We start from the raw sequence: 57,671 nt of genomic DNA on the forward strand, positions 1-57,671 counted from the left end.
GCGATTAAGTAAGCTAATAATAATATCGTTACCGGGGTTACTCGCGAAAAAAAACTGAGCATTATCATTAAAGTTTATTAATGGTTGGCTAGTGAGATTTGAGAGTTGATTTTCTTTAACCAAATAAGAAGAAATCAGAGAGCCACCAATAAAGACATCAGATTCACCCAAAGATACTGAAGTAATGGCCGCATTCATCGAGTCAAAGTAATTAAGGTGTGCAAAAGGAAGTTTTTCTATTAATAATTGGGTGGCATTAAAATTATTAACCACAGCAACTTTTTTGTCACCTATGCCACTTAAACCATCTATTATCGTGTCATTATAGCGATAAACCATACTATAACTGGCTTGCAAATAAGGCTCAGAAAAAATAAGCTTTTTCTCTCGGTCTTTATTGCGCTCAACCAACGGCAGTACATTAATTTTTTGCTGTGCTAAAGACGAAAAAATTTGCTCAATATTTTTTACATAAACAGGTTTATAGATAATACCGGTTCGCTCAGTTGAAAGCGTAAATAAATCAATGGTGAAGCCGCGCTCGGTAATGTGATTAAAGTTTTTAGTAATAATGTAGGGCGGAAAACCTCCTGACACCACGGGAAAGGAAAGTTGATTATGGTCAATAATAAAATCTTTTTCAGCAACAGATAAATTTGTAAAATAGGCGCCAAAAGTTAACGAGATATTTCCTTCATTTAAGGTAATGTATTTGCTATTCCATAACTCGGCTTGTTGTCGACTCACTGAGCGAATGCCATCGTTAATTTTATGCATCAAGCTTCTATTGTTTTTACTCACGGCAAAGCGAAAGTAAACTTCTGGTGCTTCATCTTCAGTAATATGAAAATCACCACTGAGCTTATATTCGTTTAACTTTTCATTAAGTAACCAGGGTTTTGTTGCATATAAGGCATCATACTTTTGATAATCGCCAAGCAGCTTATCAATATCTTGATAATAATAACGTTCAATATGGCGACTAAGAAAATTTAAAGTTGACTGATCGTCAGAGTAGATACCTATTTGCAGACCATTACTTTTATTACTTTGAATGCGACGAAACACTTTTTGTTTGAATTTAGCATAGGGGATACTAAAAACTAAGTCTGTTTGATCTTGCTGGTAACGAGTAACGGCGACCACATCAATACTCTTATTAGCAAGCGATTGATAAGCCTTTTCTGTTGGCATGTAGCTAAACGATACTTCACGTTGATTATCTATTGCCCAAATTTGCCAATACTCTTTAAGAAAGTTAACCAGCAGTTGAAACTTCTCTCCAGAAGCTGCATTGATTGACGGCCTATCAGGTAAAGCTATTCGAAGGGGCGCTTTATTGTGGGATAGTTGCTCTGCATAGACACTAAAAGTGACTAACAAAATACTGCACAATAATGTGCGCTTAAGCCAAGTAGACATGGGCCATAACATACTCTTTATATCGCTTATAATGTCATCATCCATGGTTTAAAACTTAGATTTTTATCTAAGTTTATCTATGAAGGCAGAAGTGAAGTATTAATAAATACACTCTATGCTATAACTAGCAAACCAGCAAATTTTAATAAATAAGTGATTGATTTAATATAATGAAAATCAGATGTTTTTTAGGTAATACGACCTACTGCTACCCGGGTGCTTATTAAATAAACCTTAGTGGCCAACAAGTAAAACAACTAAAAAGATCAGCATCACAACGCAATAAATTTGCTTGCTACAGTAACAGCATGATAAATTACCCCTAAAGTTGTATATACAATTAAAAGGTTGAAGATGTCTAACACTTACACGTTAATAAAAGGTCGAATTCCATTGCTTATCAGCATGCCGCATAACGGTGAGGCTTTACCTGAATATATTGCCAATAAAATGACTGAACAAGGCAGGAAAGTGGCTGATACTGATTGGCATAAAGACAAGCTTTACGCGTTTGCTCAAGCGCTTGGTGCGTATATTATTATGCCCAAATATAGCCGCTATGTCATTGACCTAAATCGAGATCCAGCAGGTGTTGATTTATACCCTGGTGCCAACAGTACTGAATTGTGTCCGACGACTTCATTTGACCTTGCTCCACTTTACCTTGAAGGACAAGCACCAGAAAAAGATGAAATATTACATCGAGTAACCACGTATTGGCAGCCTTATCATCAAGCATTAAAAAGCACTCTAGCTGACATACAGAATGAATTTGGTAAAGCCATTTTACTAGAGGCTCATTCTATTTTGTCGACCGTGCCGAGATTTTTTGAAGGCCAATTACCCGATTTTAATTTTGGTACCGCTGATGGTAAAAGCTGCGCGCCTGAATTAATCACTGCACTACAAAAACTTGATTACTCACCTTATAGCATGATCACTAACGGGCGGTTTAAAGGCGGCTTTATTACCCGAGAGTATGGTCAACCGCAAAAAAATATTCATGCGGTACAGTTAGAGCTTTCACAACGTACTTACATGAGTGAGCCCAGTCCAGAATATAATGAAGCGTTGGCAAGTGAGGTTATTCCTAAGCTTAAACAGTTAGTAGAAACCTTGATTAAGTTTTCACAACAAAAAGCCTAGTGTAAGTGTGCTCGTATGAATGAGTCGCGGTAACTATTTTCTTAGCCGTAGTCATTAATCAGTGGTGAATAGGCAAAGGCAGTAAATGTAGATTGGGTTTTACAACAAAAATTAGCAAAGGTATTTTCGATGAAGTTATTTGCAGAACGTATTTTATTAAGCAGCGGTTGGCACACGCAGCAAACATTAACCATAGAAAATGGAGTGATCACCGCAATAACATCAGGCCATATTGACGGCGCTGAGCAAGTAGGGGTTGTTATTCCTGGTATGGTTAATTGCCACTCCCATGCTTTTCAACGTGCCTTTGCGGGTTTCAGTGAACAAGGTAGTGAAGGGCAAGACAGTTTTTGGACATGGCGCAGCATCATGTACAAATTTATCGATCAACTGACGGTAAACGATGCCGAAATAATTGCCCGACAGCTTTATATTGAAATGCTTAAAATGGGTTATACCCGTGTTGCAGAATTTCATTATTTACATCATGAAATTAATGGTGAAAACCATGATGAACTTGCTGCCATGGCAAAAGCCATTTTTAAGGCCAGTCAGCAATCGGGAATTGGTTTAACATTATTACCGGTACTTTATCGTTTCAGCGGCTTTGGTCCTTTACCGGCAAATGACGGCCAAAAGCGCTTTATTAATTCAGTAGAACAATTCAATCAACTGGTCAGTGACTGCTTTACCCTAAGTGCTCATTATCAAAATACTAATGTTGGCATTGCGCCTCACTCATTAAGAGCGGTTGACAAAACGTCGTTAGAGCAAGCGGTAAAACATGTTCGTAGTTTAGATAATAAAGCGCCAGTGCATATTCATATCGCTGAGCAGCAAAAAGAAGTCAATGATTGTTTAGCGCATTATGGTCAACGTCCGGTGGAATGGTTATTAAATAATGTCGCATTAGACCCGCAATGGTGTTTAATTCATGCAACACATATCAATGAACAAGAACGCCAAGGAATTATTGCCAGTAAAGCGATTGCAGGAATTTGCCCAACCACTGAAGCAAATCTAGGTGACGGTATTTTCCCCTCCAGTGAATTTTTAGCAGAAAATGGCACCTTAGCGATTGGCTCTGACAGTCATATTTCAGTGAATCCTATCGAAGAGTTACGCTGGTTAGAATACGCACAACGCTTAATTAAGCAACAACGTGCTATTTTAGCAACAGAAAATCAACCTTCAGTGGGTCGTAATTTGTGGCAACAAGCAGCCTTAGGCGGCGCTCAAAGTACAAATAGCAATACCGGTGAGTTAGCGATAGGTAAACAAGCGGATTTACTGGTACTTAATGCCAAAAAAGTGGCTTTGTTTGCTCACCACGACCAACACTTATTAGACAGTATGATTTTTGCAAGTCAGCATAATATGATTAACGACGTTATGGTCAATGGCCACTGGGTGATTAACTGCGGTGTTCATCACCTAGAGCAAGAGTCTGAACAAGCATTCTCTAAGCTATTGGCCAGTCTTTCTGCTTAGCATTAAACTGTTATCGCGCATCTAAGTTTTAGAACTGCTCGATAACAGCTTTATATCTTTTATAGGTTATTAATTTTTTAATTTACCTATAATAAAGAACTATACTGAGCAATTGTTTTACAAACTTTCGCTTGGTTGTCTCGGTGCAAATGTGGGGATTGTTGTTTGGCATTACAAAAATCAGTAAAAAAAGCTTTTACCGACTTTCTATCGCTGGTTATTTCTTTTAAAAATTGTTGTTCTTCAAGACTAAAATTGACAAGCTGACTCTTTAAGTCAGTATAAATTTTATCGGCCTTCAACCTTACTTTGGTATCTGTAGCTTCTGAAAAGGCATTAGAAATGACGTTTTTCTGTTCTGAAAACCACTCGTCTACTTCTGGTTGAGGATAAAAGTGTAAAAATAATGCCGCTGCGACGATTAAGATCAATAAATTTTTCATAATTCTTTATATAATTGAATGATTATATAAGAATAATCAATTTTGGGCTTATTCACTAATATTAATTGTTTTATAACGTATTCTTAGATAAATATCGTTATAATCTTGAGGCTCTCGTATATCAAGGATTTATCGTGAAATCAGAAGACAAGATCAAAAAAGCGCAGATTCAAATTCCCGTTAAAAATATTAAAATACATCAACCTAATCAGGTAGAAACCTACCAGCCTCGTGATCAAATTTATGTGCGCAAAGTAAGTGGTATTTTCCAATTACTTAGGCAGCGGATGAACTTTTTTTTCTTAGCACTTTTTGCGGTACTGCCTTGGTTGCGATATAACGATCATCAAGCCATTTTATTTGATATTGCCGAACAACGCTTCACGCTCTTTGGACTAACCTTGTGGCCACAAGATTTAACCTTACTCGCTTGGCTTTGTATTCTTAGTGCTTTTTTACTGTTTTTTGTTACCACCTTTTTAGGGCGTGTTTGGTGTGGATATTTATGCCCACAAACTGTCTGGACCTTTATTTTTATCTGGTTTGAAGAAAAAATTGAAGGTACCGCTAATCAACGTAAAAAACTGGACAGCCGTGAACTTGATTTTGACAAATTCTGGCGTAAAGCCTTAAAACATACTTGTTGGTTATTTTTCTCAATACTAACGGCACTAACGTTTGTCGGTTATTTTGCACCTGTTGATGAAGTGTTTATTGACTTTTTTACTTTTCAGGCCTCGTTTGCTTTAGCAGCGACTGTTTGGTTCTTTGCTTTTTGTACTTATGGTAATGCTGGCTGGATGCGTGAAATTATGTGTCTACATATGTGTCCTTATGCACGCTTCCAATCAGCGATGTTTGATAAAGATACCTTAACGGTTTCATATGACTTTAATCGTGGTGAAAGCCGTGGTGCACGCTCTCGTAAAGTAGCACATGAATCATTAGAATTAGGTGACTGTATTGACTGTAACCTTTGTGTGCAGGTCTGTCCAACCGGTATAGATATTCGTAACGGCTTACAATATGAATGTATAAACTGTGGTGCATGTGTTGACGCATGTGACGGGGTTATGGACAAAATGAATTACCCGAAAGGGCTAATACGTTACACCACCGAACATGAGTTACAAGGTAAAAAAGTTCATTTTATTCGTTCAAAATTAGTGGGTTATGCCATCGTTCTGGTAGTAATGTGTAGCTTGTTAGTTTTAGAAATTGTTAATCGAGCTCCGGTCACTATGGACATTATTCGCGACAGAAATGAACTGGCCAAAGAAAAATTTAACGGTGATATAGAAAATGTGTACACCTTAAAAATCTTAAATAAATCGCAAACTGATAACGTTTATCGCTTGTCTGTTAAGGGTATTGAAAACACTAAGTGGCATGGCGAACAAGAAGTCATGGTAAAAGCCGCCGCTGTGTATACGTTACCAATGAGTCTGTCGGTAGACCCCTATGAATTAAAAGGTTACATGACCGATATTTCATTTGTTATTGAGTTGGTTTCAGAGGAAGATGATGTTTCTCTTGAACATGAAAGCAGGTTTTTTAATAAACGCTAATGTCTGTATTTGATTTTACTACCCTATCACCCGACTTGATCTTAGATGGCCTAGAAAGTACTGGCCTCTTTGTTGACAGTGGCTTGCTGGCTTTAAATAGTTATGAAAACCGTGTTTATCAATTTCACGACGAAGATAAGAAAAAATACGTCACCAAGTTTTATCGACCACAACGCTGGACCGAAGCTGAACTTAGAGAAGAGCATAGCTTTTCTTTTGAGTTAGCAAAACATGAATTACCTTTAGTTGCGCCGTTAAAAATTGGTGGTGAATCGCTTTTTTCTCATCAAGGTTTTCATTTTGCTATCTACCCTTGTCGGGGCGGACGTATTTTCGAAGTAGACAATTTAGATCAGCTTGAATGGATGGGACGATTTTTAGGGCGTATTCATGCCGTTGCGGCGACAAAACCTTTTAAACATCGCCCGACCTATAACAAGCAAGAAATGCTTTTTCAGGCCACCGATATTATAAAAGACTCTGGTTTTGTGCCACACTACCTAAGCAAAGCTTTCTTTACTATTTTAGAACAAGTGGTTGATATTGCAGCGGAGCAATATCAACCCAGCCATGAAATACGTTTACACGGTGATTGTCATGCCGGTAATATTTTATGGACAGACAAAGGTCCACATTTTGTCGATTTAGATGATTGTCGCATGGGACCTGCTATTCAAGACCTATGGATGATGCTTTCAGGTGATCGCCAACAACGGTTATTACAACTTGATACTATGCTTTCGGGATACGAAGAATTTTATTCATTTGAACCCAAGCAACTTATTTTGATAGAATCATTACGTACCATGCGTGTTGTTAATTATATGGCTTGGTTATGTAAGCGTTGGCAAGACCCAGCGTTCCCGCATAACTTCCCATGGTTTAATACCGATAAGTATTGGGAACAGCAAATTTTAATGTTGAAAGAGCAAGTGTCTGCCCTTCAACAGCCACCATTAAGTTTATTACCTGCATAATTATTAATAGCGCAGGGCTATTGTTTGAGGAAAAACGTTAAATGAAAAAATTATTGAGTTTATTTGTGATGTTATTATTGCCATTAATGGCATCAGCAGCAAATTATCAAGAAGGTACGCATTACACGATCGTGAGCGAACAGGCGACCAAAAAGCCTGAAGTACGTGAATTCTTTTCATTTTACTGTCCGCATTGTTTCAAATTTTCACCTTTCATGACTAGCGTTAAAAAGCAGTTACCAGCAGGGGTTAAATTTGAATTCAATCACGTTGATTTTTTGCGTGGCGCTTCTCAAGTTATGCAGGAAACGTTAAGTAAAGCGGTAGTTGTTGCCGAGCAAATGGACATGGAAAGTAAGCTAATGGGCGCACTTTTTAATTATATTCATGTGCAGCGCGCAGTTTTTACTTCTGAAAAAGATATTCGTAATGTTTTTGTTTTGAATGGCGCTGACGGCGAAAAGTTTGACAAATTAATGAAAAGCTTTGGTGTAAATAGCCAAGTAAAACAAATGAAGAAAAAGCAAACCTACTACGCAAAAAGTGGTGGTTTAACTGGTGTGCCAGCCGTTATTGTTAATGGCCGCTACAAAATTGAAAATGCAGGTTTAGACAAAAACAACTTTGAAGCTGACTATAATAACTTAGTGAAGTACTTGTTAACACTCAACTAAATGACCGTTAGCAAGACAATAAAAAAGGAGCTAAATAGCTCCTTTTTTATTGTGTTTTTTTTCTTTTTTATACAATAAATAGCCAAAAATTAACGCAACAACCAGTAAAGATAAACTCAGTAATATTTGCTGTTCCTCACCAACTTTAATACCTGCACCCAGTAATGAAAATATCAACATCTGTGGAATAAAGCCAACACAAGTGCCTGTAACATAGGGGATAAACTTTACCTTAGCCATGCCTGCCAATATGTTGGTTAAAAAGTTTGAGCCCGCAGGTAACAAACGAATAACTAGAGCTTTGCTGAAGGTGTCCGTTGAGAAAAAAGCAGACAGCACCATTACTTTGTCGGGGTAAGCGTCAAGCACCCTTTGTCTAAAAAAGGTTTTTGCGATAAATAACGTTAGCATGCAACCGAGTGTTGCCGCTAAAGTGGCCAGCAGCGTCCCATAAACAATGCCAAAGATGTAACCACAAGAAAAAGCAGCGACTTGCCTGGGTAAACCGATACTGGTCAGTAATGCCAATAGGCTTAAAACCATTAACACCCCCAGATACCCTTGAGGAATAAACTGGTCAAGTAGTGGCTGTAGGTTGTTGTTTTTCAATACATCTAAAGAAAATAACACGCTAAAAAGAATGGCAATACTAATTAATGTGGTCATTAAAAAAAGTGTTTTAGTTTGTTTGCTCAGCATCTCTATCCATATTAAACAATCATATCTGATAAAATTTTCGCTTTAGCTAAACTAAACTCATCATCGGTTAAAAAACCCTGTTGCTTTAAATCAACAAGCTTGTCTAGCGCACTTATTAATTCGGAGTCATGAACAACGATGTCGTGCAATACCGCTGCGGTTTGCTTACTAGGTAGCGGTTCTTCTATTACGGATGCATCAATGCTTTCAGGCTCGGCCTTATTTTTCTTAAAAACTTTTTTTATCGCGCTCTTAGCTATGGCTACTTTCAGTGGTCGTGGCGTTGTTGCTTCTGGATTCAGCTGGCTGGCAATAAACCAACTCCAATCAATTAATGACTCTAAAATATCAAAATATTTAGCTTTGGTTAGACGCTGGTTACCTTTTCTAAAATATAAGCATACAACATATGTTTTAGCGTTTTTATCGGTTAAATAAAGCAGGACTTGTCGAGTTTCATCATTAATAAGCTTATGGCGATGCGCTTGATTAAATGACAAGCGCAGTTTGTTCTCGCATTGCTCATTGTAACCATGGTCAATATCCTCATTAATAATACTGACGTTGCTATCGTTTACCCAAATTTCACTTTTAACAATATCGGCAATAGCCAATTGACTGTCTATTTCTGACTGATGGCGCTTGTAAAATGATACGGTTGTTTGGCTAGTATCGAGTTCAAAGCGTGCAAACATACCTCTTAATTTTGCTTTTTGATTGACCGTTTTTAGTCGTAATCGATAAAACACCACCGCAACCACTAATATAAACAGGGTAAGCAGTAGTTTGCCATAAGCGCTATTGTTGAGTGGCGACGATTGTTCATCACTTTTATTCTCCACCTGAATACGCTTACTATTGTCACTTTTTAACGGGATAGCCTTTACCGATAATAATTGTTTATTGGTTAAATCTAACAGTAAGGGTTCGCCGTTGTGATCAAAGAGTAATGACACTTTATTTTTTGGAGAAAGCTCATCACGACTAAAAGACAAAATAGGTAATGCAGCAGCGCCACTTTGAGCTTCACTATTTGCCATCGTGGTATTCAATTGGGCAAGTTGCCAATTTTTTGTATCATTAATAAGATATAAGACACTACCCACAGACGCTTCTAAGTTTCGCCCATAATAAGGAAAAATATTTTCATCAGTCCCTTGAGTAGATTTAAGTGGAAAAACAAGGTTGTTTTGGTAAGAGTCTCGCCAGTCAGCTCCTTTATCAGCAACAACAACTTGGTGACCGCCATCGTAGTCATGTTCTACGAGTAATGCGCCATAATGTTTTTTTGACCACGAAAAAGAACTAATGCTTTGAGCGCCTAAAATAAAGATCTCATTGTTAACGTCGTTTGTTTTCATAAAAGGGTTACTACTTGGCACCCTATAATTTCTTAAGCCAAATTTCTCAGGATTAATGCGTAACACAACACCAGAATACAAAGCGCCTTCGCTAGCGTTGGCTAAGCTAGCGTTACTGTCAGATAAAGCAACAAGCATTAAGCCATAATCATCGTGCCATACTTTATTATATGGATTAAAGGCAATTTTCTGTATTTGATGTGTGGCAGTTGGCACAGCAATTCTCAGCACTTCTCTGCGTTGCTGCACATCAATTTTAATTGCCGCTGTATTGTCGTATTGCCACTGCGTTATCACAGCGTCAAATGGCAATGCAACCGGATCGGCTAACAGCGTTAATCGCGCAACATTATTATTTGTTTTAGCGGGCTCAATATGTGCAGTAAAAAAGTTTTGGAAGCCAGTTTTATCTGCTAACGAAAAACTGGGGTGTAACGTTAGCGCGGTTAATTTAACTTGTTTATCGGTAGTATGATTATTTAAAGGTAAGCTTGCTAAAAAAGTGAGCTTGGCATTATTAAGTAAAGACAATTCGCCAGCAGCGTCTGCAATTAAGTATTGTTGCTTATTCTCATTATTAACAGGTAATGCAATAACGGTTGTTTTATTGGTTGAACTTAGGCTAGGCAGCTGCGCTAAAACTTCGAGTCGAACTTCTTCAGCAATCGCTGTTAAGGGCGTTAATAGGCAGTAAAAAGCCAGCAACATTGGAAGTGATCGCGTAGTTATTTTTTTTATATAATGAAAAACGTCCATATTTTGCCAACAATCCTAATTTTATAAAATTATAGGTAATCCATTTTAATGTTTCAATAAAATGACTTGGTGTGAATCAATAAATTGTGATTTTTTACTATCATTGAGATAGCTTAATCTTCCGTCGACAACTAATTGGTCGCCTAGCTCGGCCTTATCTTTAATATAATGTGCTTGTTTTCCCCAGATATGTACCGAACGTTCGATAGAAATATTTTGGGTTTGCTGTGTTATAGGCGAATACACTAAATTATTAACGGTTAAGTTAAGCGCGACTAATTCTTTATTATTCTCGGTTAGTACTAAATTAATATCGCTGCTTATTTCACCACTCATATGCACTTGGTTTATTGATTGGGCGTAACCCTTTGCAAATGTTTGTGCATAAGTGGCGTGTAATATTTCACGGTTAGCTTTTTTACTATTAAGTAAATAGCCTTGCACTAAAATAACATCACCCTTTTGCGAGTGAATAAGTGAACGATCAACAATATCACCAATAACTTTAACCGTATGATAACTCGTCCATTCTTTAAACTGTTGGCTCGTTTTGTCAAACCATCTGCTATGGGTCGCTAATACTAACTCAGCTACAGCAAGGACCGGGTTTGCTTGATAACGAATATCAGGCTTAGCAACTAAATTTCCTAATAAGGTTACTGAACATAAATGATTTTGGCTTAGATGATTTGTCATGGCAATTTAATAAAAAAAACTATAGTGCTAATTTACTGAAAATCATCAGATTAAGCAAATACATGACATTAAATAACCATAATTTTTCTGTACTTTGATGATAAAATTGTTAGTATGCCGAACAAACCAAGGGGTGCAATAAAAAGCTGTTGTTAATAGGCTTTTGTATTGCTGAGAATTTTTACCCTTAATACCTGAAACGGATAATGCCGGCGTAGGAATGGTTAATATGTTGAATACTTATCGTAAACACTTTGTGTAAGTGCTTACTTACGGTGTATTTTCCTTATTGCTCTTTTTTGCTTGCATGCCATAAAAAGAGCCCAGTATGAATTTTATAAAATCTCCTATTTCAATTGCGGTAACTACGACTTTATTGACTTTTGCTAGCGTCACGCAGGCAAATGAATCAACTGATATTGAGCGTATAACCGTCACTTCCAGTTTTAATAAGCAATCTTTAGCGCAAGCCCCTACTAGTATTGCAATCATCGACCAACAAAAAATAGCTGAGCAGGGCATTCAACATTTTGAAGAAGTTATTAATGGTGTCGCCAACTTAAATTTCTCTGGTGGAACATCTCGTCCGAAATATTTACAAATTAGAGGCGTCGGTGAACGCTCTGAATACCGCGGTGCGCCAAACTCATCAGTGGGTTTCATTGTCGACGATATCGATTTGTCAGGCTTGGGCATGGCAGCTTCTATGTACGATATTCAACAAGTTGAAGTCTTAAGAGGTCCACAAGGTACACGTTTTGGTGCCAATGCACTCGCGGGTTTAATTTACATAAAATCAAAAGACGCAACAGAATTACCCGAGCATGGTTTTAAAGTAACGTTAGGCAATGACGACTTAATTAATGTTGCCGGTTATAGCTCTGGTGCTGTCACTGAAGACTTAAATTACCGCATATCATTAGAGCAACATCAACAAAACGGTTATCGCGACAATCTTTATCTAAATAGAGATGATACTAATGGCATTGACGAGTTTTCTGGAAAGTTCAAATTGCAATATACGGCAACAGAAGATTTAAGTGTTGATTTTACTTATATATTTGCGGATAACGATAATAGTTTCGATCCTTGGACATTAGATAACAACGGCTTTAATACGATCACGGACAACCCAGGTGTTGATAATCAAAAATCGCATGGCGGGGCACTAAAATTTAGTTTTGAAGGTTTGTCATTCGCAAAATTCGAAGCGATAAGTAGCTATACCACGACAGAACATCAGCACGCTTATGATGGTGATTGGGCAAACGCAGATTATTGGGCAAGTAAAAGTTGTGATGGTGCGCCATGTGAATACAGTTACCTGTGGGATAAACGCGCCGATAGAGATGTTTGGTCACAAGAGTTTCGCTTATCATCAAATGACGCATCAAGAATTTTTGACAATACAACTGCTTGGCTAGTGGGTACTTACATTAGCAAAATGAATGAAGATAACGACCTTGACTCTTTTTATAATGGTTGGGAAGACGAAGTACTCGACTCTACATACTCAGCTAATAATTATGCAATTTTCACCCAGTTAGACAGTGCTCTTAACTATGGCCATGAGTTATCAGTAGGTTTGCGCGTTGAAAAACGTTCAACCGATTATAGCGATAGTGCTGGCGATGAGTTTGACCCGTCTGAAACCATGTGGGGCGGACACATCGCCTTGAGTAAGATCATTAACAATGAGCATTCTGCCTATGTTCGTGTCGCGCGTGGCTACAAAGCGGGTGGTTTTAATATGGATTTACCCGAGCAATTAATCCAATTTAAAGAATTTGATACCGAAGTCTTAGTCAATTATGAATTAGGTCTGCAATCGAATATGCTAAATAATACCTTAGTCAGTCGACTAGCCTTATTCTATATGGACAGACAAGATCAACAAGTTAATGCTTCTCAACAGAACCCTGATAAGCCACAGCAATTTACCATTTACACGGCAAATGCCACCAGTTCAAGCAGTTACGGTTTGGAACTTGAGTTAACATACCAAGTTAATAATAATTTAACGATCGACTCGACAGTGGGCTACCTAAACGCAACATATGATGTTTATGGTTATTCTGACAAGTACGGTACAAACATTGACATTTCAGGACGCGATTTAGCACACGCACCAAGCTATACCTTCAGCCTTGGCTCTACGTATCGCAGCGATAATGGCGTTGTTTTCAATGTGAACTGGTCAGGAAAAGATGAATTTTTCTTCTCTGATAGCCATGACGAAAAAGCGTCAAGTTCAAACTTATTAAATGCGAAAGTTGCTTATGAGCTTGCTGATTGGTCTATTTCACTTTGGGCTAGAAATATTACCGATGAAAAAATCGCAACACGCGGCTTCTTCTTCGGTAACGAACCTGATTTAGATTGGGTAGCCAAAAAATATCAACGCTTTGGCGCACCAAGACAAATTGGTGTAACGTTTGATTATAACTTCTAAGGTTAAGCACTCTTTAGCTATCACGCGCTCATGCTGAACTGATATGCCGCCATGTTGAAGTAACATGGCGGCATGTTGGACTAACATGTCGTCATGCTGAAGTAGCATGCCGTAATACTGAAGTAAAACGCCGTTATGCTGAACTAACACGTCGTCATGCTGAATTTATTTCAGTATCTGTATTAGTGGCTTAAAGTAATGAGATCCTGAAACAAGTTCAGGATGACGGGGTGGGTCAGGATAACGGGATTTTTAGCTTGGCAGAGCCGTTGTTAAAAGCCGCCATGCCGTCATGCTGAAGTAAAACGCCGTTATGCTGAAGTAACATGTCGTCATGCTGAAGTAGCATGCCGTAATACTGAACTAACACGTCGTCATGCTGAATTTATTTCAGTATCTGTATTCGTGGCTTAAAGTAATGAGATCCTGAAACAAGTTCAGGATGACGGGGGGTGTTCAGGATGACGGGATTTTTAGCTTGGCAGAGCAGTTATTAAAAGCGCCTTGACGTTATGTTGAAGTAACATGTCGTCATGATGAACTAAAACGCCGTCATGCTGAATTTATTTCAGTATCTGTATTCGTGGCTTAAAGTAATGAGATCCTGAAACAAGTTCAGGATGACGGGGGGTGTTTAGGATGACGTTTTTTTAGCTTGGCAGAGCAGTTGTTAAAAACCGCCTTGCCGTTATGTTGAAGTAACATGTCGTCATGTTGAAGTAACATGTCGTCATGTTGAAGTAACACGTCGTCATGCTGAATTTATTTCAGTATCTGTATTCGTGGCTTAGAGTAATGAGATCCTGAAACAAGTTCAGGATGACGGGGGGTGTTCAGGATTACGGTTTTTTTTGTTCACTGGAAAAAGTGGCATACCATTAGGAAATAATATGAAAATATCTATAGAAATTAGTTTGTATCCTCTAGCTGAAGAAAAGTTTAAAACTGAAATTTGGGCATTCATTAAGCGCCTTCGAAATGTAGCGGGCTTAAATGTAGTGACTAATGGCATGAGTACACAAGTATTTGGAGACTATGACCTAGCTACCCGTCATGTTATGGCAGAAATAAAACATGTCCATCAAACCTTAAATGCTGCTGTTTTTGTGTGTAAGTTTATTGGTGGTGATCGCTCAGAAGTCGAAGCTGAAAGCTAATGGTTGAATCTTTATCAGCAACAGTTAATTATTTTGCGCATTTGCCTCTCTGGGAATTATTAGCGGTAATTTCAGCATTATTTTATGTGGTGTTAGCGGCAAAAGAAAATATTTGGTGTTGGCCTGCAGCGCTAGTGAGTACCATTATTTATAGCGTTATTTTTTATGATGTTTATTTATGGATGGACGCCTTATTGCAGGTTTATTATTTAGCGATGGCCATCTTTGGCTGGTATTGCTGGCGTCATGTTTCTTCGTCGCAAAATAACGCAACAAATAATAGTCATACAGGCACAGTATTGGCTATTCAAAGCTGGCCGCTATTCTTTCATATCAAAATAGTGGTCTTACTAACTGCTTGCTCTTTAGTTATTGGCTGGCTAATGGACAATTACACGCCAACACACTTTCCTTATTTAGATTCTGCAACTACGGTATTTGCGGTGTTTGCGACCTATTTAGTCACTAAAAAGGTTTTAGAGAATTGGTTGTACTGGATAGTCATCGATTTTGTTTCCATTTATCTCTATTTAGAAAAAGGTTTACAACCTACCGCTGTGTTATTTGGCTTATATGTAGTAATGGCTATGGTCGGTTATGCAATTTGGTATAGTAAATATCAAAAAAGTCATCAACAAGCAGCAGGCAATATAGCCTCGGCTACTGAGTAGTTGAGTGGTGGCTTTAATCAATCAAAAAAGTAACAGCAGCGGTGAAGAGATTAAAGCCTTATCTTGTTTTATTCATCGCGATTGTAAAATTGAGCGATTAACAGGGGGTGAAAGTCATCAATGTTTTAAAGTGACGGTTAACAAAAACACTACTAAGCAAAATTTTTTTGTAAAGTCTTTCAATGGCCATCAACAAACAGCAAAAGCCGAGATTGCCAGTCACTTATTAGCAGCAGAAATCGGTGTAGCACCGGCTATCATTTATCATTCAGCATCATGGCTTGTTACCGACTTTATTACCGGTGATTCATTAAGCGATTTTTATAAGCAACAAACTGTCAGTGTAGCTAATAACAAAGTTACGGTGGCGATGTACTTAATGGTAAAAACTCATCAGCTAACGCTGCCAGAAAATCATCCGGTGTTAGCCATTGAAGAACTGCTTAACCACCAAGCCTCCAATAGTAAACTCTCGCAGTCTCAGCATATCGCGCTACAGAAAATAATCAGCGAAATAACACCTCCGCAAGCCAAGCATAATAACTTAGTACTTTGTCATGGTGATGTTAATTATGAAAACATTCGTGTAAGCGCTTTGTTTAATAATGAAAATCCGCAAAAGCATACTTGGTTAGTCGATTTCGAATGCAGTTGTTTAGCTGAAGCCGAATATGATCTCGCCATGTTTATCGCGATTAACGAATTCAGTGTTAACGATATAGATGCTCTGATACAAGACTATCAGCAATTTACCAATGCCACGATTGATGAAGAAAAAGTGCGTGCATATCTCGCTTGTTGTTATCTCATTAATGGCTTGTGGTACTTCGAGGCCGGCTATCAACATAAGCAAGCGCAAAAATTAATGGCTAAGGCACACCAGCAGTTTGTACTTTTTGACCAATTAGGCTTGTTAACAGAAAAAATAACATTATTATTTTAATCTGTACTATCTTTATTATCCTCAGTAATAGCTACTATTTATAAAGTAGCTCTATTGAATTTAGTTACTGGCTATTTAGTAGTTTATAACAACTTAATATCGTGAAGTTACTTTTGTATCACGGTGATTTATTTAAGTTATTGAACATCTGGCACCGTAATAAAAATGCAATAAAGGCTTAAGATTTTAATAATGCAAATCAGCCGTTAAATATTTATTTTATTGTTATTCTTTTTGTTGATCAGGCGTGATGTCGATGCTAATATTTACTACAAAGATCATTCTGTTGTTTATCTATATAACAAGGAATGTTAGGTTTTTTACTTTCAAATCAGGGATTAACAATGAATAAAATTATGCTTACAACAGTTGCTGCGGCAATTTCTTTGACTTTATCGGCATGTTACCAAGATGATGGTACTGTTCTTGCGCCAAACCAAGCGCCACCGGTTCCACCAACGCCTTCTACATTAGATGTATCAGGTTCTGGTATCAAAGGTGTATTAGCTAACGCTTTAGTTGAAGTTTTTGATAGCTCAGATGTAGACACTGCTCTAGCTAACACTCAAACAGATGAAAATGGTGATTACACACTTTCATTAACTGATGCTTCTGGTGAAGCAATCACAGGTACTTTTTTCGTACGCGTAAGTGCTGACGAAGATACTACAATGATTTGTGATGCTCCAGCTTGTGGTGACGTAGTTAGAGGTGGCGTTGTTCCTGCTTCACAATTAGTGGGCTTAGAACTTTCAACCATGAGCAATTCTGACGGTAGCGGTACAATCTCTGCTGAAGTTAACGCATTAACAACACTTGCAACTGAAACTATTTTAGCGGTAATTGAAGACGATGCAGATATCGACCTTTCTGACCCAGAAGTTTTTGAAGCGTTTCAAGTAGATGCTTCTCGAGTGATTGGTGCTACTTTAGGTTTAGATTTATCTGAAACTAACATTTTTGACGTTGTAATTGTTGATGCTTCTGTATCTGCAAATGTATCAACAGATGATATGATAGCAGCAACGTTAACGCTTATTAACGGTTCGCTTTCAGGTTTAGAGCCAGGCACTGATGAAACTCTTGCTGATGCAATTAAAACTTATATCGCTGCTGTTAAACTAGTTACTAAAGCGATTATTAATAACCCTAGTGCAGCATTAGATGCTGACTCAGTAGCGGCAATGGCAAGAATTAATGCTGTTCAAGCTAAAATTTCGCAAGCAATTAAAGATTTAGCATCAGTTATTGCAGGCGATACAGGTAATGCTGTCGGTATTGTAAATATTCCTGACGTAATCAATCCTGATGATATCGCAGCTTCTGTTGATCTAGATGACGACATTACTGGCGGTACAGGTGGTACTGGCGGTACAGGTGGTACTGGCGGTAACTAATCCCAGTAACTATTATCTGAATAAAAACCGATAGATTTATCTATCGGTTTTTTTTTGCCAGAAATGCTCAATAATAATGCTAAATATAGAAGAATAGATCAGTATAATCAGCTAAATATTTAATTGCAGAACAACCCCGCCACCGCCATAATCATTGCATGATAGCCATCTTTAATAATACCAGCATAGCGTTTGTTATAGTCGTGCTTTTACTCTTATTTAAGTCGTTTTAATTTAATTGTCTAAGTTAGCTTTAGTTTATTTATAGTTAGATTATTGCAAGCTAGTTATAACCTAAGTTATTTAGTTATTTCGCTATTTGATTTTGGTTTGATATAATTTTTTGTAAGATTTTGACATCAAAAATGTAAAATAGGGCATATATGAATAAGAATAAATTAACACATTTAAAAGCACTGGAAGCTGAATCAATTCAAATAATGCGTGAAGTTGCTGCTGAATTTGATAATCCTGTTATGTTGTATTCAATAGGGAAAGATTCTTCTGTTCTTTTGCATTTAGCACGTAAAGCTTTTTATCCGGGTAAAATTCCCTTCCCATTAATGCACGTTGATACGGATTGGAAATTCAAAGAAATGATTGAATTTCGTAATAATCTAGCAGAAAAGTATGACTTCGATTTAATCGTCCATAAAAACCCAGAAGGGCTTGCTATGGGTGTAGGTCCGTTTACTCACGGTAGTGCAAAACATACCGACATCATGAAAACACAAGGTTTGAAGCAAGCATTAGACATGCATGGTTTTGACGCCGCTTTTGGTGGTGCTCGTCGTGATGAAGAAAAGTCTCGTGCTAAAGAACGTGTTTATTCATTTCGCGATAAAAATCATCGTTGGGATCCTAAAAACCAACGTCCAGAGCTTTGGAATATCTATAACTCTAAAGTTGATCAAGGTGAAAGTATTCGTGTGTTCCCATTGTCTAATTGGACCGAGCTTGATATTTGGCAGTATATTTATCAAGAAGATATTGAAATGGTTCCACTTTATTTTGCAGCCAAAAGACCTGTTGTTAAGCGTGATGGCTCGTTAATCATGGTAGATGATGAACGCATGCCTCTAAATGAGGGCGAAGTGCCTGAAATGAAATCAGTACGTTTTAGAACGCTAGGTTGTTACCCACTTACCGGCGCTATTGAATCGACTGCAACAACATTGCCTGAAATTATTCAAGAAATGCTTTTAACAACCACTTCTGAGCGACAAGGTCGAGTCATTGATAATGATTCAGCCGGTTCAATGGAAAAGAAAAAAATGGAAGGGTACTTTTAATGAACACTGAACAAACATTATTGGCAACAGATATTGAAGGCTACTTAAAGCAGCATGAAAACAAAGATATGCTGCGTTTTATCACCTGTGGCAGTGTAGATGACGGAAAGTCGACATTAATAGGCCGCTTACTTTTTGATAGCAAAATGATTTTTGAAGATCAGATGGCTGCTATTGAAAAAGATTCTAAAAAGTTTAATACCACAGATGGTGATTTTGATTTAGCGTTACTCGTTGACGGTTTACAGTCTGAACGCGAACAGGGTATTACTATAGATGTTGCTTATCGTTACTTTGCTACCGAGCAACGTAAATTTATTATTGCCGATACTCCAGGCCATGAGCAGTACACACGTAATATGGCAACGGGTGCTTCTACATGTGACTTAGCCATTATATTAATTGATGCGCGTCATGGCGTGCAAGTGCAAACACGACGTCATTCATATATCTGTTCATTATTAGGTATTAAGCATGTGGTTATTGCTATTAATAAAATGGATGCAGTAGATTATGACCAAAAGACATACCAAAAAATTAAAAGTGATTACCGTGAATTTGCTAAATCATTAAATATTGAAGATGTTCGTTTTGTGCCTATTTCAGCTTTACGCGGCGATAACGTAGTCAATGAAAGCGAGCATATGCCTTGGTACCCGGGTTCACCTTTGCTTAAGTTATTGAATACCGTGCAAATTAGCGGTGAAAAAAATAGTGCTTTTCGTTTTCCTGTTCAATACGTTAACCGTCCTAATTTAGACTTTAGAGGATTTGCCGGCACGATCGCTTCAGGTGAAATTCGTGTTGGTGATACTATTGTTGCACTACCTTCAGGTAAGCAAAGTAAAATTAAGTCGATAGTAACTTTTGACGGCGAACTTGAAACGGCTTATGCCGATATGGCTGTAACGCTGACGCTTGAAGATGAGATAGATGTTAGTCGTGGTGACATGATCGTGCGACCGCATGAGCAACCCGCTTCTTCTAATACGTTTAGTGCAGATGTGGTGTGGATGGATGAAGCGGCACTACAAATAGACCGTGAATACATTATTAAAGTAGGCACTCATGCTACGTTTGGCTCTGTTGATAAAATAGAGTATAGCGTTAATGTTAATACCATGGAAAAGCAAGACGTACAGCATTTAGCGTTGAATGAAATAGGGCGTTGTAACTTTACGTTAAACGAACCTGTGCAGTTTGATGCTTATCAAGAGAACCGTCAAACAGGTGCTTTTATTATTATTGACCGTTTGACCAATGCAACAGTTGGCGCGGGCATGATAGCTTCACAACTGACACAATTGGAAAAAGGACAGCCTAAAAAGTACAGTGATTACGAACTTGAACTTAATGCGTTTGTTTGTAAGCACTTTCCTCATTGGGGAGCTAAAAACTTAGCTAAAAAGTAACGAGACTAAAAGATGTAAACTAAGGGCAATGAGGTCGTGTAAAAAACAGCTAGCAATATCTCAGTTTTTTACTCAGCCGCTTTGCTCTTAGTTATTATTTGTCTCTAATTTTTTCTTAAGATTAGCTGTTAAAAGTTAACAGGGTTTATATATTTGAATATAGATGCAGCGTTTGTACTATTAATTTTTATTAGTACAATTATAGGTTTATTAAAGTTTCAAAAGCAGCCTGGAAAGGTTTTTGGCTTTACTTTTATTGCCCTTATTATTAGCGGACAAGTTTCAAATGAAGCTGTGTTAGCCAGTATGTCTAATAAAGGCTTAATAACGCTTATTTTGTTAATACTGTGTTCTTTAGCGTTAGAAAAAACTCGCTTATTGCGTATACTCGCCAGCAAAGTTTTATTCTCAAGTTATGGCAAAACCTGGATCAGGCTTTTTAGTTTAACGGTTGTTTCTTCAGCCTTGTTAAATAATACCGCCGTTGTCTCTACCATGCTAGCGCCGATTCGAAACAACCCTTATCATTCTGCCAGTCGATTATTATTACCCTTGTCGTATGCGGCTATTTTTGGCGGTACGCTAACCTTAATTGGCACGTCTACTAACTTAATTGTTAACAGTTTAGTCTTAAATGCTGATCTACCTGCTTTAGGCTTTTTTGATTTTTTCCCGGTAGGTGTTTTTATCGTCATTACTTGTGGCTGTGCGCTGTGGTTTTTATCTAAATATCTCCCAGAAACAGATATTAATTCAACGCTAGAAAGTTCATATTTATTAGATGCTAAAGTAGAACTTAACTCGGCATTGATTGGCAAAACCGTAGAAGAAAACGCTTTAAGACATTTAGACTCTTTATTTTTAATTGAAATAATTCGCGCTGGGCAAACGATTACCCCTGTTTCTCCCGACCAAGTTATTAGTGCCAACGATAAGCTTATTTTTAATGGTGACGTTACTAAAGTAAACCAACTTAAGCAGTTTGATGGTTTAACTGTTTTTGCACACAAACAAGGCTTGTCTGATGACAACTTAACGGAAGTCTTTGTTCGTTCTGAAAGTGTACTCATTAATAAAACATTAAAAGGTGTTGGCTTTAGAGCTAAGTTTGATGCCGCTGTGGTAGCAATGAAAAGAGACGGGCAAGCCGTTACAGGTAAGCTTGGCGATGTTAGCATTCGTCCGGGTGATTACTTAGTGTTAGCAACTGGCCAAGATTTTAAAGCCAGAAATAATGTTGATAAAAACTTTATTGTTGTCAATGGCGTTGAGCCAGAATCAAAACTTACCGGTAAAAAAGAACCTTTTGTTATTATAAGTTTTTTCTTAACCGTAGCATTAAGTGCACTAGGGATTATTTCTTTATTCAAAGGAATGTTAGTGCTATTTTCTTTTTTCTTATTGTCGAATTGCTTGTCTAAAGATGAAGTGATTAGACGTTTTCCAATACAAATTTGGCTGATTATTTCTACGGCGCTAATGCTTGCCAGTGCGTTAATAAATAGTGGATTACTAACGTCTCTTGAAACCATTACTTCTTTGTCGGGCAGTATAACGCCGACCGTCGCCTTAATTATTATATTTTTATTAACGGTATTATTAACCGAGTTGGTCACTAATAATGCCGCAGCCGCGCTAATATTCCCAATAGCTTATAGTATAGCGTTGAACTATGGTGTAAATATTACTCCCTTTATTATGGCAGTAGCCTTTGGTGCCAGTGCTAGTTTTATTAGCCCATATGGGTATCAAACCAATTTAATGGTCTTTAGTGCCGGGCAATACCAGTTGATAGATTTTATAAAAATAGGTGTGCCCATTAGCGTTATATATTGCACTACTGCGATTTGTAGTATTTTATATTTCTTCCCTTTTTAGCTATTAATAGCGTCCAATGATAAATGTGAATTATGAAAAAAAGTAACCCAGCAAGTCCTTATATAGAAAAAAATAACACAGAAAAATCGTCAGATGTGGTTTGGCATCAACAAAGTGTCACTGCTGAACAAAAGTCTCAGTTAAAAGGTCATAAAGCGGTATTGCTATGGTATACCGGTCTAAGTGGTTCGGGTAAATCTACCGTTGCCAACGCAGTTGAGCAAAAGTTACTGGAACGTGGCTGTCACAGTTATTTACTTGATGGTGACAATGTTCGCCACGGTTTAAATAACGATTTAGGGTTCACTGACGAAGACCGTATTGAAAATATACGTAGGATAGGTGAAGTGGCTAAGTTATTTGTAGACGCAGGTTTGCTTGTTTCAACGGCCTTTATTTCTCCTTTTCAAAAAGACAGAGACCAAGCCAGAGCGTTACTCAAAGACGCGTTATTTTTAGAGGTATTTATTGATACGCCTTTAGATGTTTGCGAAAGCCGTGATCCTAAAGGTTTATATAAAAAAGCCAGAGCGGGTGAAATCGCTAATTTTACCGGGATAAGTTCGGCTTATGAAGCCCCTGAAACTGCTGAAATACATATCGAAACAGCGCATTTGTCTATTGAGCAATGTGCAGATTTAGTGATAGACGCTTTAATAAAAAAACAAATTATAAAATCATAGTTTTTGCCAATGGCTTTATCGAAAAGAAATAATTGTAAAGACTAAAAATAAAGGATTTATCTGTGAATTATGACGTATTTAATGGCGATGCCGACGGTATTATCGCCTTGCTGCAATTGCAATTAGCCAATCCAACAGTAAGTGTCAAAATTACCGGCGTTAAACGTGATATTGCTTTACTGCAACAGGTCGTTGAGATAACAAATGCTCAAAGCAATAGTAGAGACGATAGTGTTATTCGCGTTTTAGATATTTCAATGGAAAAAAATAAAGACGCATTGAATACCTTATTAGCTGAAGGCGGCAATGTAACCTATATCGATCATCACCGTGCGGGTGACATTCCGGAACATGTAAATTTACAAACGCATATTGATTTAGATGCAAATACTTGTACGGCTTTAATCGTTGATAAGATTTTAGCTGGGAAGTTTCATCATTGGGCAATTTGTGCCGCTTTTGGGGATAATCTTATTGCTAAAGCGACTAAGTTGGCCAAATTAGCGGGTTTAAACGATAACGAATGCGAGCAGTTAGAAACGTTAGGTACCTTAATTAACTACAATGGTTATGGTTCACATATTGACGATTTGCATTTTCATCCGGCAAGGTTATACGAATTACTGTTAGCTTACTCAAGCCCTTTTGATACGATTAAAGATGCAGACTCTCCTTATTATATTTTGCAAAAACTATATAACCAAGACCATTTAAAAGCCGTTAACACCAAAGCATTTTATGACACAGCGTTATTAACTGCATTTGAATTACCGGATGAAACATGGGCCAGAAGAATAAGTGGTGTTTTTGGTAATGAATTAGCCAATATAAACCCAAAGAAAGCACATGCTATTTTTACAATAAATACAGATAACACCTATACGGTTTCTTTAAGAGCGCCATTAGCGAATAAACAGGGTGCCGGTGATATTTGTAGTCAGTTTGCTACAGGTGGAGGACGTGCCGCTGCCGCTGGCATCAATTCGCTTCCTAAAGATAAGATTGAAGCGTTTTTAGCCGCAGTAGCAGCTTACTATAACGAATGAGTGACGTGGTAAAATAGATAAGCGGTCACTGTAAAAATGAAACTGTTTATTTAACGTGAATTTTGTTTTTAGGAAAAAAAGTGGTCCACCCGACAGGACTTGAACCTGTGACCTCACGCTTCGGAGGCGTGAACTCTATCCAGCTGAGCTACGGGTGGTTTGCTGAGTTAAGCGCGGCAAATACTATAATTAATCGTGAAAATTGTCTAGCTTTGTCGTCTTTATTTTCTGTACAGCAGGGAATTTTATCGTTCTTAGTCAAGCTAAGGATAAATAATGGAAAAAGATGTACTTTATTCCGCAACAACCCTAAAGTATTGGCTATAATAAAATCAGTTAATTTAACGCGTTATAGAATTGAATATGAAATCATGGAATAGTTTTATTAAGTTTTTGATGATTGGGATAACACTTTCCGTATCATTTTTTACATTGTCACAGAGTTACGATTTTGAACAGATCATTGTTGAGCCCTACGCAGACACGATAAAACGGACAGGGAAACTTGATTTTAAACGAACGTTAAATTTGTCATTTAAAAGTAGTGGCTATTTAGCTAAGTTAGCCGTTGATGAAGGGCAGTACTTTGAAAAAGATCAGCTCATTGCTTCTTTAGACACCCGCGAATTACTGCAAAATAAAAACGCTACTTATGCAGAATTATTACAAGCAAAGCGCGAAGTTAACCGCCAACAAAAACTACTCGAAAATAAATTAAGCTCAGAACAAGATCTTGATCTTGCCTTAACTCGTGTTGAAACAAGCAGAGCTAACTATCAAGTCGCCTTTTATCATTTTGAAAAAGCACAAATTTTTGCGCCATTTTCAGGTGTAGTATTAAATCGTTATACTGAACTAGGTGAACTACAATCACCAGGAAGTAATGTACTAAAAATAGCCGCTTTAGAACAAAATTGGGTGGTAAAAGTTGCCTTAACAGGTAACGAAGTTAGCCAAGTGCGTTTAGGTCAAAAAGTGAATGTTTCAATACAAGCACTTGGCGGTGTTATTGGCGAGGTAAGCAAAATACCTGCTATTGCTAATACCGATGGCAATATGTTTATTATAGAAGTGTTACTGCCAAATATTAATTTGAACAATGGTATTGTTGCGGGGCAAATTGCTGAAATCACTATCGACTTTACCAGTGATAACTTTGTTTATCGCTTACCGATATCAGCATTGGTAACTGTTAATAATAATGGTCAGGCCGTTGTTATTGTTAGGAATGAGCAAGACCTTACGTATCAATCTTATGATATTTATCGTTTAGATAATCAGTTTGTTTATCTGTTTGCTTCGGTTGATGACCAACCCTTACAGATAGTGACGAGTGGTTGGCAACATATTTCAATAGGTAAGTAATTTTATGCTACTACCTAAACTCGCCATAAAAAATGCTCAGTTTACCCTAACGATAGTGGTGCTATTAGTACTGGTTGGTATTGTTTCATACTTTCAAATGCCACGTTCAGAAGACCCGCAATTTGATATGCCCATCACTTTAATTGAAGTGATTTATCCTGGTGCCTCACCCGCAGATATTGAAACTTTAGTGATAAATCCACTTGAGGAAGAATTTTCTGATATAGAAAACATCAAAAAAATTGAATCTCAGGTCAAAAATGGTGGAGCTCGTATTGAAATAACCTTTTTATATGGCACAGACTCCGAAGCTGCTTTTAACAAAGTAAAGCAAGCGGTTTCATCGGTTAAACCGAGTTTACCTCAAGGTGTTCATGACTTACTTGTTTTAAAAGCAACACCCTCTGGTGTCGCTATTATGCAACTGGCACTGTGGAGTGAGCCGATTGATTATAAAGTTATGGAGTTTTACGCCAAACAGTTAGAAAAACGTTTAGAAGCGATTAACGACGTTCGAAAAGCGAATATTTGGGGATACCCTCAGCAAATTGTTGCGATTGACGTTAATTTAGCCTTGTTAAAGCATTACGGTTTATCTGTTACCGATATCAATGCAATTTTGCAAGGTCGTGCGGTAAATATTACCCCAGGTTATGTTGATGCAAGTTCAAGGCGCTTTAATGTAAAAGCCAGTGGGAATTTTGTGCAATTGGCCGAGTTAGGTGAAACGGTTATTCGCTCTGATGACAGTTTTATACTGCGTTTGAAAGATGTTGCGACAATTGAATTTTCTGGATTAGAGCCTAATTATTTAGCATATTATGACAATAAGCCGGTTATTTTTCTAACCGTAGAGCAACGACCCGATACAAATATTTTTGCGCTAACTGAAAATATCGATAATGAAATAGCAAGTTTCACCGAAAGTTTACCTGACAACATGAATGTTGATGTGTTGTTTAAACAAGCGGATAGTGTTGAATCAAGAGTAAATGGTTTTTTTGATAACCTTTGGCAAGGACTAGTCTTAGTTGGCATTATGTCACTAATATTCTTAGGGTTACGTGAATCTTTAGTAGTCATCGCGGTGATTCCGTTGTCATTTTTAGTGGCAATAGGTTGGTTAGATTTTATTGGCTTCGGTTTACAACAAATGTCGATTGTTGGATTGATCATCGCATTAGGTTTGCTAGTTGATAATGCCATTGTTGTTACCGAGAGTATTCATCGCGAAAAGAAAAAAGTCACACCTCTTAGTGACGCGGCGGCATCTGGTACAAGCAAGGTTGGCTGGGCAATAACCAGTGGCACTGTTACCACGATGTTAGCGTTTTTACCTATGCTAATGTTAGCAAGCAGTACCGGTGACTTTGTTCGCTCAATGCCTGTTACTGTGGTATTAGTGTTACTCGCTTCTTTGTTAATTGCACTAACGTTAACGCCACTGTTAGCGAGCCGATTTTTTGCAGCCAATACAGAGAAAAACACCTCTAAAATAAAGACTTTGCAGCATTATGTGAATATATTTGCCGAGCAGACTTATGCAAAATGGTTAAGTCGGTTTATCAATTTACGCTGGATTGTTATTGTTATTGCAGTTTTATGCTTAGTGGGCATGTTGTCATTATTTGGCAAGGTGGGCGTGAGTCTTTTCCCTAAAGCGGAAAAGCCAATGATCATGCTTGATGTTGAAACACCGCCTAATTCATCGTTAGCTTATACTGATAAAGTCATGCAAAAAATGACTAAAATCATCGAAAAAAATGATTTAGTAGAAAAAGTTGCTTTAAATGTTGGTAGTGCCAACCCTCGTATTTATTACAATCAAATTCCTAAACGTGGTGTGGCAACTTATGGCCAGGTTATTGTTGTATTGGCTGAATATGACGCGGTAAGAGTCTCTAGTTTTGTTAGTGAACTGCGTGAAGAGTTCGGTCAGTGGCAGGAAGCTAAAATTACGGTTAGTGAGTTTACCCAAGGTCCGGTTACTGACTTACCCATAAGCGTTAGGTTAATGAGTGAGTCACTGTCTGACTTAGAGCTGGTTGCTAATGATCTTGCCAATATGATGGCAAATACAAAAGGCATCATAAATATTGATAACCCAATTGGTGTTGCTAATACAGAGCTTCTGCTGGATATCAATTATGAAAAAGCAGGTTTAAGCAATATAGATATCAATACCCTTGATACTACTTTACAGACAATACTTTCTGGTACATCCGTCGGGCAATTTAATGATGATAACGGTGAAAATTATCCCATTATTGTGCGTCGTAAAAATCCAGATATTGATGGTTTAGCTGATATTAATGTTACTAATCGATTAGGTGAAGCTATTCCGCTTAATCAATTTATTAGTACTAAACTGCAAAAAGGTCGCACTGAGTTTTACCATTATCAAAAATTACGTATGGCAAAAGTATCTGCAGATGTAGATAAAAATTATACGGTAAGTGAACTTACGGCTCACGTTATTGCGTACTTAGATGAGTATAAAATGCCAAGTGGCGTTAGTTATAATTTGGGAGGAGAAGAAGAATCTCGTCAAGAAAATTTCTCTGGGCTCACTCAAATCATGCTCGTTACTGCTATTGGTATTTTCGCGGTGCTGGTCTTACAGTTTAAGTCATTTTTACAACCCATCGTAATTTTTACTTCAATTCCCTTTGCTATGGCAGGCTCGGTAATAGGTTTATATTTAACCGGACAATCATTTTCAATGATGGCATTTATTGGTTTAATTAGTCTGTTTGGAATAGTGGTCAATAATGCCATTATATTAATTGATACCACCAATCGAAACCTTGCAGAGTCAGCTAACTTAAAAGAAGCCATTATAACGGCTAGCGCAAGCCGTTTTACCCCAATATTATTAACAACGCTAACAACTATTGGTGGACTGTTGCCCTTAACTATTTTTGGTGGTGCGTTATGGCAGCCTTTGGGCACTGTTATTATTTCAGGCTTATGTGTTTCAGCTATCGCGAGCTTTTTATTAGTACCGGTATTAACTGACGTTTTTACTGAAGATAAAAAACAAAACAACGACTAAACAAAAACTCAATAAGAAGTTTATATTATGGATTCATTAGGTCTATTTGGTTATTCATTAGCTGGCATTGCATATTTAATTTTTGCGCTACTGATTTTTGCTGCACGAAATAAGACAACGCTCGCTCGCTGGGTATTAGTTTCTGTATTTGTCACTGTTATTGCTAATGGGGTTGCGGCCTTACAAATAAAGTTAGGCTTTAGCTTGCAGTGGGCGATGCTTGCAGATGGCTTTAAAGTAGCTTGCTGGTCGTTGTTAATCTTGCTTTGTAACACAGAACAACGCTCTTTTCGGGCGATTATTGCCAATTCACATATTCGTCAATATATCAAAGTTTGGGCCATACTCATGGTTGCTTGCTGGTTGGCGAGTGTCTTATTGAATTATTCTTATGAGTATTTATTCCTACTTTTTATTGTGCTTAATTTATGGAGTTTAGTGCTACTAGAGCAGTTATACCGAAGTGCTGATTCACAAGTGCGCTGGGCTATTTGGCCGATGGTTATTGCATTAGCCAGCGTTGCAATTTTTGACTTTGTTTTATATGCACAAGCCACAATGGTTGACGGTATTGATTTTGATTTTTGGTTTTGTCGTGGCTTTATCTCTCTTATTGTTGTGCCTTTATTACTGATCAGTACTCGACGGATTCGTAATGGTGCGGTAAGAATTTTTGTTTCTCGACATGTTGTTTTTTATAGCTCAATGTTGATGATTGCCGGTATATATTTGTTGGTTATGGCCTTTGCTGGCTATGTTATTAACTACATAGGTGGAGAGTGGGGCAGCGTTGTGAGTATCGGCTTTCTAATGTTAAGTGCTTTGGTATTAGTCGCTTTATTTATTACCGAGTCGTTGCGCCGGAAATTAAAAGTGTTTATAGCAAAAAACTTTTTTGCTAATAAATACGAATACCGCGATGAATGGTTAAACCTGATCGGAAAAATAGAAACCACCAATGCTGAAAGCTATTATCAAATGGCAACTCAAATAATGATGTCAAAAGTAGATGCTTATGCTGGCGCTATTTTGAAAAAAGTAACAGGTCAACGTTTCAGTGTTCAATATTCTGAAAAATTGCTTCTAGATGATACCTTTAATCAGCAACTGGTCGAGTGCAGTCTTTTTTGTCAGCGCCAAGGTTGGATCATTGATGTTGAAGAATATCGCAAAACGCCAACTGTTTATCCTGGCTTATCTCTGGATTTATCGTTATTTGATACCAAGAGCATTAGAATTATAGTCCCTATTTTTATTGGTAAAGCATTCTATGGGATGTTTATTTTAGCGGGAAAAAATCAAGTTAAGCAATTAAATTGGGAAGACAGAGACTTACTTTTCGCCATATCAAAACAGTTAGGAAATTTCGTTTCTTTACATGAAGCTAATGATAAATTAGCAGAATCAAAACAGTTTGATGCCTTTAACCGAATGTCCGCTTTTTTAGTGCATGATTTGAAAAATGTTCAAGCTCAGTTAGCACTTATTACCTCTAATGCAGAAAAACACCGGGATAATCCAGAGTTTATTGCTGATGTTTTTGAAACGGTAGAGTCAGCGACAGAACGCTTATCTAAAGTGCTTTCGCAATTACGTAATAAGCAAGCAGCTCAACCTAAAAGTGAGTTGGTTGATATCTCAGCAGTCATTAACAGTGTAATAGAGCAGAGAAATATTGAGTTGCCTAAGGTGACCTTTGATAAAATCAACCATTGTGAAATGGCTATTGATAATGAAACGTTTCATTCAGTGCTCAATCACTTAATACAGAATGCACAGGAAGCGACAAGCAAAGATGGCTGGGTTAAAGTAGAACTTACTCAGATAGAAAACCACATAGGTATTAAAATTTCTGATAATGGCTGCGGTATGTCGGCAGACTTTATTAATAATCGACTATTCAAACCTTTTGATACCACTAAAGGTAACGCGGGTATGGGCATTGGCGTCTTTGAAGCCAAGCAATTTGTTGAAGGTATCGCCGGAATAATTAAAGTCGAGAGTATCGAAGATAAAGGCACTGTTTTTATAATAGACTTACCAATAAATCCAAGTTTATAAATGATATATTACCGTGTAATACAGATCCTGAAATAAATTCAGGATGACGTACGTGGATTTAGGATGGCGTACGTGTAATCAGGCAGGCGTGCGTGGACTTAGTACGATGTAGCTGGATTCATGACGACGATAGGTAAGGTTTTTTTCCGTCATGCTGAACTCGTTTCAGTATCCGGGCTGGGATCCTGAAATAAATTCAGGATGACGTTCATGAGTTCAAGATGACGTTCGTAGATTCAGTATAACGTTTGTGGTTTCATGACGACGATAGGTAAGGTTGTTTTCCTCCGTCATGCTGAACTCGTTTCAGTATCTGGGTTGAGATCCTGAAATAAATTCAGGATGACGTTCATGAGTTCAAGATGACGTTTGTGGATTCAGGCTGACGTTCGTGGATTCAGAATGACATATGTTGTTTCAGGACGACGATAGGTAAGGTTTTTTCCGTCATGCTGAACTCGTTTCAGTATCTGGGTTAAGATCCTGAAATAAATTCAGGGTGACGTTCATGAGTTCAGGCTGACGCTCGTGGATTCAGAATGACATATGTGGTTTCTTGACGACGATAGGTAAGGTTGTTTTTCCCCGTCATGCTGAACTTGTTTCAGTATCCGGGTTGGGATCCTGAAATAAATTCAGGATGACGTTCATGAGTTCAAGATGACGTTTGTGGATTCAGGCTGACGTTCGTGGATTCAGAATGACATATGTTGTTTCAGAACGACGATAGGTAAGGTTTTTTCCGTCATGCTGAACTCGTTTCAGTATCTGGGTTAAGATCCTGAAATAAATTCAGGATGACGTTCATGAGTTCAGGCTGACGCTCGTGGATTCAGAATGACATATGTGGTTTCATGACGACGATAGGTAAGGTTGTTTTTCCCCGTCATGCTGAACTCGTTTCAGTATCTGGGTTGAGATCCTGAAATAAATTCAGGATGACGTTCATGAGTTCAAGATGACGTTTGTGGATTCAGAATGACATATGTTGTTTCATGACGACGATAGGTAAGGTTTTTTCCGTCATGCTGAACTCGTTTCAGTATCTGGGTTAAGATCCTGAAATAAATTCAGGATGACGTTCGTGGTTTCAGGATAACGTACGTGAGTTCAGGGTGACGATTGTGGATTCAGGCTGACGATAGGTCAGGTTTTTTCCCGTCATGCTGAACTTGTTTCAGTATCTGGGTTAAGATCCTGAAATAAATTCAGGATGACGTTCGTTAATTCAGAGTGACATTTGTGGCTTCAGAGTGACATTCGTGGTTTCATGATGACGTATGTGAATTCAGAACTACGCGCTCAAATAAAGCGTATAAATAATAAAAGGGTTTTAGTCGTATGGAAAAGTTACTGATCATTGATGATGATAAAGGAATACAAAAGCAACTTAAGTGGAGCTTATCTGATTATGAGGCTGTATTAGCAGGTGATCGTGAAAGTGCTATTGCTGCAGTACGTCGCTTTGAACCCAAAGTTGTTACGCTTGATTTAGGTTTACCGCCAGATGAAGCTAATGCCACTGAAGGTTTAGCGGCATTACAGGAAATTTTGACCATAGCGCCTCATACTAAGGTGATAGTGATCACCGGGAATGATGATCGTACTAATGCGTTAAAAGCTATTTCTGCGGGTGCCTACGACTTTTATCAAAAGCCAATAGATGCTGATGTGATCAATGTCATTATTGCGCGGGCGTTTAGTGTTTCGGCAATTGAAGACGAAAACCGTAAGATGCGTCAAGTTGCGGGTAGTGATATTGGCATTATTGGCAACAGTGAAGCTATTGACCGCCTCCGCATGATGGTAAAGCGCATTGCGCCAACACAAATTACAGCCTTATTACTGGGTGAAAGCGGCACAGGTAAAGAAGTAACCGCTAATGCCGTGCATATTGCCAGTGAGCGCAGTAATAAGCCCTTTGTTGCCATTAACTGTGCTTCTATCCCTGAAAACTTATTAGAAAGTGAATTGTTTGGTTTTGAAAAAGGAGCTTTTACTGGGGCTCATCGTGCGACTAAAGGCAAAATAGAGTGTGCAGAAGGCGGTACTTTATTTCTTGATGAAATTGGTGATATGCCCTTTAGCTTGCAAGCAAAACTATTACGCTTCTTACAAGAAAAAACGATTGAACGCCTTGGTGGTCGACAAGAAATTAATGTTGATGTTCGAGTCGTTTGTGCAACCAATCAAAACTTAGAACAAATGGTTAAAGATAAAACTTTCCGTGAAGACTTATTTTACCGCGTGAGTGAAATAACCTTAAATATCCCCCCGCTACGTGACCGAGATGAAGACGTATTAATTCTGGCTCAATATTTTTTACAGATGTACGCACTTGAATATAAACGTAATGTAAAAAGTTTTTCAGAAGACGGTTTAAGTGCTATTAAGGCTCATAAATGGCCGGGCAATATTCGTGAGTTACAAAATAAAGTAAAAAGTTCGGTAATTATGACGACTGGCACACAAGTGACTGCCTTTGACTTAGGCTTTTTTGATCATACGAATACTGAACTTGAGTTGTCTTTGAATTTGCGCTCGGTGCGAGAAAAAGCAGAGTCACTGGCTATTCAAAAAGCTTATGCGTTAGCCGAAGGCAATATGTCAAAAGCTGCAGAATTACTGGGTGTTACTAGACCAACATTGTATTCATTAATTGAAAAATATGGCCTAACAATTAACGAAACCTAGATGATGTGAAAATATGGAGAAGGTTTTGTTATAAAATCTTCTCCACTAATTAATGATGTTAACTATTATCGTTTTCACTATTTCGTTCAGAATTAGTATCGGCAATTGTATCAGCCGTTAGCTCTGAGTTAGCTTCAATACTTTCATCGATATTACTTTCAGCATATAAACGACTCTTCTGCTTAAGGAGTTTATCAACATAACGCGCCATTTTAATTTTCTGCTTAATCGACGACTCTAATATCTCTTCTACTTCTCTTAATATTTCTTTCATGTTTTCAACATTCTCAGTTGAATTAACGATGAGCTGTGCGCTAGCCTGGCTAGGTTCATTACTGGCTAATTGTACTTTATGAAGTGAACCGGTTAACTCTACTTGCATCTCTAACGCGACTTCGTTAATTGCGTCAACATCAATACAAGTGAGTTCTTCTAAAAACCCAAACAATAATAAACGGTCAACAAAAATATTGATTTTTCTGGGAACGCCTAACGTTTTTTCATGAATAACGTTAAAGCCTTCATCTGAGAAGAGTGCCTCTTTAATACAACCTGCTTGCTGCAATCTATGATTAATGTATTCTTTAACTTCGTCACTAGTGAGTGGCTTTAAATGCGCAGATGCAATAATACGTTGACGAAATTGTTCCATATTAGGCGCTTGAATAATATCTTTAAGCTCTTCCTGTCCGAGAAGAAAACTTTGTATCAACGGCTTATTATCCAGTTGAAAATTAGATAACATGCGCAGTTCTTCAACCGTTTCTATCGGTAAATTTTGTGCTTCGTCAACAATCAACAAAGCGCGCTTACCTTGGCGATTCAAATCAATAAGAAACTGTTCAATTGACTGTAGTAGCTCAGCTTTGCTTTTACCTTTAACGGTAATCTTAAATTCAAAGGCGACAAGTTCAAGTAATTCTTGTGGGTCGAGCTTAGTCGTGACAAGTTGAGCAGCAACAATTGAATCGTCAGCAATATTGTTTAAAAGGTTACGCGCTATTGTTGTTTTACCCGTGCCTATAGGCCCAGTAACTACAATAAAACCTTCGCCTTGGTCTAAGCCATATTGTAAATAAGACATTGCTCTTTGGTGGTTGCTTGACGCGAAAAAGAAACGTGGGTCGGGACTTAACTGAAAAGGACGCTCTTTAAAACCATAATAATTTTCGTACATACTGCTAAAAACCTTTACTAAATTTGAGGTAGACCCGGTCTTCCTCATAATTGAATGATTGCTCAGTTGAACTACGATTAAGGTGGCTTAAGCCTAACTTAATATTTAATCGACTATTTAGAGACTTATCATATTCAAGACTATAACGTCGGTAGCGATCTTGGCGCTCATTTTCTTGTGCAAGTAAAAAATGATTATCGCTATATTCAAGCTTTAATTGCAGGTTCGATTTACCACTAACTTTGCGTTTAATTGCAAATGAAGCACGTGCATTTCGATCTTCGATACGAGTATCCAAATTTTCACGGGTTAAACTAGACAGTGAAACACTAAATGTTGTGCGGGTAAGCTTCAATTCTGACAACCATTTTAGTTCTTTGTTTAGTGATAAACCTAGATCTTCCACTAAAACAAAATCATTTAAATTTACCAGCTGATAATCATCAATATTAATATTATCATTATTACTAAGAAAACAAGCTAAAGTGTCAATTATCTCGCTCTGGGGACAATAATAACTTCCTAGTGCAACACTCTGATAATTGTTGCGGGTAAACGCTCTAACTTCTTCTACGTAGGTAATTGAGTTGGTTAAACGTTTGTTCTTATGGGTAAGGTCGAGACCATAACTTTCTCCATAAAAACGTTGGCCATAATCAACTTTTAATGATGTTCTTTGACTAGGCTCCCAGCGAATTGTGGCCGCAACATAGTCTTGTTGTTCTTTGCCATCGAGATCTACCTGAGTACCAGTAGGTGTGTTATAAGATAGGTCTAATAAGAGCCTAGAGCTTATTAACCAACGGAAACCGCCACCGTAAGAATCAGATTCAAGTGATGAACTATTACTTTGGGTAAGGTCACCCTCGTTGGTCTCATCATAGTAGCGTAAAAATGGTGTGATTTTATAATTGGTAATAAAGCCTATCTTCAGTTCCCCTTTAAATAGCGTGCCGTCTCTCCCTTGATTGCTATAATCAGCAAACTCAGATGAAGCACTCCAGTAGATATGTCGTGCAGCAGAACCATTATCACTTAAAAAATTCGCACCATACCCTTGTCGTTCACCTATGGCATCTTGTGATTTAGTGGTTCGGTATTGAATGATTGAATTGATACTAAAATCACTATTGTTAATAGAATACTCAAAACCACCCGAATAATTTTCTACTCTGCTGATATCGCCAGAAACAATATCGGCTAAAGCGTTATTAGATGAATTTCTAGATTGATTTGATATTGCAGCACTAGCAATTAAAGCGAGTCCTTTAGGACCTAGCTTTAAGCGAAAATTACTATCTAAGGTATGAAAGTCATCATCAGTGTCATGATCATGGCTATACATTGCATAAACACTACTAGAATTAAGGCTGAACTCTAATTTTTTTGATGAGAATAATGTGCTTAATTCAACACCTGTTTGACTAACTAAACTTGCTGTTGTGTCGTTAACCGATAAATTAACATTATCTGTATAGGTTTCATCAATAATTAACTGTGGTGTAAACTGCCATTCCCCTGCGAAAGTATTTGCAGATAAAATGGCAAAGATTGCTGCAGCTAATACTGTCTTATTTAGTGCCGTATCCATAACCATAATAGCCATACATATCCTTGTGAGATCTGATTGCTTTGTTTAGCACTAAACCCAGTGCTAAATCTTCGTTGAGGTTTTCTGTCGCTTTTTGAATATCTGCTAAGAGCGTTTTTGATTCTTCAACTACGACCAGCGCTTGGCCCATTAAGTTGGCTAAGACCATCGTTTCTGTAACACCAATTAATGGTGGGCAGTCAAATATTACAATACGGTCAGGGTAGCGCTCTGCAAGTTCTTTAGCTAAAGACTCCATACGGTCACTGGCGAGTAATTCATTAGAAAGATGATGAGGTTCACCTGCAGGAATTATTTTAAGCTTATCAATATTGGTACTGTAAATTATTTCAGAAATATCGTGCTTCTCACCCAGTAAGTATTCAATCAAGCCAGGGACTTGCTTAAAGCCTAATTCTCGATTTATGCTTGGGCGTAGAACATCGGCGTCAATTAATAATACTGTTTTATCTTGTTCTAAGGCGATACTTAGCGCAAGGTTGATTGAGATAAAAGTTTTACCTTCATTTGGTTTAGAGCTACTTATCATAACCAAATTACTGTTTTTAAGCGTTTTAGAGCCTGAGCCAAAGGCATTGTTTAAGAGCTTACGTTTAATTTGGCGAAACTCATCTTTAATACTTTTTCTGGTACCGTTATCGATTAAGAAACCACGACTTTCAAGATCATTCTTATTAAGCACTAAAACATCATTGTTTTCATAATTTACTGAAGCTGTCGAGCTTTTAGCGGCTTTAGTTGCTTTATCAACCGTTACATTTTCAGTAACAACCGGTGTTTTGTCTTGTTGAGCCATCTTTTGTTTAGCGAGTGCTTTTTCTATGGTACTCATAAATTAAAAATCCTATGTATTGGCGCTTGTATTGCATCCGGAAATAACGAATAAGCGATAAAAAAGCATAATATTAAAATTAATAAGCTGTTAGAGACAAAAAACAGTATCGTTTTACGTTTATCTTTACTTTGTAGACCTATATTTTCAGTAGCTGAAACAATACCAAAAATAGGAATGCCCGTTGCCCGAGCTACTTGGCTGCTCGAAGTTACAACAGGGTTAATTTGACTGAATAAAAAGGAAAATCCCAATCCAACACCTACTCCTAAAAAGGTCACAACTACATAAAATAGATACCTTTTAGGACCTGAAGGTATTAAAGGTGCACGAGGAGGATCAATCACTTTGAAATTTATTTTACTGGTCGTTTCGTTAGCAGACTGACCTATTTGTGCTTTCTCTTTACGTTCAAGTAAGTCTTCATATTGTTTTTTAGTAATATCGTAGCCGCGATTAAGTGCGACTAGTTCTGCTTCGATTTCAGGTAATGTATGAATTTTGTTTTCAAGATCTCTAACAGTATTTCTGTAATCATTAGCTCTTACCTCCATCGAAGCAACTTGTCCTTCAAGTTGATTCACTTGAATTTGAATCTCTTGAATTACCGGGTTCTGACTTATTGGCGTGTAGTCATTACCTGCCTCATTACTGCTTGTTAGATACTGTTCAATTTCATCATTTCTTTGCTTTGATAAATGCTCTAGGCGACGTTGAACTTCTTTCACATCAGGATGTTGCTCGGTATATCTAAGCTGTAGTGAATCTAATTGTCCTTCTAACTCGGCAATACGATCATCAAAAGTCGTTTTTATACTGTTTGAATCAACAATATTGTTTTGCTGATTAGATTCTGACGTTGAAGATTGCATCAGTTTAGCTTTTGAACCAGCTAATTGTGTTTTAGTTTCTAGTAAAATTAGTTCAATAGTTTTTAATTGTTCTTTTGAGTTATTTAGCTTTTGGTAATAACCACCGTACTGGTTAGGCAGCACTTCACTGTATTTTTGTTTAAAATTAGTTAACTTTGCTTCGTCTTTTAATAAACGATTTTCATATTCATTAATTTGGCTATCAAGAAATTTTTGTGCAGAATCAGAATCCCGACGATTCTCACCTCGAGTCGTTTCAATAAACACCGTAATAACCGCTTGCACAACATCGCGTGCCATTACTGGGTCTTTATCAGAGAACCTGATATTGAAAATGTTTTGTCTTCTGCCGCCAGTTTTGTTAATTGAAATACCCTTTGTTAATCGTTCAATTAAGTTATTAAATTCTTGCGGGGTATTAGCTTGAACATCTAGATCGGTCATCCGAGCAATACGCTCTAAATTTGGGCGATTGAGCAATGTTTTTACCATTAAACTGATTTGTTCATCAGGATTCGACTCAACCGTCATCCCTTTTAACAAAGGACCTAAAATAGATTGAGTATCAGCAAATACCCGCGCTTCTGATTCATAACTATCTTGTAGCTGTGAAACGGCAAACCAACCTAAAGGGCAAATAAGCCAAGTAGCTATCATAAGATAGCGGCGTTTAATCCACATACCTTTTAAATAATCTAAAATTTGTTCAAGTGTTTCTTGCATTCCTGACCTCTAAATACAGGCAATTAATAAAATAGGCGATTGTTATCTTATGTAACTAAAACTAAAACCAAGTTTCAGGGATAACAATTATATCACCTGGCAAAACGTCAACGTTAGCCGCTATCTCGCCATTCTTAATTAAGTCTTCAATATAAATTTCATATTGTTTTTGTTCGCCATTTTCCACTCTTACTAAAATAGCATCGTTACCATCAGCAAATTCTGTTAAACCACCGACCTGAATCATTACGTCGAGTAATGTCATTTGCTGAATATAATTGATTGACTTAGGTTCTGCAGCTTCACCAATAACACGTATCTGCTCACTAAATGGGCCAACAAAATTATTTACGGTTACGGTAACTACGGGCTCTCTCAGGTAAGTTGCTAAAATTTCTTCAATAGTTCGAGCGAGTTCGGTAGGTGTTTTTCCTGATACAGGTATATCTTCAACTAAAGAGGTGGTTATCATTCCGTCGGGACGCACAACAAATGTGCCTGAAACTTCAGGGTTACGCCATACGAATATATTAACAACATCACCGGCACCAATTAAATATTTATAAGAGCTAACATCAACCGTATTCGATTGGTGTATGGTTGCTGGTGGTAAGGTTAATGTACTACAACCTGAAATAACATAAGCTATAGTTAGTAGTATTGCTGTTTTTAGTTGACCGAGCATATTCTTTTCCATGGTTATAACCTTCTTTATACATCGAATTTATTAAATTGATACTAAGCTATCTGATTGTATGTGATTTTTACAAAGGTTGCACAACATTTAATAGGTGTAAAAAACTTATGATTATTGCTATTATCTTACACGCTTATGTTTTGGGTGTTTTTTACTAAAAATCATAAATGAACAAGTTGAATCTATTAATAATAAAGGGAATAATTAATTCATATGTCTAGCCCAAAGTTTCGAGATCTATCTTCGGGTAGTAAATCTTTAGTTATTATTGAACTGATTTTTTTCGCGGGTTCATTATTACTGACCGTCTATTTAAATAGCTTGTTTTTATTTGTCGAGCATCAAAACATACCTACTAATTTATTGGCTATTTGCGCGATTGTTTTCGCGCTAATGGTACAACTATCGTTATTAGCACTAGGCTTATATAACTCAAAGCTGCGTGAAAATTACCGTGGTATTGTCAGGCGTTTGCTTGTTTCAGTAGCGATTGGCTTCTTTATTGTCACCTTAATTAATCCCTTATATGGTCAACACGCTTTAAAAATTGAATTACTTGCACTGGCGGCATTATTTAGTCTTATTATTGATAGTGCTTTTCGTTATTTTACTCTGCAAGTCGACTTTTTTGGTTTCAGTAAAAGAGTGGTATTAGTGCTTGGCGCAGGTGACAGAGCGTCTATCATCGAAAAACGCATGCGTCGAGATGTCGACAGGCAAGGGTTTTACATGCACGGCTTTGTTATTATGCCAGGCGACACCGAAACAGGTATAGTTAACGAAAACCGTATTGCATTAGAAGGTTCTCTGGTTAACTATGCACTAGAGCATGGTATTGACGAAATTGTTGTTGCTAGTGATGAACGTCGTGATAATTTACCGGTTGATGAACTTTTTGCCTGTAAAATACGTGGCGTAGAAATTACCGAAATTCTCGATTTTATCGAGCGAGAAACAGGTCAGATTGCCGTAAACCTTATTTATCCAAGTTGGGTGATCTATTCAAATGGTTTTGCTTCCGGCAACCATTTACGCAATACCTTAGATTGGGTTTTTAACGCGGCTATTGCTATTGCTTTAACCTTAGTTACTTGGCCAGTTATGCTAATAACAGCCATTCTTATTAAATTAGACGAAGGCATGAAAGCCCCTATTTTTTATCTGCAAGAGCGCGTTGGCTTAGACGGACAAGCTTTTAATATTTATAAATTTAGAAGTATGCGAATCGATGCGGAGAAAAATGGTGCTCAAATGGCCTCCGAAAATGATGATCGGACTACGAGTATTGGTAAATTCATTCGTAAATACCGCGTAGACGAATTACCACAGATACTCAATGTCATTCGTGGCGATATGGGCTTTGTTGGCCCGCGTCCTGAACGTCCTGAATTTGTTCAGCAGCTTATTAAAAACTTACCTTACTACAACGAGCGTCATAATGTTAAGCCAGGCTTAACAGGCTGGGCACAATTAAAGTACCCTTATGGTTCAACAGAAGAAGATTCATTAGAGAAGCTTAAATATGACTTATATTACATTAAGCACCGTAGCTTTATGTTGGACTTATTAATTTTAATTAGAACGGTTGAAATTGTTTTATTTGGCAAAGGAAGATAAATAAAATGCTCTCTCTACTTGCTGTGAGTAATATTATATTGGAACAAGGGTTATATTTGTGAGCCAAATTATTAATGCGATGACAGTCGATGTTGAAGATTACTTTCACGTATCTGCGTTTGAAAATACTATTGCTAAAGCCGATTGGGAAAAAACGCCCTTACGTGTTGAACATAATACTTATCGGTTACTTGAATTATTTGAAAAGCATAATGTTAAAAGTACTTTTTTTACATTAGGTTGGGTCGCAGAACGTTGCCCTAACTTGATTAAAGCGATAGTTGACCAAGGACATGAATTAGCAAGCCATGGTTTTGCACATCAGCGTATCACTGAAATGAGTAAAGACGATTTTGTTACTGATGTTGTAAAAAGTAAAAATATTTTAGAACAATTGTCTGGCACTGAAGTTATAGGTTATCGTGCGCCAAGTTTTTCACTTAATGATACTAATACATGGGTTTATGAAAAATTAATTGAATTAGGCTTCCAATATAGCTCGAGCACTTATCCCATTCAACACGACTTGTATGGGGTGCCGAATTGGCCTCGCTTTATACATGAACGCTCAGAAAGCTTTGGTGGACAAAAAATAATTGAAATACCCATACCAACCCTGCGTAAGAATAATATCAATACAGGTATAGGTGGTGGCGGTTATTTTCGTTTATATCCATATTGGCTTTCTAAGAAACGTATTGATAAATTCCATCAACAGGAACAAAAACCTTATAGTTTTTATTTTCATCCTTGGGAAATAGATCCAGACCAACCAAGAGTGAAAGATGCGCCACTAAAATCAAAGTTCAGGCATTATATAAATTTATCGAGAATGGAAGGTAAATTAGAGCGACTTTTAAAAGACTATAAATGGGATACAATGCGAAGCGTTTACTTGGTTAAATAATACCAAAATTGAGTTAATCATTTCATAGGGATGCCATTAGGTAATGTGTAGATTAAATCAATCTCATGTGTTTAATAATAACGTAGATTTTAATTAATATAATTATAATTTTTAATGGAATACAATAAGATAATATTATGAAAAACCAAAGTATTGCTACACTTTCCTTTTCTCTTATCCTATTAATATGGGGAGCTTCATTTTACAAAGGCATAGAGACCGCCATTGATATTTGGCTTATTTCTGAAATATTTACCCACTGTTTATTCGTTATTCCAGCTGCTTGTTACCTTGTTTTCCAAAAGCGAACAATATTATGCCAACAATCTTTTAAACCTAACTATTGGCTGACCCTTCCATTAATAGGTACTTTATTACTTTATACCTTTGGAGTTGTTGGCGATATAAGACTGTTCATGCATATTGCTACGTTTGTTTCATTACCGCTTCTGATTTGGATGGTTATTGGTAATCAAGCAGCAAGTAAAATAGCATTTCCTCTTTATTTTATATTGTTTTCTATTCCTATCGGCGAACAACTAATACCATACTTACAAGAGCTAACTACTGATATAGCCGTACCATTGTTGGAACTATCTGGCGTACCTATTTATCGTAATGGCTTGTATTTAGATATACCTGAAGGACGGTTTCTAGTCGCAGAGGCATGTTCGGGTATAAGTTTTCTAATTGCTTCTATCGTATTTGGTCATTTATACGCCTACTTGTCATTTGAAAGACGCCCTAAGCAATTGATATTTGTATTTATCTCTATAATAGTTCCAATTTTAGCTAATGCTGTAAGAGTTTACGGTATAGTCTTAACAGCTCATTTGAGCGATATGGAATATGCAGCAGGGGCTGATCATATAATATATGGGGGTGTTTTTTATGCTATTATTTTATTTTTATTAATCGTCATAGGTGAGAGGTTCAGAGATAAAAAAATAACGGTTAAAGCAGAAATAACTAAGAAAAAAAATGATACAACTTTTCAATATGGGCCTTTATCTATTATATTAATAGCTATGTTCACTCTTCAATATTTTTGGATATTGAGTATTGAGCATATTCAAAAGTCTGTTGTAATTAGTCCTCCCCTAATTCAATTTAACACCTTGCCATATAATATAAGTAAAAAAGAATTAGTAAAGTGGAAACCATACTTTACAGATGCGGATAGTATTCAGCAAGGTAATGTAATTATTGATAAGAATACAAAAGTCGAATTTTTTAGTGCCTCATATGATGGTTACAAAGGGGAGCTTATTTCTTCAATTAACAAGCTTTATAATGGTTCGCGCTGGACCTTGGTTCAAACAAGACCTTTGCGCCTTAATAGTTCGCAACTAGTGCAGTTAACTGAGCTAGTTTCTCCAATAGGCAAAAAGCGTCTAATTATCCACTGGTATCAACTTGGAGAAGTTTCCTATATCAGTAAGGTTAAAATAAAACTGAAGCAAACTTTCAATTTATTGTTGGGTGAAGTTGATCGAACAGGATTAATTGCATTGTCTATCGAAAGTGATAAGGATAACGAATCGTTACTGGTTCTCTTTTCAGATGTTGTTGCTCATCTAGACTCACCAACCCAACAGACTGCAGAACCAAAATAATGAATATTGCACTTAAAGTCGAAGAAAATAACGGTATCAATCGTAAAACACAACCAGTAACTGTAGGTATACCGTTATCTAAAGGAATGATTGTAGATAAAAAAAAATTAGTCCTTAAAGATGAAAATAAAAATATCATAAAATGCCAAATAAAAATTTTAGAATATTGGGATGATAAAAGTGCAAAATGGATATCTTTAGACTTCAAAGTTGATATTAAAAGTAACAGTAATAGCACTTATTACTTAACTTCTATTTCAAGCGTACATCATGTTCAAGAAAAAATATCATTAACCAAAAATGAAGAGTTCATTAATATTAACTCAGGAATAATAAGTGTAAATATTACTAAGAGAGAGGGAGATCTATTTTCTTTATGCTTAGACTCAAAAAAAGAAGAAAGCACGACTGCTCTAAGTGTTAAGTTGGTTGATGATACAGGGAAATCATTCGATGCAGTTATACAAAATTTTTGGTTTGCAGAAGATGATGACAACTCTTCACAAACAAAAGACATATTTATTGAGGGGACTTTTTCTGGTTTAAAACTTAGCAAACTTAAATTTAAATCAAAAATCACTTTTTTTAATGATAGTTCATATTTCAAACTAGATTTTACTTTACATAACCCTCAAGCAGCAAAGCACGAAGGAGGATTGTGGGACTTAGGTGATATTAGCTCAATCAACATTACATCTCTGGTTATTTCTCTAACAACCCCAAAAAATTCAATTGCAAAAATGACTGACCATTTGTCAAACGATACAATGCTTTTTGAACAAGACTTCCATATACAACAATTTTCTAGTGGGGGAGAAAATTGGAATAGCCCAATTCATAAAGATGCAAGTGGTAATGTTGGCCTTAAGCAAAATGGGTATAAAATTTCTGGAAAGAATTTAGAGCAGACTGGAAATCGGATATTGCCCTCCATAGAGTTAACAAGTGATATACAAACTACTTGTGCTTATGTAGAGAATTTTTGGCAAAATTTTCCTAAAGCTATTCGCAAAAAAGATAACATATTAAAGCTTGAGCTATTTCCCGAAGGAGAAATTGAACTTCAAGCTGGTGAACAGAAAACACATACAGTTTGGTTTGATTTTGATTCTAATGGTCAAAATTTTGATTGGGTTGACAAACCTTTAAATATTACATTAGATCCTGAATATGTTGCATCAACTAATGCTCTCGATTATTTCAGTAACGTAAGCCAACAAAATGATTTATTGAAGATCATAAATAAAGGTATTACTGGTGCCAATAATTTTTTTGAAAAACGAGAAAAAATTGATGAGTTCGGGTGGAGAAACTTTGGTGAGCTTTATGCCGATCATGAAGCTGCAGGAAATAAAGATTCAGAGCTTTTTATTTCACACTATAACAACCAGTATGATCCACTTTATGGTTTTATATATCAGTTTTATCTGACTGGTGATAAAAAGTGGTTTGAATTAGCGGATGACTTGGCTAAGCATATAACGGATATCGATATTTATCATACGGTTGATGACAAGGATGAATATAATGGTGGTTTGTTTTGGCATACCGATCACTATTTAGATGCGTCAACATGCACACATAGAACTTTTTCAAAAAATCATCAAGCAGCCTATGAAGGGTATACATCTGGTGGTGGTCCTGGCGGGCAGCATTGCTATACAACAGGTCTAAAATCTCATTATCTTTTAACAGGTAATGAAAATTCTAAAGCGGCTGTATTACAGTTAGCCGATTGGATCACTTATAGTTTTGAAGGTTCGAATTGTTTTTTAGCAAAACTTTTTGCGATAAAACAAAGTGGTAATCATGGTATTAAAGACCATATGTCAGAAAAGTACCCAATGGATAGGGGAACTGGGCACTATATCATTGCTTTATTAGATGCTTATGACTTAACTCAAATACAGAGTTATTTAACAAGAGCTTTTAAGATAATTGGCAATACCTTTCACCCTAATGATGATGTTTTATTAAGAAATTTTGATAATATTGAGACAACGTGGTTTTATACAGTATTCTTGCAATCAGTTGGTCGATTCTTGTTGATAAAAGAGCAAATGAATCAGCTAGATAATGACTTTTATTATGCTCGTGATGCCATGCTTCACTACGCTAACTGGATGTTGGAAAATGAGTTACCTTATTTAGAGCAAACCGATAAATTAGAGTTTCCAAATACAACATGGGCTGGGCAAGATTTACGGAAGGTTGGGATTTTTTATATGGCGAATTATTATTCACCAGTAAATAATGAAGCCCTCCTTGGAAAAGCTGCTTATTTTCACCAGCATATTATTAAGATGTTGAGGAATGATAGTAGTAATCAATATACGAGAATTTTAGCGTTATTGATGCAAAACATTGGCTTTGTACATTTTTATCAATATAGAATTAGTCAAAATAAATTCGAAAATATTCGAAACTACACAGATAAAATTCATACGAATAAAGTAATAAGTATTCTTTCATTATTATTAAAAGAATTGTCCCGATTATCAATCAAACGTGAATTTAAATGGTTGAGTTTACGTTCTTCCAAAGTAGCGAAACTATTAGGAAATAAAGACTAAATGAAAAAAATTAATGTACTGCAGTTTATTTGTTCTTCTGGATTTTATGGTGCAGAACGCTGGGTGCTAGCGCTTGCAAAATACTTAGATCCTCAAAAAGTGAATTGCCACCTTGCTGTAACTATTGAGTCAAATAATGACGATTTAAAAATCATAAATCAATTTAATAAACTTGATGGAAATGTCTTTGAATTTCCTATGAGCGGTAGGTTCGATGTTAAGGTTGTTAATAAACTAGTCGAAGTAATAAAAATTAATAATATTGATATCATTCATACCCATGGATACAAGTCAGATATACTTGGGTTGTTAGCGGCTAAAAAAGCGGGTATCAAAATTGTTATTACACCGCATGGGTTTTCTAATGGGATTGACTTCAAGTTAAAATTCTTTATTTGGTTAGGGTGTCAATCATTTAGATTTGCTGACATCGTTGCTCCACTCTCAAAAGCGCTTTGTAGTGATGTTCGTGGTTTTGGTGTTAAAGAAGAGCGCTTAGTCTATGTTCAAAACGGGGTCGACTTATCTGAAGTTGATGAGCAAAAAATAAAAAATAACCCATTAAAATCTATTGGCGATAATAAAAGAATTGGCTTTGTTGGTCAAATGATTAGTCGTAAAAACATTAAAGACATTTTAGATATATTTGAATCCTTGGCAGGTAAATATCCAAATATTACTTTGACCTTACTGGGTGATGGTGAATCAAGAGTTGAACTTGAAAAGTATACACAATTGCTATCTCATAAGGATCGAATTGAATTCTTAGGGTTTAGGGATGACCGCTTAGAGTTACTTCAAAGCTTTGATTTATTTGTAATGACTTCAAGTTTAGAAGGAATACCTCGCTGTTTAATGGAAGCAACTGCGATGGGAATTCCTGTAGCCGCATATAATATTGCTGGTATTGATCAATTAATTGAACATGATAAAACAGGATTACTTGCACCTTATGGTGAAAAAGAACTGTTATCTACTTATTGGGAAACGTTACTTTTTAATCAAGAAAAAGCAGATGAATTATCCAATGCAGCTTGCAGATTTGTAAACACTAACTATTCAGGTAAACGCATGGCTGATGAATACGTAACTCTTTTTAACGATCTGATGGATTAAAAGCAATAAAATGTCTAAAAATAAATTAAAAATTGGTTTATTAGTTGAAGACGGCAATCTTCCTGCTTGGGCCTTTGAAATGGTTCAACAGATTAAAGAAAGTGAATACGCAGAAATATCTCTTATTATTGAGAATGACGTAAAAAAAATAATACCTAATTTAAGCCTCAACGAAAAAATTAAAAATAACAAACACAGGTTGGGGTACCTTTTGGTTAGAAAAATTTTAGAGGTGGTATATGACAAACTGATAGATCGGGTAAAAACTTTGCCGAATGCAACAAAATCTATTAGTTGTGACGAGCTCTATATGGGTATCCCATTAATTAAAGCTCGACCGATTCAAAAGAAGCATTCAGATTATTTTGTTGAAAATGATATTGAAAAGATTAAAGAATGTCAGTTAGATGTGATCATTCGGTTGGGTTTTAGAATACTTAGAGGCGATATTCTATTAGCCAGTAAATATGGTGTGTGGTCTTTTCACCATGGTGACAATCACTTAAATCGTGGCGGCCCCGCAGGTTATTGGGAAAGTTTAGAAAGCTGGCCAGAAACAGGAGCAATTTTACAAATTCTCAATGAAGACTTGGATAATGGACAAGTACTGTACCGCTCTTACTCTTGTACCAATGAATTCTCTTTTAATGAAAATGTTAATAACTATTTTTGGAAATCTTTGTATTTTATGACGCGAACCTTAGAATCTTTATTTTTAGAAGGCGAAAAAGATTTTTTTGAAAAAATAGCTAAACAAAACCAAGACCCAACAATATACTCAGAAAAATTGTATAAAAGCCCAACAAATAAAGAATTAACCAAGCTAACCCTAAATAAACTTATTCAAAAACTTACTCACATTGTTCAAAATAAATTTTATTTTGAACAATGGATCTTACTTTTTGATATTAAAAAAGAGTTCTCTAGCTCACTTTGGCGTTACAAAAGATTAGTCCCGCCTAAGGACAAGTTTTGGGCTGACCCTCATGTTATCTACAAAAATAAGACCTACTATATCTTTCTTGAAGAATACTTGTATAAAACAGGAAAAGGGCATATTTCACTCATCGAAATGAATGAAAAGGGTAACCATTCCGAACCAAAAATTGTTTTAGATAAAGATTATCATTTATCCTATCCGTTCATTTTTGATCATGACGACGAACTTTATATGATCCCTGAAAGTGTAGAGAATAATACAGTTGAATTATATCGATGTACTGATTTCCCTAATAAATGGGAGTTTGTGATGAATTTAATGGAAAATGTCTCTTTACTTGATGCTACATTATTATTTCATAATAATAGGTGGTGGATGTTTGCTAACGGGGCCGAACATAAAGGTGTTTCTACTTGGGATGAACTGTTTCTTTTTTCTTCTGATGATTTGCTATCTAAAGTTTGGGTATCTCATCCTATGAACCCCATTATTTCAGATTGTAAGCGAGCAAGACCTGCAGGGAAAATATTTGAGAAAAATGGCAATCTTTATAGGCCATCACAAAATTCATCGCATAAATATGGATATGGATTTAATTTTAATCGAATCATACAATTAGATGAGCATAACTATCGTGAAGAGTTAGTCTCAAAAGTCGAGCCTAATTGGGCTGAGGATGTAACGGCAACTCATACTTTTAGTAACGCACATAATTTGTATGTTATAGATGCTCAGATTAAAACAAAGAAAAAATAAAATGACAGTAATCAAATTAATACATAGTGAAGACTTTTCTGCTTGGGATGAATACGTAAAGCGACATATTAGTGCTAGTACGTATCATCGAATAGCATGGATGCAAGCAGTTGAGAATGGTTATAAACATAAATGCTTTTATTGGATAGCTAAGCAAGAAGAAGGCTCTGTTGTTGGTATATTACCTACGGTTTTGATTGCTCCACCATTTTCAAAAAGGAGTTTATGTGCTCTACCATTTTGTGATGTTGGTGGGATATTAGCGGACAATGATGATATACATACTGCTCTGCTAAATAAGGCTGTTCAATTTTGTAAAGAACATAATATTTCAGTATTTGATAATCGAAGTAGTGTAAAAAGAGAAACATTACTAGATGCCGAAAACTTTCCGGTAACAAAGGTTAGAATGCTAATGGACTTGCCAGAAAACTCTGATGATTTATTTTCGGGGTTTAAGTCTAAATTACGTAGTCAAATTCGAAAGGCTGAAAAGAATGGTTTAACAGCAAAAACTGGAAATAGCTCAAATTTTGTTGGTGAATTCTATCAGGTTTTCACTCGAAATATGCGTGATTTGGGATCTCCTGTTCACAGTAAAAATTGGTTCGAACACATTATGTCCTCTTATGGAGAAGATGCCATTATAGCAACGGTGTATGCTGAAAATAAGGTTGTTGGTGCAGGTATAGTTCTTTTTAACGGTAGTAAAGCGAGTATTCCTTGGGCATCGACCAATTCTGACTTTAATCATTTGGCTCCTAATATGCTGTTGTACTGGACACTATTAAAGTACGTTAATGATCGAGGTTGTAAGGAATTTGACTTTGGTCGTTCAACATTGGGCGAAGGTACATTTAAATTTAAAAGCCAATGGGGAGCAAAACCAGAGTTATTGAATTGGCAAAAATATGATAGTGCAGGGCAATTGTTAGCAGAGAGCGCAGGAGAAGCGAGTAAATTACGTTCTTTTGTAGAACAAACCTGGCGTAAACTACCTGTTAACATCAGTGAATATATAGGCCCTAAAATACGTAAATATATAAGTTTATAAAACTGACTTATTGAAAATCAAATAATAGAATGGAAGTATTATATGTGTGGCATTGCAGGGTTTAGCCAATTTAATCAAGTTAAGGCAAAGCAAAAAACATTAGTCGAAATGGGTAATGCTATTCTTCATCGTGGGCCTGATGCCAGTGGTGAATATATTGATGATGATATTGCTTTATGCCATCGAAGGTTAAGTATTATTGATTTATCAGACGCTGGAATTCAGCCTATGCATTCTTCAGATGATAAATTTGTTATAGCCTTTAATGGTGAAATATATAACTTCTTAGAGTTAAGGTCTTCGTTGCAGGCTGAGGGTTATCAATTTAATACCCATACTGACACTGAAGTCATACTTGCCCTTTATGGTAAGTATGGCGAAAAATGTTTAGAACATTTGAATGGCATGTTTGCTTTTGCTTTATGGGATAAAGAAAAAAAAGAGCTATTCGTTGCTCGCGATAGAATGGGTAAAAAACCGTTGTATTACTATTTCGATAATGAAAATATCTTTTTTGCTTCTGAATTAAAAGCTCTATTTGTTTTACCCAACATCCCTAAAACCGTTCGCGTAGATGCCGTTTATGACTTTTTTGCATATCAATATATACCCGATCCAAAAACAATTTTTGAAAACATATATAAATTAGAACCAGGACATTTCATTACCATTAACGCTAGTGGACTTAATAAAAAAGAATACTGGGATATTTCGTTTGCTCAAACGAGTAATGACTCTGAAGAGAAATTAAAGGCTGATCTAACTAAATTAACTGATTATTGTACTAAAAGTCGTATGGTGAGCGATGTTCCGTTAGGCGCATTTTTGAGTGGTGGTGTAGACTCTAGTGGTATTGTTGCGCTAATGGCAAAAAACAGTGAGTCACCAATAACTACTTGTTCTATTGGTTTTGATGATGAAAAGTATAATGAAGTAGATTTTGCCCGATCAGTAGCGGAACAATATAAAACAAACCATCATGAGTTTACTGTTCATCAAAATGTAAAAGATGAATTGGATCATATCGTTAGCTTTTTTGATGAACCTTTTGCCGATCCATCACTAGTTCCTACTTATTTCGTTTCAGAATTGGCTAAACAAAAAGTCACTGTTGCAATTGCTGGCGATGGTGGTGATGAAGTCTTTGCAGGTTATGAAAAGTACTCTGTTGATAACTTAGAAAACCAGTTACGTCAAAAATTTCCATCTATCGTTAGACGCAACATATTTCCACCATTAGCGAAGCTGGCAGGATGCATCAAAGCAAGGCCTTTTAGTCGTGCTAAATCATTATTAACAAGCTTAAGTGTTGAACCTGCAATGGGATTTTATATTACCAATTCATTTATGTCGGATGATATTTGGAATAGCTTGGTTAATGAAAATATGAAAAGTAACCTTAATGGCTACCATCCATCTAAAATAACAATAGACGCATACAATAAAGCCGATGGACCTGACCATTTATCAAAGGTACTTTATACCGATATGAAAACCTATTTACCGGGTGGTATATTAGTTAAGGTTGATCGAATGAGTATGGCTAATTCATTAGAGGTACGCGCACCAATTTTAGATTATAAATTAGTTGAATTCGCAGCGAAGATCCCTTCAAAATTCAAATTTAATGATGGTGAAAAGAAATATATATTAAAAGAAATATTTAAGCCTTTTTTGTCGGATAATATTTTATACAGAAAAAAGATGGGCTTCTCTGTCCCTTTAGCTGACTGGCTTCGAGGTGAAATAAAAGAAATAGCTGAAGATTGTCTCTTTAATCGTGAAGGTGGCTTGGTAAGTTACTTTAAACAAGAAACTATTCAAAAAATGTGGCTGCAACACCAGAATAAACAGATAGATTACTCGGCTCCTTTATGGAGTATGTTGATGTTTCAGATGTGGTGGGATAAGTACATGAAAACTGAGAGCATAGCCGAGTAATTATTATGAAAAATATATTACATTTAACTTTTGATATGCGCATAGGCGGTACCGAGCAAGTTATTAAGAATTTAATTGATGGTGCGGATACTAATGAATTTGAAAACTCTATTTTTTGTATTGAATCTCCGATAGGACCCTTTGGTAAGATGTTAATGGATAAAGGGATACATATTCATTTTGAAGCCAGGCAGCAAGGTTTTGATTTCCAACTAGTAAAAAGCATAAGAAAATACATTAATTACCATAAAGTAGACATTCTGCATTGCCACCAATATACCCCGTGGGTATATGGAACAATAGGAGCAATGTTTACCAAAACTAAAATAGTCTTTACAGAGCATGGACGTTTTTACCCCGATAGCAGTACTTGGAAGCGTAAGCTTGTTAATCCGATATTGAATTTATTTACAGACAGTGTTGTAGCTATATCAGAAGCTACAAAACAAGCTTTAGTTGAGTTTGAAAATATTCCTAGACGTTCGATAAATGTTATATACAACGGTATTGCCGAGCTTAACGTCGATATTGAGAAAGTTAAACAACTTAAGTTATCCCTTAATCTTGATGAGGATAAGATAATATTGGGTACAATTGCTCGTTTTGACCCAATTAAAAACCATAAAATGATGTTAAAAGCATTTGCTGAAGTATTAAAAAAGAACAGTAATGCGATTTTATTGATTGTTGGTGATGGTGATGAAAGAGAAAGTATTGAAGCATTGATTCGCGAGTTAAATATTACAGATAATATAATTTTGACTGGGTATAACCCTAACCCGAAACATTATTTGGCTATGATGGACATATACCTTCTTTCATCTTTTAGTGAGGGAACCTCTATGACCCTTTTAGAGGCTATGTCATTAGGTAAGCCTTGTGTTGTTACAGATGCGGGTGGAAATGCTGAAATTATCAAGCACAAAGAGAATGGTTTGGTTACTGATAATGATAATTTAGAGCAGTTTACTGATTGTTGTAATGAATTGATTGCTGATACTGTAAAACAAAAGCTTTATGGGGAAGCGGGGCGTAAAATTTTTGAGGAAAACTTTTCTCTTAACAATATGCTTAATCGGTATCGGGCTTTGTATGAAACCTAGTAAAATGTCGGTCACAATAAAAGAGGCTTTTATCAATAATGATTAGCCAAAAGTTAAGCGATTCCCTTCGTATCGCAAATTTATTCTGTACTGTTCTTGTTATTGCTATTCACTATAACACCAAGCATGATATGGATTTAATTGATGGTTTAACTTGGAACTATTATTTCCAAGAGTTTTTAACAAATGGTATTGCTCGAATATCTGTCCCCTTTTTTGCCCTTGTTGCCGGTTTTTTCTTTTTTCTTTCGTATAAAAATATTTCTTCCTATCCTTCCGCGTTGAAAAAACGGACCTATAGTATTTTTATACCTTATATTCTTGCGTCTAGTTTGATTCTTATTGTGGATTACAGCTATGGGAAGATTATTTGGTCTTCAACTGAGCATATCACTAGTCAAATATTTGAATCTATTTTTCTGAAACCAGTTTCAATACAGTTTTGGTTTTTAAGGGATTTAATTTTCTTAATTTTAATTTCACCTGTTATTTTTATTGCGGTTAGGCAATTCAAGTTGTGGGTTGTACTTCCATTTTTAGTGTTATGGCTAATTGATATAGAGGTCACACCATTATTGGCAGATCGTAACATTATTACTATAGAGACTTTTTCTTATTTTGTTTTAGGGGGCTATTTATCACAAAATAAGAAAATATTTGAGATGTTAATAGAAGTATTATCAAAACGAATGACGCTTTATATCTTTTTAGTTTATATAATACTTTGTATTAGTAGAGTATTTATTGATCCAGAAATGGCTAATTGGTATGTAAATAGATATGAGTTTCACACATTAATAATACAAAATACTTCAATTTTCATTGGTGTTTTTTTGGTCATTAAATTAAGTAGCTTTGTTATTTTCGACCGGTTGATATTTCTTTCTCAATTCACTTTTTTTGTATATTTATTTCACGTAAAACCTTTGAGTTATGGAGTAGGGAAACTAACTAGTTTTTTTATCAGTGATGCTTACAAGTTTTATCTAACATTTCCATTAGCAACTATAGTGATTTTTATAGTTGCTTATTTGCTTAAAAAAAGAATGCCAGTAGTAAACAAAGTATTATCCGGCAATCGTTAGTTATATTTTAATATAGGGGTTATATGAGATACGGTTCAATGGATTTTTTACGTTCTATTGCCATATTAATGGTGGTACTTGCACATTCTGTATTAGCTTATGGAGCACCTGCATACATAGCACCTCTTCAGTTAGGTGGTATCGGGGTAGATTTATTTTTTGTTTTATCTGGTTGGTTGTTAGGCGGGCAACTATTCAAAGAGGTAGAGAAGTCTAATAAAGTAGATATTAAACGTTTCTGGATACGAAGATGGATGAGAACGTTACCGGCATATTATGCTGTATTAACACTGTCGATTTTACAACAATATATTAGTGTAGATAATGTGACGTTTCCTTGGGAATATTTTGTTTTTTTACAAAATTATAATGAAGACTTGTCATTTTTTAGTATTAGTTGGTCTTTATGTGTAGAAGAACAGTTCTACTTGTTCATTGCACCATTTATTGGAGGATTGTGTTTAAAAGATAAAAAAGTAACCACAATTGGTTTGTTAATATTGTTACTTGTTCCTTATTTTAGTCGTGAACTTTCTTGGTATTCAGATGGGTATTCTCCAACCCACCTGCAGATGGATTGTTGTATTTTTGGAGTGCTGTTAGCTCAAATCAAAACACAGTACAAAAGTTTTTGGCAAACAATGACGTCAAATATAGCTACCATTTCAGTCATTACTTTTATGACCCTATTGTTATTTTTTGTGGCTCGTTATTATCCAAATATAGGTTTGAAAGACCCTGACAATCTATTATTGGCTTTTATATTTGGTAGCTGGGTTGTTTTGGCTAACTCAAGTGATGCTTGGAAAAATAAACTATACTTCCCAGGTGCAAATTATATAGCAACGAGGTCATATGGGATTTACTTACTGCATCCAGAGGCGCTTAGTTTGTTAAAACGTTTAAGTTTAGATATAAACTTCTTTTTATATTTTGTACTTGCTTTCTTGGGTACTGTATTACTTTCTGAGACGTTATATAGAATTATTGAGAAACCATTCATGGATGCAAGGGAAAAATTTGCAATTTCAAAAAGTACAACACATGCGTAATCGTTGTTATTTTATTGATTTTTTAGATGGTGAAGTTTTTGTTTTCGGTCGCTGACAGTTATCTAAACTCACGGCTAAACCACTGAATAAATAAAGCCAAGGTGAGAATGCTATACCAATAAACATTCCACAACCACAGTAAATTAATAAACAGATATTGTTTGCAATAGCTGCATCTCTTATCCAAGGCTCATTGCTTGTTTTACTGATTTTTCTATTTAGCTTTAAAGACAAGAAAATAATTAAGGAGAAAATAACCAGGCCCGGATATCCGTGCTCCCCTAGCACTTCAAAGTAAATGTTATGAAAAGCTTTCCCAGATTGCTCTCTGTAATCAACGGAAACACCATCTTTACCGTATAAGTGGAGTACACCTGCGTTGGCTTTATATGACATAAATCCGCCCCCTAATATCGGTCGGTATTGAACATAATCTATTGTCCATTTCCAAACAACAATACGCCCATACGCTGAAGACTCTTGCTTACTGGTCGTAATTGTTCCTATTCTTTCAAGCCAAGCATCAGTGGCAAAAATCTGAACCATTAAAATGATGCCGGCACAAAGTACCATAATCCGCACTTTATATTTTGTCGTTAATGCAACTAATATAAAAAGTATGGCTAACCCAATAATTCCAGTTCTAGCGTGTGTACCGACGATTGTCATTAATGAAGCAAAAAGAATTAGCATCAAGGTTGGTTTAAATAATTTGTTTTTTTCTACAAAAATGGAGTGTTTGTACAGATAGTATAAAATAGGTATAAGCATTACCGCTGTCATGGAAAGTGTACTTGATTCTGTCATCAATGTATCGCCAGAATTAGTCCTAATTAATGCTTCCCCGTAAAAGGTAGGTTCAAAGACGGTGGTCATTCCACCGATAATAAAATAATATGAAGCCGCGGTCACAATAGTCATAAGAAATAATTGAAACTTAACTTTTGAATTTATTACAAAAGGCGCAAATATAGCAAAAAAAATTGTTTTGATGGAATAGTCGTATTTATACCATGCTAAAAATTGAAACTCAGCATAAAAAGTGGTTATAGTTATCCAGACCATAAAGGCGAGTATAAGCAAGCTAATCGTTTTGTAGTTAGGAAATGAACACTTTTTATGGTTCATCATTAAACTCAGGAAAAAAACTATTGTAACTATCAGTGATAAGGGCTTATTAGCCAATATTGAAAATGAAAGGTTTTGAGGTTTGAGAATGTCCACAAAAATCACGCAGCAGTATGCAATATAGGGGCGTTTAAGTCCCAAAAATGAAAATGTGAATAAAATAATTATCCACAAAATATCAGATAACACTAATCTTCACCATCAGAATTTATTGCGATGTAAATCGCAGAAAAAATCATAAAGCCAACAACAAGTTTTGCTATTATATCTATCATTTATTTTCGTTCTCTATATTTTGTTTTTACGTTAATGACAGTACTTTTTGAGTATCACATCTAAATATTTTTGGGCAATTTTTTCCCAAGTTAACTCTTGTTCTATTTTGGTTTTTGCTCTGTTTTTCATAGTTTTGAGTATATTATTATCGGAAAATAATTTTTTAATCACTGTGCTCCATTCTTCTACATTAAGATCATTAATAATAACGCCATTAATATTAGAATCAATTATACTTGCTGGACCTGCAGTATTGTTGGAAATTACAGGTATGCCATAATACATTGCCTCTAATACCACCATGCCATAAATTTCATAATCACTTGCTAATAAAAACAAGTCTGAAGATTGATAAATGGTTGATAATTCTTTTTGTGGTAAGCGTCCGGGTAGTCTCACATTGCTCATGTTTTGAGTGATAACTTTTTGTTGCGCCTGTACGAGCAACTCTCCTTCTCCAATAAATAGAAACGTGATTGGTAGTTTTTTACAATAATTTGCGATGTCTAATAAAAAGTTAATATTTCTGCGTTGTTCAAAGTTTCCTATATATAGAATGACTTTATGATTCGCTGGTATATCATATAAATTATTTAATTCATTGTTATTGATTTGGTTTTTTGATTGAACAAATGCATTTGTATCAAGGCCAACTGGCATTACTGACACATGATTAAAGCCCTTAGACATTAAAAAATCTGCAGCAACCTTTGTTTTAGTTAATGCAATTGATACTTTATTGATAAAGTTACTAATAAGTAATTTGTCGTGAAAAAAAGTGTATAAGCCATTGAAGCGACCACTTAAATTTTTATACATACCTTGATAAACAATAACAGGGATATAATTTTTATCAGCGTAATTAACTACTTGAGTGGAAATAATATCGTTATATTCATTTACTTGAATTAAGTCATATTTTGACTTTCTAAGTTCTTTGATCAAACCTGGAAATATGGCTTGTTGAATTAGAGGGATTATATAATAAGGTAACTCAATGAGGTTGACCTGCCCAGGTCCAGAAGACTCAATTCTTGAAGACGTGATTTTTTCGACATTTCCTGCATAATAAACATCCACATCAACATTAAGCACAGATAATTGTTGAGCTAAGCCTAATTCTTGACTGTTATAAAAACCCTTTGGTATAACATTGCCATCGGGCCTTACAATAGCCATTTTATATTTATTCATAAAGTTAAAGAGCCTTTTTTGTAAAACCTTGAAGATGAGAACAAAGATTTCTCCCTACAGA

General features: G+C 36.3%; 43 protein-coding genes, 1 tRNA gene and 1 riboswitch (2 of these 45 cut by a window edge). Of the genes, 30 read left to right on the top strand and 14 right to left on the bottom strand.

What is annotated here, in order from left to right; all coding sequences use genetic code 11:
* Positions 1 to 1,422 carry the 5' end (the start) of an ATP-binding protein gene (locus H4J75_RS04420; RefSeq protein WP_182221457.1) on the bottom strand. 1,788 nt of this gene lie to the left of the window's left edge, so 1,422 of the gene's 3,210 nt are visible here — the first part of the coding sequence; its start codon is at positions 1,420 to 1,422; its stop codon lies beyond the left edge, outside the window.
* Positions 1,423 to 1,776: 354 nt separating this feature from the next.
* On the opposite strand from H4J75_RS04420, the gene hutG reads away from it, so the two are divergent.
* Positions 1,777 to 2,568 carry an N-formylglutamate deformylase gene (gene hutG, locus H4J75_RS04425; RefSeq protein WP_182221458.1) on the top strand — a complete coding sequence of 264 codons (792 nt, stop codon included), beginning with the start codon at positions 1,777 to 1,779 and terminating at the stop codon, positions 2,566 to 2,568.
* A gap of 129 nt (positions 2,569 to 2,697) precedes the next feature.
* Positions 2,698 to 4,059: a formimidoylglutamate deiminase gene (locus H4J75_RS04430; protein WP_182221459.1), complete on the top strand. Its 1,362-nt coding sequence runs from the start codon at positions 2,698 to 2,700 to the stop codon at positions 4,057 to 4,059.
* A gap of 86 nt (positions 4,060 to 4,145) precedes the next feature.
* On the opposite strand, the gene H4J75_RS04435 is transcribed toward H4J75_RS04430, so the two are convergent.
* Complete coding sequence (locus H4J75_RS04435; protein WP_182218171.1) at positions 4,146 to 4,502, bottom strand: hypothetical protein; 357 nt, start codon at positions 4,500 to 4,502, stop codon at positions 4,146 to 4,148.
* A 134-nt stretch (positions 4,503 to 4,636) separates the two neighbouring features.
* Here H4J75_RS04435 and ccoG point away from each other — a divergent pair, with 134 nt between their 5' ends.
* The 3 genes from ccoG to H4J75_RS04450 are packed head-to-tail and all read left to right on the top strand — an operon-like array spanning position 4,637 to position 7,721.
* Positions 4,637 to 6,070: a cytochrome c oxidase accessory protein CcoG gene (gene ccoG, locus H4J75_RS04440; RefSeq protein WP_182221460.1), complete on the top strand. Its 1,434-nt coding sequence runs from the start codon at positions 4,637 to 4,639 to the stop codon at positions 6,068 to 6,070.
* Positions 6,070 to 7,047, top strand: a complete 978-nt coding sequence (locus H4J75_RS04445) for a serine/threonine protein kinase (protein ID WP_182221461.1) — start codon at positions 6,070 to 6,072, stop codon at positions 7,045 to 7,047. Before ccoG ends, H4J75_RS04445 begins: the two co-directional genes overlap by 1 nt.
* A gap of 41 nt (positions 7,048 to 7,088) precedes the next feature.
* A complete protein-coding gene (locus H4J75_RS04450; protein WP_182218184.1) occupies positions 7,089 to 7,721 on the top strand; it encodes a thiol:disulfide interchange protein DsbA/DsbL in 633 nt (210 codons plus the stop codon).
* 30 nt (positions 7,722 to 7,751) lie between these two features.
* Here the strand turns inward: H4J75_RS04450 and H4J75_RS04455 are convergent, their stop codons facing one another.
* Genes H4J75_RS04455 through H4J75_RS04465 form a run of 3 tightly spaced genes read right to left on the bottom strand, consistent with a single transcriptional unit; the run spans position 7,752 to position 11,233 of the window.
* On the bottom strand, positions 7,752 to 8,420 hold the full coding sequence (locus tag H4J75_RS04455; protein ID WP_182221462.1) for a TVP38/TMEM64 family protein: 669 nt from the start codon (positions 8,418 to 8,420) through the stop codon (positions 7,752 to 7,754).
* Between the two features lie 11 nt (positions 8,421 to 8,431).
* A complete protein-coding gene (locus H4J75_RS04460) occupies positions 8,432 to 10,537 on the bottom strand; it encodes an SHOCT domain-containing protein (RefSeq protein WP_182221463.1) in 2,106 nt (701 codons plus the stop codon).
* A 45-nt stretch (positions 10,538 to 10,582) separates the two neighbouring features.
* Positions 10,583 to 11,233 carry a single-stranded DNA-binding protein gene (locus H4J75_RS04465; protein WP_182218189.1) on the bottom strand — a complete coding sequence of 217 codons (651 nt, stop codon included), beginning with the start codon at positions 11,231 to 11,233 and terminating at the stop codon, positions 10,583 to 10,585.
* A 119-nt stretch (positions 11,234 to 11,352) separates the two neighbouring features.
* A riboswitch (TPP riboswitch) is annotated at positions 11,353 to 11,471 on the top strand.
* A gap of 90 nt (positions 11,472 to 11,561) precedes the next feature.
* Between H4J75_RS04465 and H4J75_RS04470 the strand changes: the two genes are divergently transcribed.
* The 10 genes from H4J75_RS04470 (at position 11,562) to H4J75_RS04515 (ending at position 24,164) form a co-directional block, all read left to right on the top strand.
* Complete coding sequence (locus H4J75_RS04470) at positions 11,562 to 13,685, top strand: TonB-dependent receptor (protein ID WP_182221464.1); 2,124 nt, start codon at positions 11,562 to 11,564, stop codon at positions 13,683 to 13,685.
* Positions 13,686 to 14,575: 890 nt separating this feature from the next.
* The gene (locus H4J75_RS04475) at positions 14,576 to 14,842 is read left to right on the top strand and encodes a hypothetical protein (protein ID WP_182221465.1); all 267 of its coding nucleotides are present in this window, start codon (positions 14,576 to 14,578) and stop codon (positions 14,840 to 14,842) included.
* The gene (pnuC, locus tag H4J75_RS04480) at positions 14,842 to 15,513 is read left to right on the top strand and encodes a nicotinamide riboside transporter PnuC (protein ID WP_182221466.1); all 672 of its coding nucleotides are present in this window, start codon (positions 14,842 to 14,844) and stop codon (positions 15,511 to 15,513) included. Before H4J75_RS04475 ends, pnuC begins: the two co-directional genes overlap by 1 nt.
* A 7-nt stretch (positions 15,514 to 15,520) precedes the next feature.
* Positions 15,521 to 16,456 (top strand): phosphotransferase, encoded by a 936-nt coding sequence (locus H4J75_RS04485; RefSeq protein ID WP_182221467.1) that lies wholly within the window; start codon positions 15,521 to 15,523, stop codon positions 16,454 to 16,456.
* 344 nt (positions 16,457 to 16,800) lie between these two features.
* A complete protein-coding gene (locus H4J75_RS04490) occupies positions 16,801 to 17,853 on the top strand; it encodes a hypothetical protein (RefSeq protein ID WP_182221468.1) in 1,053 nt (350 codons plus the stop codon).
* Positions 17,854 to 18,236: 383 nt separating this feature from the next.
* Positions 18,237 to 19,145: a sulfate adenylyltransferase subunit CysD gene (gene cysD, locus H4J75_RS04495; protein ID WP_070375155.1), complete on the top strand. Its 909-nt coding sequence runs from the start codon at positions 18,237 to 18,239 to the stop codon at positions 19,143 to 19,145.
* Positions 19,145 to 20,557 (top strand): sulfate adenylyltransferase subunit CysN, encoded by a 1,413-nt coding sequence (gene cysN / locus H4J75_RS04500; RefSeq protein WP_182221469.1) that lies wholly within the window; start codon positions 19,145 to 19,147, stop codon positions 20,555 to 20,557. The genes cysD and cysN overlap by 1 nt, the downstream gene beginning before the upstream one ends.
* A gap of 153 nt (positions 20,558 to 20,710) precedes the next feature.
* Positions 20,711 to 22,435 (top strand): SLC13 family permease, encoded by a 1,725-nt coding sequence (locus H4J75_RS04505; RefSeq protein ID WP_182221470.1) that lies wholly within the window; start codon positions 20,711 to 20,713, stop codon positions 22,433 to 22,435.
* A 32-nt stretch (positions 22,436 to 22,467) separates the two neighbouring features.
* On the top strand, positions 22,468 to 23,118 hold the full coding sequence (gene cysC / locus H4J75_RS04510) for an adenylyl-sulfate kinase (protein ID WP_182217917.1): 651 nt from the start codon (positions 22,468 to 22,470) through the stop codon (positions 23,116 to 23,118).
* Positions 23,119 to 23,180: 62 nt separating this feature from the next.
* Positions 23,181 to 24,164 carry a DHHA1 domain-containing protein gene (locus H4J75_RS04515; protein ID WP_182221471.1) on the top strand — a complete coding sequence of 328 codons (984 nt, stop codon included), beginning with the start codon at positions 23,181 to 23,183 and terminating at the stop codon, positions 24,162 to 24,164.
* A gap of 81 nt (positions 24,165 to 24,245) precedes the next feature.
* On the opposite strand, the gene H4J75_RS04520 is transcribed toward H4J75_RS04515, so the two are convergent.
* Positions 24,246 to 24,322, bottom strand: a tRNA-Arg gene (locus tag H4J75_RS04520).
* A 205-nt stretch (positions 24,323 to 24,527) separates the two neighbouring features.
* On the opposite strand from H4J75_RS04520, the gene H4J75_RS04525 reads away from it, so the two are divergent.
* The 4 genes from H4J75_RS04525 (at position 24,528) to prsR (ending at position 33,339) form a co-directional block, all read left to right on the top strand.
* Positions 24,528 to 25,529 carry an efflux RND transporter periplasmic adaptor subunit gene (locus tag H4J75_RS04525; RefSeq protein ID WP_182221472.1) on the top strand — a complete coding sequence of 334 codons (1,002 nt, stop codon included), beginning with the start codon at positions 24,528 to 24,530 and terminating at the stop codon, positions 25,527 to 25,529.
* A 4-nt stretch (positions 25,530 to 25,533) separates the two neighbouring features.
* Positions 25,534 to 28,584, top strand: a complete 3,051-nt coding sequence (locus H4J75_RS04530) for an efflux RND transporter permease subunit (protein WP_182221473.1) — start codon at positions 25,534 to 25,536, stop codon at positions 28,582 to 28,584.
* A 27-nt stretch (positions 28,585 to 28,611) separates the two neighbouring features.
* Complete coding sequence (prsK, locus tag H4J75_RS04535) at positions 28,612 to 30,645, top strand: XrtA/PEP-CTERM system histidine kinase PrsK (protein WP_182221474.1); 2,034 nt, start codon at positions 28,612 to 28,614, stop codon at positions 30,643 to 30,645.
* A gap of 1,341 nt (positions 30,646 to 31,986) precedes the next feature.
* Positions 31,987 to 33,339, top strand: coding sequence for a PEP-CTERM-box response regulator transcription factor (gene prsR / locus H4J75_RS04540; RefSeq protein WP_182221475.1), 1,353 nt, complete (start codon positions 31,987 to 31,989; stop codon positions 33,337 to 33,339).
* A 58-nt stretch (positions 33,340 to 33,397) separates the two neighbouring features.
* On the opposite strand, the gene H4J75_RS04545 is transcribed toward prsR, so the two are convergent.
* The 5 genes from H4J75_RS04545 to H4J75_RS04565 all read right to left on the bottom strand — a co-directional run bounded on the left by H4J75_RS04545 (position 33,398) and on the right by H4J75_RS04565 (position 39,252).
* Positions 33,398 to 34,516 (bottom strand): XrtA/PEP-CTERM system-associated ATPase, encoded by a 1,119-nt coding sequence (locus H4J75_RS04545; protein ID WP_182221476.1) that lies wholly within the window; start codon positions 34,514 to 34,516, stop codon positions 33,398 to 33,400.
* A gap of 4 nt (positions 34,517 to 34,520) precedes the next feature.
* Entirely contained in the window at positions 34,521 to 36,122 is a 1,602-nt protein-coding gene (locus H4J75_RS04550; protein WP_182221477.1) for a TIGR03016 family PEP-CTERM system-associated outer membrane protein, read from the bottom strand.
* Entirely contained in the window at positions 36,088 to 36,960 is an 873-nt protein-coding gene (locus H4J75_RS04555; protein WP_182221478.1) for an XrtA-associated tyrosine autokinase, read from the bottom strand. Before H4J75_RS04555 ends, H4J75_RS04550 begins: the two co-directional genes overlap by 35 nt.
* A complete protein-coding gene (locus H4J75_RS04560; protein ID WP_182221479.1) occupies positions 36,957 to 38,555 on the bottom strand; it encodes an XrtA system polysaccharide chain length determinant in 1,599 nt (532 codons plus the stop codon). Before H4J75_RS04560 ends, H4J75_RS04555 begins: the two co-directional genes overlap by 4 nt.
* Positions 38,556 to 38,616: 61 nt before the next feature.
* The gene (locus tag H4J75_RS04565; protein WP_182221480.1) at positions 38,617 to 39,252 is read right to left on the bottom strand and encodes an XrtA/PEP-CTERM system exopolysaccharide export protein; all 636 of its coding nucleotides are present in this window, start codon (positions 39,250 to 39,252) and stop codon (positions 38,617 to 38,619) included.
* 213 nt (positions 39,253 to 39,465) lie between these two features.
* Here H4J75_RS04565 and H4J75_RS04570 point away from each other — a divergent pair, with 213 nt between their 5' ends.
* From H4J75_RS04570 to H4J75_RS04620, 11 genes are all read left to right on the top strand, one after another.
* Positions 39,466 to 40,869, top strand: coding sequence for a TIGR03013 family XrtA/PEP-CTERM system glycosyltransferase (locus tag H4J75_RS04570; protein ID WP_182174157.1), 1,404 nt, complete (start codon positions 39,466 to 39,468; stop codon positions 40,867 to 40,869).
* Between the two features lie 79 nt (positions 40,870 to 40,948).
* Positions 40,949 to 41,776: an XrtA system polysaccharide deacetylase gene (locus H4J75_RS04575; protein ID WP_182221541.1), complete on the top strand. Its 828-nt coding sequence runs from the start codon at positions 40,949 to 40,951 to the stop codon at positions 41,774 to 41,776.
* A 137-nt stretch (positions 41,777 to 41,913) separates the two neighbouring features.
* Positions 41,914 to 43,392 (top strand): exosortase A, encoded by a 1,479-nt coding sequence (xrtA, locus tag H4J75_RS04580; RefSeq protein WP_182221481.1) that lies wholly within the window; start codon positions 41,914 to 41,916, stop codon positions 43,390 to 43,392.
* On the top strand, positions 43,392 to 45,965 hold the full coding sequence (locus H4J75_RS04585) for a hypothetical protein (protein WP_182221482.1): 2,574 nt from the start codon (positions 43,392 to 43,394) through the stop codon (positions 45,963 to 45,965). The genes xrtA and H4J75_RS04585 overlap by 1 nt, the downstream gene beginning before the upstream one ends.
* A complete protein-coding gene (locus H4J75_RS04590) occupies positions 45,966 to 47,081 on the top strand; it encodes a glycosyltransferase (RefSeq protein ID WP_182221483.1) in 1,116 nt (371 codons plus the stop codon). It begins immediately after the preceding gene.
* 10 nt (positions 47,082 to 47,091) lie between these two features.
* Positions 47,092 to 48,777, top strand: coding sequence for a hypothetical protein (locus H4J75_RS04595; RefSeq protein ID WP_182221484.1), 1,686 nt, complete (start codon positions 47,092 to 47,094; stop codon positions 48,775 to 48,777).
* A gap of 1 nt (position 48,778) precedes the next feature.
* Complete coding sequence (locus H4J75_RS04600) at positions 48,779 to 49,831, top strand: FemAB family XrtA/PEP-CTERM system-associated protein (protein ID WP_182221485.1); 1,053 nt, start codon at positions 48,779 to 48,781, stop codon at positions 49,829 to 49,831.
* A gap of 42 nt (positions 49,832 to 49,873) precedes the next feature.
* The gene (gene asnB / locus H4J75_RS04605; protein WP_182221486.1) at positions 49,874 to 51,772 is read left to right on the top strand and encodes an asparagine synthase (glutamine-hydrolyzing); all 1,899 of its coding nucleotides are present in this window, start codon (positions 49,874 to 49,876) and stop codon (positions 51,770 to 51,772) included.
* Positions 51,773 to 51,777: 5 nt separating this feature from the next.
* Positions 51,778 to 52,875, top strand: coding sequence for a glycosyltransferase (locus H4J75_RS04610; protein ID WP_182221487.1), 1,098 nt, complete (start codon positions 51,778 to 51,780; stop codon positions 52,873 to 52,875).
* 38 nt (positions 52,876 to 52,913) lie between these two features.
* A complete protein-coding gene (locus H4J75_RS04615) occupies positions 52,914 to 53,960 on the top strand; it encodes an acyltransferase (protein ID WP_182221488.1) in 1,047 nt (348 codons plus the stop codon).
* 38 nt (positions 53,961 to 53,998) lie between these two features.
* Entirely contained in the window at positions 53,999 to 55,012 is a 1,014-nt protein-coding gene (locus H4J75_RS04620) for an acyltransferase (protein ID WP_182221489.1), read from the top strand.
* A 6-nt stretch (positions 55,013 to 55,018) separates the two neighbouring features.
* Here the strand turns inward: H4J75_RS04620 and H4J75_RS04625 are convergent, their stop codons facing one another.
* From H4J75_RS04625 to H4J75_RS04635, 3 genes are all read right to left on the bottom strand, one after another.
* Positions 55,019 to 56,329, bottom strand: coding sequence for a putative O-glycosylation ligase, exosortase A system-associated (locus H4J75_RS04625; RefSeq protein ID WP_182221490.1), 1,311 nt, complete (start codon positions 56,327 to 56,329; stop codon positions 55,019 to 55,021).
* A 117-nt stretch (positions 56,330 to 56,446) separates the two neighbouring features.
* On the bottom strand, positions 56,447 to 57,610 hold the full coding sequence (locus H4J75_RS04630) for a glycosyltransferase family 4 protein (RefSeq protein WP_182221491.1): 1,164 nt from the start codon (positions 57,608 to 57,610) through the stop codon (positions 56,447 to 56,449).
* Between the two features lie 4 nt (positions 57,611 to 57,614).
* On the bottom strand, positions 57,615 to 57,671 hold the 3' portion of the coding sequence (locus H4J75_RS04635; RefSeq protein WP_182221492.1) for an acyltransferase. 1,095 nt of this gene lie beyond the right edge of the window; the window shows 57 of its 1,152 coding nt (coding positions 1,096–1,152); its start codon lies beyond the right edge, outside the window — the gene reads right to left on this strand; its stop codon occupies positions 57,615 to 57,617.

This window comes from Colwellia sp. BRX10-1 (assembly GCF_014077545.1).
In the GTDB taxonomy this organism is placed as follows: domain Bacteria; phylum Pseudomonadota; class Gammaproteobacteria; order Enterobacterales; family Alteromonadaceae; genus Colwellia_A.

Excerpts from the sequence above, each read along its gene's own strand:
- hutG (WP_182221458.1), top strand. The coding sequence starts at position 1,777 with ATGTCTAACACTTACACGTTAATAAAAGGTCGAATTCCATTGCTTATC.
- H4J75_RS04430 (WP_182221459.1), top strand. The coding sequence starts at position 2,698 with ATGAAGTTATTTGCAGAACGTATTTTATTAAGCAGCGGTTGGCACACG.
- H4J75_RS04435 (WP_182218171.1), bottom strand. The coding sequence starts at position 4,502 with ATGAAAAATTTATTGATCTTAATCGTCGCAGCGGCATTATTTTTACAC.
- H4J75_RS04445 (WP_182221461.1), top strand. The coding sequence starts at position 6,070 with ATGTCTGTATTTGATTTTACTACCCTATCACCCGACTTGATCTTAGAT.
- H4J75_RS04450 (WP_182218184.1), top strand. The coding sequence starts at position 7,089 with ATGAAAAAATTATTGAGTTTATTTGTGATGTTATTATTGCCATTAATG.
- H4J75_RS04455 (WP_182221462.1), bottom strand. The coding sequence starts at position 8,420 with ATGCTGAGCAAACAAACTAAAACACTTTTTTTAATGACCACATTAATT.
- H4J75_RS04460 (WP_182221463.1), bottom strand. The coding sequence starts at position 10,537 with ATGGACGTTTTTCATTATATAAAAAAAATAACTACGCGATCACTTCCA.
- H4J75_RS04465 (WP_182218189.1), bottom strand. The coding sequence starts at position 11,233 with ATGACAAATCATCTAAGCCAAAATCATTTATGTTCAGTAACCTTATTA.
- H4J75_RS04470 (WP_182221464.1), top strand. The coding sequence starts at position 11,562 with ATGAATTTTATAAAATCTCCTATTTCAATTGCGGTAACTACGACTTTA.
- H4J75_RS04475 (WP_182221465.1), top strand. The coding sequence starts at position 14,576 with ATGAAAATATCTATAGAAATTAGTTTGTATCCTCTAGCTGAAGAAAAG.
- pnuC (WP_182221466.1), top strand. The coding sequence starts at position 14,842 with ATGGTTGAATCTTTATCAGCAACAGTTAATTATTTTGCGCATTTGCCT.
- H4J75_RS04490 (WP_182221468.1), top strand. The coding sequence starts at position 16,801 with ATGAATAAAATTATGCTTACAACAGTTGCTGCGGCAATTTCTTTGACT.
- cysD (WP_070375155.1), top strand. The coding sequence starts at position 18,237 with ATGAATAAGAATAAATTAACACATTTAAAAGCACTGGAAGCTGAATCA.
- cysN (WP_182221469.1), top strand. The coding sequence starts at position 19,145 with ATGAACACTGAACAAACATTATTGGCAACAGATATTGAAGGCTACTTA.
- cysC (WP_182217917.1), top strand. The coding sequence starts at position 22,468 with ATGAAAAAAAGTAACCCAGCAAGTCCTTATATAGAAAAAAATAACACA.
- H4J75_RS04525 (WP_182221472.1), top strand. The coding sequence starts at position 24,528 with ATGAAATCATGGAATAGTTTTATTAAGTTTTTGATGATTGGGATAACA.
- H4J75_RS04530 (WP_182221473.1), top strand. The coding sequence starts at position 25,534 with ATGCTACTACCTAAACTCGCCATAAAAAATGCTCAGTTTACCCTAACG.
- prsK (WP_182221474.1), top strand. The coding sequence starts at position 28,612 with ATGGATTCATTAGGTCTATTTGGTTATTCATTAGCTGGCATTGCATAT.
- prsR (WP_182221475.1), top strand. The coding sequence starts at position 31,987 with ATGGAAAAGTTACTGATCATTGATGATGATAAAGGAATACAAAAGCAA.
- H4J75_RS04545 (WP_182221476.1), bottom strand. The coding sequence starts at position 34,516 with ATGTACGAAAATTATTATGGTTTTAAAGAGCGTCCTTTTCAGTTAAGT.
- H4J75_RS04550 (WP_182221477.1), bottom strand. The coding sequence starts at position 36,122 with ATGGCTATTATGGTTATGGATACGGCACTAAATAAGACAGTATTAGCT.
- H4J75_RS04555 (WP_182221478.1), bottom strand. The coding sequence starts at position 36,960 with ATGAGTACCATAGAAAAAGCACTCGCTAAACAAAAGATGGCTCAACAA.
- H4J75_RS04560 (WP_182221479.1), bottom strand. The coding sequence starts at position 38,555 with ATGCAAGAAACACTTGAACAAATTTTAGATTATTTAAAAGGTATGTGG.
- H4J75_RS04565 (WP_182221480.1), bottom strand. The coding sequence starts at position 39,252 with ATGGAAAAGAATATGCTCGGTCAACTAAAAACAGCAATACTACTAACT.
- H4J75_RS04570 (WP_182174157.1), top strand. The coding sequence starts at position 39,466 with ATGTCTAGCCCAAAGTTTCGAGATCTATCTTCGGGTAGTAAATCTTTA.
- H4J75_RS04575 (WP_182221541.1), top strand. The coding sequence starts at position 40,949 with ATGACAGTCGATGTTGAAGATTACTTTCACGTATCTGCGTTTGAAAAT.
- xrtA (WP_182221481.1), top strand. The coding sequence starts at position 41,914 with ATGAAAAACCAAAGTATTGCTACACTTTCCTTTTCTCTTATCCTATTA.
- H4J75_RS04585 (WP_182221482.1), top strand. The coding sequence starts at position 43,392 with ATGAATATTGCACTTAAAGTCGAAGAAAATAACGGTATCAATCGTAAA.
- H4J75_RS04590 (WP_182221483.1), top strand. The coding sequence starts at position 45,966 with ATGAAAAAAATTAATGTACTGCAGTTTATTTGTTCTTCTGGATTTTAT.
- H4J75_RS04595 (WP_182221484.1), top strand. The coding sequence starts at position 47,092 with ATGTCTAAAAATAAATTAAAAATTGGTTTATTAGTTGAAGACGGCAAT.
- H4J75_RS04600 (WP_182221485.1), top strand. The coding sequence starts at position 48,779 with ATGACAGTAATCAAATTAATACATAGTGAAGACTTTTCTGCTTGGGAT.
- asnB (WP_182221486.1), top strand. The coding sequence starts at position 49,874 with ATGTGTGGCATTGCAGGGTTTAGCCAATTTAATCAAGTTAAGGCAAAG.
- H4J75_RS04610 (WP_182221487.1), top strand. The coding sequence starts at position 51,778 with ATGAAAAATATATTACATTTAACTTTTGATATGCGCATAGGCGGTACC.
- H4J75_RS04615 (WP_182221488.1), top strand. The coding sequence starts at position 52,914 with ATGATTAGCCAAAAGTTAAGCGATTCCCTTCGTATCGCAAATTTATTC.
- H4J75_RS04620 (WP_182221489.1), top strand. The coding sequence starts at position 53,999 with ATGGATTTTTTACGTTCTATTGCCATATTAATGGTGGTACTTGCACAT.
- H4J75_RS04630 (WP_182221491.1), bottom strand. The coding sequence starts at position 57,610 with ATGAATAAATATAAAATGGCTATTGTAAGGCCCGATGGCAATGTTATA.